Genomic DNA, 47,180 nt, shown 5'->3' on the forward strand with positions numbered 1-47,180 from the left:
CGCGCTCCCCGCCCCGGCGGCGCCCGCGGACGGGGAGGAGGAACCGGAGGTGGCGCAGCTGCGCCGCCTCCAGGCCGAAGGCGGCCTCGCCGCCGACCTCGACCCGGCCTATCTGGCGATCGTCCTGATGGGGGCGACGACCGCGATGGTGACCGTCCCGGCGATGATCGAGCGCCTCTGCGGCGTCCCGGCCGACTCGCCGGAGTTCCTGGACAACTACGCCGAGCAGTTGCGCCGCATCATCGAGCACCTGAGCGGCTGAGCGGCCCCTCAGCGCTCGCCGGAGCGCCTCGCGGAGGGCGGCCGGTCGGGAATGAGCTTGAGGCCGACGACGGCGGCGATGATGCCCGCGATGAAGACGAGCTTCGCCGCCGAGACGGCCTCGGCGCCGGTGGCCATCGCGTAGGCGACCGTCAGCGCGGCGCCGACGCCGGTCCACACCGCGTAGGCGGTGCCGATGGGAATGTGCTTCGCGGCCCACCCCAGGCCGAACATGCTCGCGGTCAGGGCGAGGGCGAACACCAGGTCGGGGACGGGCTCGCGGAATCCGTCGGACAGGCCCAGCGCGGTGGCCCAGACGGCCTCGAAGACGGCGCTGACGAGGAGCACGATCCAGGGCATCGTCAGCTCACCGCCTTCAGGCCGATGATCGAGCCGACGAGCAGCACCAGCAGCAGGGACCTGCCCCAGGTGGCCCGCTCCTGGCCGGTGCGCAGGCCCCACAGCACGGTCAGCGTGGCGCCGACGCCGGTCCACACGGCGTAGGCGGTGCCGGTCGGCAGGGAGGTCATGGCCCACGACAGCCCGGCCATGCTGAGGGCGAGCGCCGCGAAGAACAGGGCGGTGGGCCTCGGGCGCTTGAAGCCGTCGGAGGCGGACAGCGCCGCCGCCCACACGGCCTCCAGCACGCCGGAGGCGATCAGGATCAACCACGCCACGACAATGACTCCTTCTCAGGCCGTCTTGTCGGGGTGCGGGTACGGCTCCCTCGTCCGCGGACCCGCCCACCGGGTCCCGCGGCAAGTCTACGGCGGCGGCCGCACCGCGGCCGTGAACGACGCCCGCGGGAACCGTGCGGCTCGCTCACCGCGGCCGGACCGTTCGGGAACCCGGCCTCGGCTTCGTGTCGGGCGGGCGGTTCAGGCCGTCGCCTCCTCGCCGATCGCCAGCACGGACCAGGAGCGCTTCGTGGCGGGCGGGTCGGCGATCAGCAGCGCCCACCGGCCGCGCCGGTAGTCCCCGCGGATGAGGTAACCGCCCTCCGCCTCCCGGCCGAAGACCTCTTCGGCGGGCAGGACGTCGCGGCCGTTGTGGCGGTGGGCCACCTCCCGGTCGGTCCGCTTGTCGCCCTCGACGGCGGCGAACCAGTCGGCGAAGGCGCGCCGGACGCGCGCGGCCGCCGCCTCGTCGAGGCGGGCGTCGACGCCGATCACGGTCGGATCCCAGCCGTCGCCCCCCAGGACCTTGAAACCGGTCGGGAACAGCTCGCAGACGACGCCGCGGTCGAGGCTCGCCGCGTAGAGCGCCCGGACCTCGCCTGGGTGGTCGCGCCTGTCGCGGTAGTACGTCCTCGGGGCGGTGATCAGGCACCAGACGCCGAGGGCCAGCGCCCCGAGCCAGTTCCAGGCGGCGAGGAACAGGATGACGGCCACCGCGCCGTCGACGTCGTCGGGGAATTCGGGCATGTAGGCCCTGAACACGAACGCGTACACCAGGAAGATGGCCCCGAGAACGGCGAAGACGACGGGGCCGAACAGTCCCGGCTCGGACGGTGCGGCGCGGCGGACGAAGTCGTCGAAGCCGGTGACGTCGGGAGCCGGCGGCCGGGGTGCGGGGGCGGTGTTCGCCGACGCGGCCCAGATGGCGTCGGGGCCGCCCGGCCAGGGCTCGGCAGGGTGCATTCGCTCATTATGCGTTGGCGGTGCCGCACATGGGAATGCCTCGCCCGGTCGGCCCTCCGCGACCGACCGGGCGAGGCATCGCTCAGAAAGACACTGCTCAGAAAGGCACTGCTCAGGCGAGGCCGGGGACCGGCGCGTCCGTGAACTCGCCGGGGCGGGCGCCCCGCCGGTTCGGCGGTTCCACCTCGGCGGCGTCGAGGAACGCGCGAGCGAGGACGCGGCCGTCCTCGCCCGCGAGCCACAGCAGCAGCCGCGCCGGTCCGGCGGGCGGCGGGACGGTGAGCCGGACGGCGGGCGAGAGCCGGAACGGCTCGGCGGCGACAGATCCACTGCTCGCCTCCGGTTTCGGCAGCGGGGCGTCCGCGGGCGTCCCGGCGGCCGTCCACGCGGCGTGGACGGTGCCGGAGGCGGCGGTGCGGCCGTGGTGCGAGACGTGGACGTCGAGCGCGAGCGGCCCGGCGGGCGGCTCGATGTCGGCGCCCGCGGCGAGCGGCACGAGGTCGAGCACCAGCACGGTCTCGGCGTTGACGTCGGCGGGGACCGCCCCGCCCCAGTCCTTCGGGCGCCGGTCGGTGTCGAGCAGGCCCGCGGCCTCGTGCTCCACGTCGGCGAACTCGGTGTAGACGTACCCGGCGAAGCGGTCGTGGCGCCGCAGTTCCTGCGTCTCCCAGCGCAGATGCCAGGCCCGTTCGAGACTGGTGAACCCTTCGCCGTACTCGCTGTTGACGATCGGGAGGCCGCTTCTGGGCACGTCGGCGGAGCCGTACAGGGACTTGTCGACGATGAAGTCGGGGGCGAGCCGGACGGGGAAGTCGTCCCGCTCCCCCGCCGCCAGGCGCGCGACGAAGTCCTTCCACACGGCCAGGTGCGGCTCGTAGTAGTGCCAGTCGACCAGGTCGGTGCGCACGTGTGACCAGCCGGAGTTCTCCACGATCGGCCGGGTGTCGTCGAGTTCGCGCAGCCGCTCGTAGGCGCGGGCGGCGGCCTCGGCGCGCGCGACGCTGCCGGGGATGTCCCAGTCCAGGCCCCACTCCTCGTTGTAGAGGCCCCAGATGACGATGCTCGGGTGGTTGCCGTCGCGCTCGACCATCGCGGGCAGCTGCGCCTCGAAGGCGGCCGCCGCTTCGGGTGAGAAGCGGCTCGGGCAGGCCGGTTCGGCCCACACGAGCATGCCGGTGCGGTCGGCCTCGTGCAGCCACAGCGGCTCTTCGAACTTGAGGTGCTTGCGCACGAGGTTGTAGCCGAGGCCGCGGGCGAGTTCGATTTCGCGCAGCAGCGACGCGGCGTCCGGCGCGGTGAGCCCCGTGTCCGGCCAGTAGCCCTGGTCGAGCACGCCGCGCATGTAGACGCGCTCGCCGTTGAGGTGGAGCTCCTCGCCGCGGGTCTCGAAGCGGCGCAGGCCGGTGGTGGCGACGACGCGGTCATCGCCGGTGCGGACCTCGACGCGGTACAGGTGCGGCCGCTCGGGCGACCACAGGACCGGTTCGGCGAGTTCGATGCGCCCGGTGGCGCGCCCGTCGCCGTCGGATGTCAGCGCGGCCGCCTCGCCGGTGCCGAGCACGGTCGCCGTGACGGCCGCGCCCGCCGGGGCGTCGCCCGCGAGGTCCACGGTGAGGTCGATGCCGGTGAGGCTGTCGCCGCGCAGGGCGACCGATCGGGCGTAGGTGCGTCCGCGGGCCTCGATCCACACGGTCTGCCAGATGCCGGAGGTGGGGGTGAACGAGACGCCGTCGTAGTCGTCGCGCGGCAGGGACCGCTGCTTGCCGTGCGGGATGGCGCGCTTGTCCGCCGGGGCGGCGACCGACACCTCGAGTTCGGCGCTCACTCCTGGGACGAGCGCGTCGGTCACGTCGAGCTCGAAGGACTCGTAGCCGCCGGTGTGCTCGCCGACGATCGCGCCGTCGACGCGGACCACGGCGTGGTGGTGCACCGCCCCGAACGAGAGGACGACGCTCGATCCGGCCCAGTCGGCGGGCGCGGTGACCGTCCGCCGGTAGGTCCCCCGCTCGAGCCACGTGCGGTGCACGCCCGAGGCCTCGCTCTCCCACGCGAACGGCACGGTGATCGGGCCGTCGTAGCCGTCGGCCTCGAAGGCCCAGCGGCCGTTGAGGTTCAGCCAGCGTTCGGACCGGTCGCGGTCCGGGCGCGGGTACTCGGGGCGGGGGATCGGGGCCGCGCCGGTCTCGGGTGGCGTCGCCGCGGTCTCGGGTCGGGTCAGTGTCATGCGTCAGCCCTTCACGCTGCCGGCCATGATGCCGTTGATGAAATGCCGCTGGAGCAGGATGAACAGCACCAGCAGCGGGATGAGTGCGACGGAGCTCGCCGCGAGCAGTTCGCCTGTGACGGTGGCGTAGTCGGCGCCGATCCGGTTGCCGGTGATGTTCTGGGCGAGTGTGGAGAGCACGACCTGGAGGGTCGCCATGCGCTCGTTGCTCGCCACCACCACGGGCCAGACGAAGTCGTTGTAGATGTTCATGATCGTGAGCACGCCGAGCCCGGCCAGGCCGGGCCGGATGACGGGGACGATCACGCGCCAGAAGATGCCGAACTCGCCGCAGCCGTCGACGCGGGCCGCGTCCATCAGCTCGTCGGGCACGGCGCTGATCACCTGCCGCATCCAGAAGATCGCGAACGCGTCCACCGCGCCGGGCAGGATGAGCGCCTGGTAGGTGTTGACCCAGCCGAGCGCCTTCATCTCCAAAAGGAGCGGGATGATGAGCACGATCGTGGGCAGCATGAGGGTGACGAGCACGGCGCCGAAGATGAGGTTCTGGCCGACGAAGCGGTACTTGGCGAACGCGTAGGCGGCCAGCGGGGCGAAGAACATCGTGATGGCGCCCTTGAACACGAGCACCACGGCCGTGTTGGCGAAGCCCTGCCCGATGGGCACGTCCTGGAACATCGCCCGGTAGTTGTCGAGGGTGAAGGCACTCGGGTCGAACGAGAGCGGTGAGGAGACGATGTCGCCGGCGGGTTTGAACGCCGAGACCAGGGCCCACGCCACCGGGGCCAGGAAGGCCGCGAGCAGCAGCATGAGGAAGGCGTGGGAGCCGATGCGCGGGCGGGATCGGGGTTCGTGCTTCACGGTTGCGGTCATCGTCAGTCCTTCGCTCGCAGCATGCGGACGAACATCAGCGACAGGACCATGACGAGGATGACGAGCAGGAACGAGTTCGCCGCGCCCGTGCCGAGGTCGGCCCTGGTGATGTGGTTGTACAGGTAGTAGCCCGCGGTGGTGGTCGAGTTGTAGGGGCCGCCCTGGGTGACCACGAACGGCTCGGCGAACATCTGGAACACCGCGAGCGTCTGGAGCACGACGGCGAACATGACCGTCCGCCGCAGCAGCGGCACCGTGATGCTCCACAGCTGCCTGGCCTTGGAGGCGCCGTCGATCTCGGCGGCCTCGTAGATCTGGCCGTTGATCGACTGGAGCCCGGAGAGCAGGATGATCACGATGAAGCCCGTGGTCTTCCACAGGAACAGCAGCGCGAGGGTCGGCTTGGCCCAGGCGCTGGTGGTCAGCCAGCCGACGTCGGGCAGTCCGACGAGGCCGAGCAGGGCGTTGACGGCGCCGTAGTGCTGGTCGAACAGCACCACCCAGATCTGGGCGACGGCCACGAGCGGGGTGACGAACGGGACGATGAAGGCCACCCGGTAGAGCCCGCGCAGTTTGAGCTTCGCCGAGCCCAGCAGCACGGCCACGAGCACGCCGAGCACGAGCTGGACGGGGATGATGAGGAGCCAGAGCACGGCGGAGTTGCCGAGAGAACTCCAGAACGCGGGGCTGGTGAGCAGGTAGGTGTAGTTGTCCCAGCCGACCCACTCCGCGGCCCCGGTGCCGTGCCAGTTCGTGAAGCTCAGGCGGGCCGTGTAGAAGAGCGGGTAGACGCTGAACGCGAGGAAGATCGCGACGAACGGCAGGACGAACACGTACGGCGCGAGGCGCCGCCGCAGTCCGGACGTGCTGGTGCGGCGGCGGCGCCCGCTCGGGCCCGCGGAGTGGGTGGCTGCGACGGTGGTCACTGGCGGTCGACCAGGTTCGTCTGGATCTGCTCGGTCGAGGAGTCGATCACCTCTTCGGGGGTCATGTCGCCGTCGAGCATGCGCTGGAGGTCGTTGCCGAGGTAGTCGACGGCGCCGTCCCACCAGGCGGGCGTGGGCGTGCCGCCGGGGATCTGGGCGCCGGCCTCGGTGGCCACGGCCCACAGGTCCTGGCCGCCGAGGGCCTCGACCGGTTCGAAGAGCGGCGCCGACGGGTCGGCGGCGGGCTCGTAGGCCGGGATCGAGGTGTTCAGGCCGGTCGGGTAGGTGTCGCTCGGGCCCCAGACGGCGGTGTAGCCGACCTCGTCGTACATGAGGAACTCGTAGAAGAGCCAGGCGAGGTCGGCGTTCTTTCCGTCCTTGGGCAGCACGAACGAGGAGCCGCCCATGGCGCCCGAGCGCGGTCCGCCCGCGTCCCAGGCGGGCAGTTCCATGGCGCGCCAGTCGCCGGAGGTCTCGGTGAGCATCTGCTGCGGGGCGAAGCTGAACCAGATCGCCCACGGGTAGAAGACCTGGTTGCCGTTGTCCATCTCGGCGACGTCGGTCGGGGTCAGGTATTCGGCGCGGGTGCCGAGCCCTTCGCTCTGGACCGTGTCGAGGAACTGGAGGATCCGCAGGTATTCGGGGCTGTCGAGGCGCAGCTCGCCGTCGGCGTCGGCGATGGAGGTGCCGAGCTGGCTCGCGTACATCTCGAGCTGGAGCTGCCCGAGGAAGGCGGACTGCTCCAGGTGGATCGGGCCGGCGTCGGGCACGGCGGCCTTGTACTGGCGGGCGGCCTCCAGCAGGTCGTCGTAGGTCGCGATGGCGGTGGCGTCGACGCCCGCGGCCTCCAGGGCCGTGGCGTTGTAGAACAGCAGGCCCGGGTTGAGGTCGTAGGGCACGCCGTAGATGGCGCCGTCGACGGTGTTGACGTCGATCTTCTGCTGGGCGATGTCCCCGAGATAGGGCTTGAGGACCTCGCCGAGGTTCCACAGGTAGTCGGTGTAGCCGCCGATCTTGGCGTCGTCGAGGAAGACGCCGTCGGGCACGTCGGTGCCGGTGATGAGCGTGTTCTGCAGTTTGGCGTCGATGTCGACGGCGACGTGGTTGACCTTGATGTCGGGGTAGACGGCGTTGAAGTCGTCGATGACGCCCTCGAAGACCTCGAAGAGGTCGCCGGAGCGGTCCCAGATGGTGATCTCGCCCTTGGGGCTATCGGCGGTGGGCGCCTGCAGGGCGTCGGCGGAGCCGCCGCCCTCCTCGTCGGAGGAGATGTCGGGGCCGCAGGCGGCGAGAGCGGGCGCCGCGGCGGCGAGCCCGGCGGACGCGAGCACGGCTCGGCGCCGGAGGAGATGGCGTTTCATGGCACTCCCTTGTGTGATTTGCCAACGTGTGCAAAACCTAGCACCTCTTTGCCGACGTTGCAAACGGTAGGATGGATCGCATGCCGGCAACACTCCGCGACGTCGCCGAACTGGCGCAGGTCTCCGTCCGCACCGTTTCCAACGTGGTGAGCGGTTACGCCCACGTCAGCGAGCGCATGCGCCAGCGCGTGCTGCGCGCGATCGAGGAGCTCGACTACCGCCCCAACCCCGTGGCCCGCACCCTCCGCACCGGCCGCACGGGGATGCTCGCGCTCGTCGTTCCCGAGATCGACGTACCTTACTTCAGCGAGCTCGCCCGCGACGTGATCGACGCGGCCGCCGAGTGCGGATACCGGGTCATGATCGACCAGACCGGGCACGACCACGAGCGCGAGCGGCGGCTGCTCATGGGCGAGGACCGCACGATGCTCTTCGACGGGATCCTCTTCAGCCCGCTGGTGACGAAGGCCGAGCTGCTCGACATGCACCGCTCCGAGCACCTGCCGCTGGTGCTGCTCGGCGAGCACGAGTTCGACGGCAGGTACGACCATGTGGCGATCGACAACGTGCGGGCCGCGCGGGACGCGGTGGAGCACCTGATCGCGCTCGGGCGCACGCGCATCGCCGCGATCGGAGCGCAGCCCTTGGAGGAGTACGCGACGCCGCTGCTGCGCACGGCCGGTTACGAGGCGGCGCTGGAGGAAGCGGGCCTGGAGGTGCGGTCCGAGTACGCCACACCGGCGCCGCACTACAGCCGCACCGACGGCTACGAGGCCGCGAAGGCGCTGCTGGAGGCCTCCCCGCGCCCGGACGCGGTCTTCTGCTTCTCGGACCTGCTCGCGGTGGGCGCGATGCGGGCGGTGTTCGACGCCGGGCTCAGCGTCCCCGAGGACGTGGCCGTGATCGGCATCGACGACATCGAGGAGGGCCGCTTCACGCGGCCGTCGCTGAGCACCGTCTCGCTGGACACGCCGTTCATCGCCCGCGAGGCGGTCCGCCGGATCACGGCGCGGATCGACGACCCGGAGGCCTCGGCCGAGGAGATCGTGGCCCCGCACCGCCTCGTCCCCCGGGAGAGCACGCTCGGCTGAAGCCGTCCGGCAACCCGACCGGGCGCCCTCCTGTTCGGTCACCACCCGAACTCGTTCCCCGAGAGCGCACGCTCGCTCAGGGACGTCCGGTGGCTCGGACCGGCCGCTGTCCCGACCGCCCTCCCATCGCCCGCCGCCCCGGCACCGCACGCCGCCGCACTGCGGGAGACCCCGTTCCCACCCGCCGTGCTGTCGGCCTTCCAGGCGCAGCACCAGTGATCGACTCCCGGCCGAAAACTGCCCCTTGCAACGTAGGCAAATTACTGGCATGGTGTTTGCAACGTCTGCAAATATGCAGATGCCTCGCATCCACAGGAGGAACCCCATGACGGGAACCAGTCAGTGGGCCGCCCCGGCGCGACGCGCATTCGCGCTGCTGGCGGCCGCGATCCTCGCCCTCGCCGGAGCCCTCGTGACCGCCTCGCCGGCCGCCGCCGAGCCCGGCTCCGTGCTCTACTCCCCCGACCTCGGCGCCTACCCCGGCGGCACCGCGGGCTACCCGCGCGCCATCCGCCTCGACCACGACGGCTCGTCCGCCCAGACCATGCTCGCCACCTTCGCCAAGGGCGGCCACGGCGGACCCACCACCCTCCCGATCTACCGCAGCGCGGACGGCGGGCAGAGCTGGAGCCAGATCTCCGAACTCGGCTCCCACACCCCCGGCTGGGACCTGGAGGCCCCCACCCTCTTCGAGGTCCCGCGCGACATCACCGGCCTGAATCGAGGCGACCTGCTCGCCGCGGGCACCGCCTGGGACGTCGGGGACTACACGGCGCAGAAGGTCGAGGTCTTCAAGAGCACCGACGGCGGCCACACGTGGTCGTACCTGTCGAACTGCACCCAGACCTCGGGCCAGCCGAACGGCTGGGGCCAGGGCATCTGGGAGCCGACGTTCCTCGTCGCCGACAACGGCGCGCTCGCCTGCTTCATCTCCGACGAGCGGCCCGCGAACAGCCCCACCAACAACCAGCGCATCGGCCACTACACGTCCACCGACGGCGGGGCGACGTGGAGCGCGGCCATCACCGAGGACGTCGTCTTCCCCAATGACGATCTCGCGCGGCCGGGCATGCAGACCTTCGCCGCGCTGCCCGACGGCCGGTTCGCCATGAGCTACGAGCTGTGCCGCGACGCCACCGACGCCGACCACGCGTGCGAGGTCTACATCAAGTTCAGCGACGACGGCCTCTACTGGGGACCGGCGGGCGACCGCGGCACGCTCGTGCGGACCTCGGACGACCGCGAACTGCTCCACACGCCCTACCTCTCCTGGACCCCCGGCGGCGGTCCGAACGGGACGCTGCTGCTCTCGGGGCAGCGCGTGGTCGCCGGGCCGACGGGGAACAAGACGGTCCTCGAAGAGTCCGGCACGGTGCTGTTCGCGAACCGGAACCTCGGCGCGGGCGACTGGTTCGAGGCGTCCACGCCCGTGGACGTCGACCCGACCGGCGGCTACAACACCGGTGAGCCCTCCTGCCCGGGCTACTCCACGCCCGCCATCCCGCGTGAGGACGGCACGAGCTACCTCTACCTCGCGGCGACCTGGCTGGGCCGGAACAACCAGTGCGAGGTCCGCTTCGGCATCGGCCACGTGCCCGGCCCGACCGGCGCGATCGTGAACCCGCAGAGCGGGAAGTGCCTCGACGTGGACACGAACACGGCCGCGAACGGGAACCGCGCGCAGCTGTGGACATGCGGGATCGCGACCGGCCAGGACTGGTCGGTGAACGCCGACGGCACGATCCGCGCCTTCGGCAAGTGCCTCGACGTGGACGCGCAGGGCACGGCCAACTTCACGCCCGTGCAGCTGTGGGAGTGCAACGGCTCAGGGGCCCAGCAGTGGCGGCCGCAGTCGAACGGCTCCCTGCTGAACCCGCAGTCCGGCCGCTGCCTCGACGTGCCGCAGGGCAACACCGCCGACGGCACCAAGCTGCAGATCTACGACTGCAACGGCCTGTGGACCCAGGTCTGGAACCTGCCGTCCTCATAGGATAACGCCGCCGGGTCGCGCACGGCGCGGCCCGGCGGCGGGACCGGGCGGGAAGGCGCGGCTGATCGACCCCGAGCGCTTCCCCGCCGTCGCCGCGGCCATGGCCGAGGGCGCGATCGACGACCAGGGCGACATCGACGAGGAGTTCCGCTTCCAGCTCGAACGGGTCCTCGACGGCGTCCAGGTGCTCCTCGCCGAGACCGGATCGGGCTGAGGCGCCTTCAGTCGCGCGTCGGCGGTCTCCCGTTGCCCGAGGAGACGGCCGTCGACTCCCTGGGCACGAGGCGGCATTCGACGACGGTCACGCCCTTGTCCACGACCTTGCCGTCGATGGCGTCGACCATCTTGGATGCCGCCACCATGCCGACGTCGGGCAGGTTGAGGTCGATGCTCGACAGCTGCGGGTGGTTGGCCTCGACCATGACCGTCCAGTTGTCGAAGCCGATGACGCCGACGTCGTCGGGCACCGAGAGGCCCATGGCCTGCAGCGCCGCGGTGGCGCCGCGCGCGATCATGTCGTTGCCGCACAGGATCCCGTCGACCTCGGCGCCGCTGTGGACCAGCTGCATCGTGGCCTGGCGCCCCCACTGCTCGCTCCACTCGCCGAACAGCGGCTCGGCGACCAGGTCGAGCCCCTGCTCGGCCAGGACCCTGCGGGCGGCGGCGGTCTTGGTGGCGGCGGTGTCCTCCTGCTGCGGGCCGAGGATGCACGCGACGCGGCGGCGGCCGGTCGCGAGCAGGTGGCGCACGGCCAGCTCGGCGCTCCCGGCGTCGTCGGGCACGACGGACACGTCGTCGGGGTCGGTCGACGCGGCCATCACGTAGACCACGGGCACGTCGGCGGCGCCGCGCAGCGGCGAGCGGGTGAACCGGTCGCACGGGCTGCCCACGGCGAGGATGCCGTCGACGTGGCGCCGCAGCAGCGAGTCGACGAAGTGCTGCTCGCGTATGGGGTCGCCGCGGCCGTCGCACACGAGGAAGGCGATGTCGTGCTCGGCGAACTTCGCCATCACGCCGAGCAGGACCGGGGCGGTGCGCCGCCTGCCGAAGGGCTCCCAGGTCACCAGGCCGACAGTCAGGTTGCGGTCCTCCGCGTCCGGGCGCGGGGGCGTCCGGCTCGACTTGAGGCCGAGTTCGCGTGCGGCTTCGAGGATGCGCTCGCGGGTGTCGGGGTGGACCGATCCCCTGCCGGACAGGGCCTTGGACACCGTCCCCGGTGAGACCCCCGCCAGCGCGGCGACGTCGCGGGCGGTGACGCGTTTCCGGTGTTCCATGGCCGCGACGCTACCAGGTGTTTCCCGAAGTTTCCGATGCGATCGCGTCGGCCACCTGGCGACGGACTCGGTCGACACTCGGCCCCGGAAACATTTGGAAGCGTTCTCCGAGCATGTCGCGCCGGATCCGGGCGCCCGCGCCTCACGCCAGAGGGAGGAACACCCGCATCGCCGAGCCTCCCCGCCGCGCCCAGCGGTAGTACGGGATGAGCCGCAGCTCGCGCTCCGGTCCCGCGTCGCCGGTCGGCGGGGCCGGGCGGTACGGCGGGCGCCCCGGCGACTCCGTTCGCGCCGGGGCGGAGCGGGTGCGCACGAGAGCGCCGTCGCCTTCGGCTCGCAGGGGGCCGGAGACGTCGACGCGCATGTCTTCAAGGGACTGATCCGGCGGCAGGTCGACCGACTCCGCGCACAGCACCAGCGGCCCGCGCTCGACGGCGACGCAGCCGCGCACGGCGTCGATGCGCTCATCGGGCCAGGTCAGGCGGGGTGCGGTCGGCAGTTCGAGCACGATGACCGCGCCGGGTGCGAGCGGGCCGCGCACGTCGGCCCAGCCCGGTTCGACGTCCCGTTCTCCGGAGCCGTCGGACAGCGTGGCGCCGTCCGCCCAGTGCGGCACGCGCAGCCGCAGGCCGGAGCGCGCAGGCGCGTCGACGACTTCGATCCGCACGGTGCCCGCGTGCGGGTACTCGGTCGCGATGCGCAGCGCCAGTTCGCCCTCGGCGAGCGCGAGGCGCATCTCGCCCGCCGCGTACTGGAGCAGCGAGACGGTGTCCCCCTCCGCGGTGTTCTCCTCCACTGTGGCCGCGTACGCCTGCCAGCTCGCCAGGGTCCTCGCCAGGTTCGTCGGGCAGCACGAGACGTCGAACCAGGGGGCGCGCACGCCGCCCTCGGCGCGCGGGTTCACCGCGTCCGGGCGCACGTCGGCCGCGGCGCTGCGCTGGTGCAGCGGGTTGGCGTAGAAGAACGAGCGGCCGTCCTCGGCGGGCGAGGCCGCGATGACGTTGTAGAAGGTCCGCTCCATCAGGTCCGCATAGCGCACGTCGCCCGTGGCGAGATGCAGGCGCCAGGACACCATCACCGAGGCGATGCCCGCACACGTCTCGCAGTAGGCGCGATCGGGCGGCAGCTCCCAGTCCTCGCCGAAGCCCTCGTCCTGGTGGCGCGAGCCCATGCCGCCGGTCAGGTACGTGCGGCGCTCCACCGAGCGAGCCCACTGCCGCTCCACGGCGGCCAGCAGTGCCGCGTCGCCGGTGTCGACCGCGACGTCGACCGCGCCCGCCGCCAGGTACAGCGCGCGCACCGCGTGCCCGCGCCAGACCTCGGCCTCGCGCACGGGCACGTCGTCCTGGAAGTACGAGGCGTCGAGCAGCGCGATCGGCGCGAGCGTGCCCCGGCCGCGCCGCTCCACGAACACCCGCGCCTGCTCGGAGTACCGCGGCTCGCCCAGCGCGCGGCCGAACTCGGCGAGGCCGACCTCGATCTCGGGGTGGCCGCAGATGCCGGGGTTCCCGTCCGGCCCGAACTCGCGGCACACGTGGTCGGCGGCACGCCTCGCCACGTCCACGAGCTTGTCCTCCCCTACCGTGCGCACGCGCGCGACGGCCGCCTGGAGCAGGTGCCCGACGCAGTACAGCTCGTGCCCCGAGGAAAGGTCCGAGTACCGGCCGGGCTGACCGGCGTGCCCGTAGCAGGTGTTGAGGTACCCGTCCTCGTCCTGGGCCGCGGCGATGCGTCCGGTGAGCGCTTCCAGGGCCTCGTTGACCCACGTCTCTCCCGTGCGGCCGTACTCCCAGGCGAGGGCCTCGGCGAGCTTGTAGATCTCCGAGTCGGAGAACTGCCATCCGGGCCGAGGCCCGCCGGTGTCGCCGTCGGCCACGCGGTCGAAGTTCGCGATCCAGCCCAGGCGCTCCATCCACTCCAGGCAGTGCTTGAGTGTGGCGTTCGCGTTCCGCTCCTGGAGCTCTCCCCAGAAGCCGCCGGTCAGGCGCAGGTCGTCCGGCCCGATGCCGCGGCGGCCGCCGCCGAGCGGGACGACCGGTGCGGCAGGGGGCGGGGTGGAGCGTGGGGCGTGGTGGTGCACGGATCAGTCCTTCACGGCCCCGGCGGTCACGCCGGCGGCCACATAGCGCTGGGCGACGACCAGCAGGATCGCCGCGGGGAGGGAGGCGACCACGGCGGTGGCCATGATCGCGTTCCACTGGGTGGTGTTGTTGCCGATGTACTGGTAGATGCCGAGCGTGATCGGGACGAACTCGCCGGAGCGGTTGAGCGTCGAGGCGAAGATGAAGTCCGACCACGCCCACAGGAAGGCGAACAGGGACACGGTGAGCGTGGAGTTGCGGCTGACGGGGAGCACGACCCTGGTGAACGTGCGCCAGGCCCCGGCGCCGTCGATGCGGGCGGCGTGGACGAGGTCCCTCGGGATGCCCGCCATGAACGTCGTGTAGAGCAGGACGCCGAACGGGACGGCGATGGTCGAGTCGGCCACGATCAGCCCCCACACCGTGTTGAGCAGGCCGAGGCGCACGTAGATCGCGTAGAATCCCATGGCCATCACGACGGCGGGGATCATCTGGGCCACCAGCAGCAGGAAGTTGAGCGCCCGCCCGCCGCGGAGGTTGAGGACGGCGAGCGCGTAGCCGGCCGGCGCGGCGATCACGACCGTCAGTGCGACGCAGCCGAGTCCGATGCCCAGGCTCGTGCCGAGCGCGGGCAGCTGCTGCGACAGCGCCGAGGTGTAGCCCTCGAAGGTCGGATCGGTCGGGAACCAGTGCGGGTCGCTGCGGCGCAGGTCGCCGGTCTGGGTGAGCGAGACGTTCACCATCCAGTAGACGGGGAACAGCATGAAGGCGGTGAACACCACGCCGAGGACGGTCTTCGGCCAGGATCGGGCGGTCATGACTTCTCCCATCCGCGCTGCATCCGCAAGTGGACGAATCCGAAGACGAGCGCGATGACGATGAGCAGGTTGCCGATCGCGGCGGCCGGCGAGAAGTCGGGCTGGCCGGTGCCGAAGGCCTCCCGGTAGGACCAGACCGCGAGGGTGAGCGAGGAGTCGCCCGGCCCGCCGGTGGTCATTATCCAGATGACGTCGACGACCTTGAGCGTGTAGACGAACCCGAGCAGCAGCGTGATGGCCGAGACCGGGCGCAGCAGCGGGAAGGTGATGCGCCAGAACCGCTGGCGGGCGGTGACCCCGTCGAGGGAGGCGGCCTCGTAGATCTCGTCGGGAATCTGCTGGAGCCCGGCGTAGAGGATGACCAGGTTGAACGGGATGCCCAGCCAGATGTTCGCGGTGATCACCGCGATGAGCGCGGTGTCGGGCGAGGTCAGCCAGTTGATCTGCGTCCCGCCGAAGGACTCGATGACGGAGTTGATGATCCCGTTGTCGCTGTTGAGCATCCACGCCCACGTCGAGGACGAGACGATCAAGGGCAGCAGCCACGGCACGAGGAACAGGGCGCGGAGCACGCCCGAGAGGCGGAAGTTCGCGTGGAAGAACACCGCCAGCGCCAGGCCGATCGCGTACTGGAACGCGATCGAGACGAGCGTGAACAGGGCGGTGTTGAGCAGGGCGGTCGGGAAGGAGTCGGAGGCGAACACCTCGGTGTACTTCTCGAACCCTGCGAAGGCCGGGTTGCCCTGGACGAAGGCGCGGACGGTGTAGTCGTGCACGCTCAGTTCGATGTTGCGCCACAGTGGATAGGCGTAGAACACCGCGAGGTAGGCCAGCAGCGGCGCGGCGAAGCCGATCGCGGTCCATCGCGAGGCCGAGCCGGGGAGTGCGCGGCGACGGCGGGCGTCCCGACCGGGTGCGGCGGGCTTGCCGCCCGCCGCACCGCCGTCGGACGCACGTCCGGTCGCCTCGACCGAAGTCGTGGTCATACGTGATCCGCTCCGTCTCAGCCGATCGCGGCTTCGGCGTCGGACTGCGCCTGCTGCAGGGCCTCGGCGGGCGTGGCCGCGCCGGACAGGGCGTTCTGCACGGCGGTCCACAGCGCTTCCGAGATCTTCGGGTAGTCGGTGCCGAGGTTGTCGCTGGTGCGCCCCTTGGCCTCCTGGACGGCCGCGACCCACGGTTCGAGCTCCGGCTTGGCCTCCAGCAGGGCCTCCTGGCCCTCGGCGGTCGGCGGGATGTAGTAGGCGAAGGTCATGGCGGTCTCGACGAAGCCCTCGGGGGTGGTCATGCACTCCACGATCTGGCGGGTGACGTCGTAGCGGCCGGTGTCGGACTGGACTGGCGCGATGATGAACTCGCCGCCGGTCGGCGCCGGGGCGACGCCGCCGGACTGCGCCGGGATCTGGATGACCCCGGTCTCGAATCCGGCCTCGGCGGCGCTGTTGACCTGCCAGGTGCCGTTGACGGCGAAGCCGAACTCGCCGGTGAGGAACTCCTCCCACGTGGTGTTCTGGGAGTTGGTGAGCACCGAGTTGGGCGCGTAGCCGGATTCGAGCCAGCCGGTCCACAGCTCCAGGGCGGCCTGGGCCTCGGGCGAGTCGAGGTCGCGCAGGTCGGCCCCGGCGCCCCAGAACCAGGGCAGGAACTGGAAGGAGCCTTCTTCGGTGCCGATGGCGGCGAAGGTGATGCCCTTGTCGCCGTTACCGGTGACTTGGGCGAGCGCGGCCGTCAGCGAGTCCCAGTCGGTGATCGAGGCGGGGTCGACTCCGGCGGCGGCGAGGACGTCGGCGTTGTAGTAGATGGCGAGGGTGTTCGCGCCGACCGGGATGCCGTAGGTCTTGTCGTCGACGACACCGGCGGCGAGCAGGTTCTCGTCGACGCCGGTCACGTCGAGCCCGAGCTCGTCCACGGTGGTCAGCATCCCGGTGTCGGCCAGTGTGGACACGGCCGGGTTGTCGAGCAGGATGATGTCCGGGCTGGTGCCCTCCTGCGCGGCGAGCAGCGCCTGGTTGGTCAGCGCGGTGGTGTCGAAGGCGGTGCGCTCGATCGTCACCCCGGCCTCCTCGCCGCAGGCTTCGACGCGCGCGGTCCACTCGGAGTTCTCGTCGTGCTGCGGGTAGGGGTCCCACCACGTGTAGGTGTCGGCGTCGCCGCCGCCGTCACCGCCGCCGGACGAGCAGGCCGCGGCCGCGGCGAGCGCCACGACCGCCAGACCCGCCGCGGCGGATCGGGCGAGGGGTCGGTTGTGCTTCATGGGTTGTTCCTCCTTGAACGGAACTCGGCCGGCGTCCTGCCGGGCGAGGTGAGGGGACGGTCAGGTTCGGCGCGGCGGGGCGGTGCTGCCCCGGTCCGCGAGTTCGGGCGAGACGAACCGCACCACGTGCGGGGCGCTCTCGGGTTCCTGCTTCTCGATGCGGCGCACGAGCTGACGCACCGCCATGCGGCCGAGCCGGTCGGGCGCGCTCTCGATCGAGGAGAACGGCAGCGAGAAGGTGCGGGCGAACTCGTCCGAGTAGCGGCCGACGACCGAGAGGTCGCCGGGCGCGGACAGGTGCCGCTCGTGCAGGACGGTGGGCAGGGCCGCGGCGGCGGCCTCGTTGTTGAGCAGCAGGCCCGTGGCGTCCGGGTGGGCGTCGAGCAGGGCGTGCAGTCGGCGGCCGATCTCGGGCTGCCCGGAGGAGCCGAAGGCGGCGTGCAGGGCGAGGCCGCGGGCGGCGGCGGCTTCGAGGGCGGCGTTCTGCAACCGCCACACGTAGGCGCCGCCGCGCTCGATCACGTGCTCGGGCTGCGAGACGAGGATGAGTTCGCGGTGGCCGAGCGAGGCCAGGTGCTCGACCATGACGCGCCCGGCCTCTTCGAAGTCGAGGTCGAAGACGTCGACGCCGGTGCAGTCGGCGGGAAGGCCGACCAGGGCGCCCGGCTGGGGGGCGGCGCGGAGCACCGGCAGGCGGTCGTCGTCCTCGGCGACGTTGAGCAGGACGACGCCGTCGACCATGCGCGAGTCGGTGATCCGCTTGAGCGCCTGGGGCCCGTTGGGGTCGGAGCTGAGCAGGATGTCGTATCCGGCGTCGCGGGCGGAGTCGGTCACGCCCTGGATGTACTGGAGCATCGCGGGGGCGAACTCGTCGGGGAGGAACTGGGCGAGCAGGCCGATCACCTTCGACTGGGACGTGGCCAGGGCGCGGGCCCCGGCGTTCGGCGTGTAGCCCAGCTCGCGCACGGCCCGCTCGACGCGGGCGCGCACCTCGTCCGAGATGGCGCGCTTGCCGCTCAGGGCGTATGACACCGTCGAGCGCGACACGCCCGCGGCGCGGGCGACGTCCCCGATGGTGACCACGGCGTCCTCCTTCATCGTCGGCTCTGTTGAATCGAACCGGTTCGAATCATAGTCGCTCGATCGCGAGAGCGCAAGCCCCAATACAGGGACTTGAGCTGGGAAAATACAACAAGACATTGAAGTTCTTGCATCGAACGGGGTTCGAAACTATCGTCAGGGCTGTTCCGGAACGTCGAACCGGTTCAACTTCTCAATGAGGAGCAATCCCATGCATCGCACCGTGAAACGAGCGTTGACGCGCCTGAGCGTCCTCGCCATCGCCGTCGGCGCCGCCGTGGCGGGACCCGCCGCCCCGGCCAGCGCCGAGGGCCTGACCCTCAACGTCGACATCGGACAGGTCGTGCGCCCGGCGACGCAGGTCGCCTCCGGCGGCCTGTACGGCGTCGACGCCGACAAGCCGACCGTCGACATGCTGCTGCCGCTCAATCCGACCGGTTTCACCCAGCCCGCGCCCGGCACCCAGCAACTGGGCAACGGCGCGACCGAGCCGTGCTGCGACTCGCTCGACGTCGGCGGCAACCTCATCAGCTCCGGCGCCCAGCAGTTCATCCGCATGCCGGACATCTACCCGGACTTCCCCTATCGGTGGCAGGGCTGGGGCGACTGGGAGGACAAGGTCACCACCATGGTGAACGACCGCCTGGCCGAGACCGCCATGACCAACATCCGCGGCTGGGAGCTGTGGAACGAGCCCGACTGGACGTGGGACGCCTCGGCGGGCTCGTTCAACGACGGCTGGACGCGCACCTACAACCTGGTGCGCTCCCTGGACCCGGTCACCCCGATCGTCGGCCCGAGCTGGTCGTACTACGGCCATGACAAGATGCTCGACTTCATGACGCACGCCCGGGACACCGGCACGCTCCCGGACGTGATCGTGTGGCACGAGCTCACCGACATGGACTGGAACAACTTCGACGAGCACGTCGCCGACTTCCGCGCCATCGAGAACCAGCTGGGTGTCTCGCATCGGCCCATCGCCATCAACGAGTACAACAGCCGCAACCAGATGGACATCCCCAGTGTGGCCGTGCACTGGATGGCCGTGTTCGAGCGCTACGGCGCCCGCGAGGCCCATCGCGCCTACTGGTTCGAGGCCGGCACCTTCGACGGCCTGTTCACGCTGGACAACCGGCCGACCGCCTCGTACTGGGTCTACCGCTGGTACGGGGCGATGACGGGGAACATGGTGGCCACGACGCCGAACAGCTGGCTCGACGGCATGGCCTCCTACGACTCCAGCCGCAAGATCGTCAACGTCGTCTTCGGCGGCGACTGGGGCGACAACGCCGTGCACGTCGAAGGACTCGGCGCGCTCGGCTCCTCGGTGGACGTGCGGGTCCTCTACACCCCGGGTTCGGGGCGCAACACGCACGTCGCCTCCCCCACCGTCGTCACCGACACGACGATGGCCGTGTCGGGCGGCCAGATCACGGTCCCGGTGGACGGCATGAACGCCGAGGGGGCCTACCAGCTCCTGATCACCCCGGCGGGCGGCCCGACCACGTCCTGGCAGCAGGTCTACGAGGCCGAGAACGCCACGGTCGTCAACGCGAACACCTTCGGCTCGGGCAATGCGTCGAACGGCTACTACGTGGGTCAGATCGACAACTCCGGCGACATGCGCTCGGACTCCTTCGTGGACTTCACCGTGGACGTCCCCGACTCGCGGAGCTACACGATGACGATCAGGTACGCCAACGGCACGGGCGCGACCTCGACGCACGGCCTGGCCTACAACGGCGGGGCGTGGTCCACGGTCTCGTACGCGCCGACCGCCGGATGGGCGCAGTTCGCCACCACGAGTGTGACGGTCGACCTGCACGAGGGATACAACATGATCCGCCTGGCCAAGGGCTCGCCGTATTTCGGCGGGGGCACCGGTTACGCGGAGCTGGACAGCATCACGCTGTCCTGAGGCACGGGCCGACGCGCCGCCTGCGCGGGCGGCGCGTCGGCCTCAGCCGCGAGCCGCTCCGCCGGGTGCGTTGCGCCAAGTTTATATACGAGGTAAACTTACAACGTACACAAACTTGACGCCCCCTTTGGAGCCCTCATGACCCTCCTCGCCGTCGTCCTCCCTCTCATATGGCTGGCCTGGCTGGCCCTCATCGACTGGGTGCCGATGCCCCCGCTCAACGACCTGACCCCGGACAACCGCCGCTCGCGCCTGCTCGCCGCAGTGATCAACTACCCGTTCCCGCTGCTCGTCTCAGGCGGCGTCGCCCTCGGCGAGACGTGGTCGCTCATCGCGGCGGCGGCGCTGTGCTGCCTCACCCTGGCCGGGCACCTGCTCAGCTGGTGGCTGCCCTACTTCGGACTCGGCTCGGCCTCCCAGCGGGAGGTCTACGAGCGCGACTACGCCCGCACGCTGAAGATCCTGCCCGCCGAGGGGCACGACGTCGTCCCCGACGTCCAGCACCTGGTGGTCGGCGCGCTCACCCTGGCCATGCTCGCCACGACGCTGACTGTCACGCTGTCCCCATGAGTCACGCAACGCGCCGCGGCGGGCGACCTGCCAGGATCACCGCCGAGCAGGTCGTCACCGCGGCCATCGAGCTGCTCGACGCCGAGGGGCTGAACGCCTTGACCATGCGGAACCTCGGCGCCCGGCTCGGGGTGACCGCGATGTCGCTGTACCGGCACCTCCCCGGCCGCGACGCGGTCCTGTCCGCGGTCGTCAACCGGCTGTTCGCCTCCGCGCTCACCGGCCTCGACCCCGGTCCGACGTGGAGTGAGGCGGTGACGCGGTTCGCCGTGTCCTACCGCCGCATGCTGCTCGGCCACCCGCACGCCGTGCCGCTGCTGGCCACGCATCCGCTCGACGTCGACGCCGCACTGCCGCTGCTGGCCGGGGTGCTCGACCGCTTCGACGACACGGGGATCGGGCGGGAGCAGGCGCTGATCACCCTCCAGTCCGTCGGTGTCTACGTCCTGGGGCACGCGCTCGCGCAGGTGGGCACGCCGCCCGGTGAGGACGGCGCGGCGCCGCCGTCCGATCCGGCCGCGCTGGACTACTACGACCGGTGGTTCGCCGCGGGGCTGGACGCCATCGTCACCGGCTTCGGGCGGCGGCACGAGACCGGAGCCGATTGAGGACGCTCCGCGCAGTGTCACCCCCCAGGCGAGGGAGCCGCCGACCGGCGCGCTCGGGCCGTGTCGCATCACGGCGACGAGCGGTCGGTCGGCGGCTCCATTCTCGATCGGGCGTCCGCGGCTCGGCGCCGTCCAGGCCGCCGAGCCGCGGACGCGGTATCACCGCGCGGGTCTGCTCCTATTCCTCGATGGGGCAGCGCTTCCACGCGAAGTGGTAAACGGTCTCGATGTCGCCGTCCGTGGAGTCCATGGCCATGAAGCTCACCAGGTCGGGGTCGTCACCGGCTCTCACGCGCAGCTCGGTGTTGATGTTGAAGTTGCGCTCCTCGCCGCAGGGCTTGTAGACGAGCTGGGGCGCGTCGACTTCGTCGCTGAACTGCCAGTTGTCGCTGTACGGGCCTTCCAGCACATGGGTGGCGCTGGAGGTCTGGGCGTCGCCGGAGAAGTAGTAGCTCGCCTTCTGCGTGCCGGTGGCGCCCTCCTCGAGGTAGCCGAAGCCGCGGTAGTCGGCGCGCGCGATCGCGTAGGTGAATCCGCCGGGGACGTTCACGATCAGGTTGAGCTGGCAGTTCTTGCGGAAGTCCAGCGGACTGGAGTCGCCGCCGGCCTGCGCCAGGTAGTCGCTGTAGGTCACGGTGAACGAGGTGTTGCCCTCGTTGACCGCGACCGCGGCGGTGCCCGCCGGGCAGCCGGAGCCGTTGACGGTGGCCACGTCGATGACGATGCTGTCGGGCGGCGGGTTGGTGAAGTGGGGGCCGGCGACCGCGGGCTGGGCCACGCTGGTCAGCAGCACTGTCGCCAGGGCGATCATCCCGGCGAACAGTGACGACTTGCGGAGGATGTTCATTTGATCCCTTTCTGGAGTTTTCGGGCAATCGATGCCGACCGTGAACGGCGGCATAGGGATCGGAGGGAATGATCCGCAGAGGCGCCGGGGGTGGGAGCACTGTGGGCGCTCCAGCGACGGGCCTGCGGCCGGATCGGCTCACCGAGTTGTGCTCCAGATTGCACGATCCATACATCTACATATATCTATAAAACCGGAATAGGTCAAGAAGTATCCTCAATCTCCTTTTAGAACGAAAAGTGACGCAAAATCTACATATTATGGTCTAAGTTCCGATAAATCATGACAGCTGGCAGCGGAAATCGTTCCGCGCATCGACCGGGCAATCGCTTCCAAGAACACCCGCCGCTTCCCCGCCGAGGGCGACCGCACCCCTCCACCCGATCGCCACCGGCCGGTGTGGCTCGCGTCATAAAAAGTCATACCGGCAAGTAACTCAGAGTAACGCTGTAACCATCTGAGAGTGCTCGTCCGCGGGCGGCGGAAGCCGCGCATCGGCAGGGCACGAACGACCACCGACACTCAGACACCAAGGGAGACCTGCATTGACGCATCGCAAGGTGTACCTCGCCGTAGGCAGGAAGAACACCCGGATCTACCGGTTCGACCCGATCGACGGCGACACCCGCGTGGTGGGGAACGTGCCGCCGTATGAGAGCGGCTACACCGCCATGGGAGCCCAGTACCGCGGCGAGAACAAGGAGCCTCTGCTCTTCGCCGTCAGCGGTGACAAGCTCATCACCATCGACGTGGAGGCGGGCACGCTCGACAGCCACGTCGTCGAAGACCTGCCGGGCCACGAGACCTGGTTCGACGGCGACATGAGCGGCGACGGGAAGACCCTGTTCGTCGCGGGCGACGGCAACGGCCCCAGCTACTCGATCGACGTGGTGGCCAAGAAGGCCGCCACCGGCCACAAGCCCGGCGGCGGCCGGTGGGACGACTTCGCCCGCCACCCGAAGGACGACCGGCTGATCTCGGTGGAGGGCGACAACGGCGACCTGCTCCACGTGGACCAGAGCAAGGACCCGATGAAGACCGTGCTCAAGCAGCAGGTCTTCAAGCCCGCCGAGGCGAGTGGTTCCGCCGGGTCGCGGCGGTCCTATTCGGCGATGTTCTTCGACCAGATCGGCAACTTCTACGCCGTGGACTCCGCGGGGAACGTCAACCACCTGGACATGACCAAGAGCGACATCCCGGAGAAAGCCGAGCGCATCGGCAACGGGAAGATCCCGGTCGACGGCCTGGAGGTCATGAACGGGGCGGGCCTCATCGCGGAGATGCGGATCAAGCCCAGCTACGACGAGATCGTCATCGGCAAGAAGTTCAACACCTCCTGGGAGAGCTCCGCTCCCCGAGGCAAGGTGTACAGCTTCGAACTGACCGTCAAAGCCGTCACCAAGAGCACGAACGAGAATTCGGACCTGCACAGGTTCCGGATCTCGTTCGACCTGCCGACCGTGGAGGGCGTCAAGGTCGACGCCTCGGGAGTCGACGTCCTCTACGCCGACGGCAAGGCGTACGTGGACTCCAAGACCGACCAGTTCCTGAAGGGCGGGGAGTCGCGCCCCATCGCCGTGCAGATCACCGTCCCCGGCGACCCGGGCGTGCTCCCGCACGAGTACCCGCTCAACGGGCTGCGGGCCACCAGGCTGGCCTGAGCGGAGCCGCCCGACAGGGGGCCCCACCCGGGAACGCGCTGATAACGGTCCCGCCCGTGCCCGGGCGGGACCGTCGAACACTGTCAGGCCGCGCCCGTCTGGGTCAGGTGCATGTGGGCGTAGCGGCCGGAGGCGGCCAGCAGTTCGTCGTGCGTGCCTCGCTCGACGACCCGCCCGTGGTCGAGCACGACGATGACGTCGGCCATGCGGATCGTCGACAGGCGGTGCGCTACGACCAGCGTGGTCCGCCCGCGCATGAGCCGGCCGAGCGCCTCCTTGACCAGCGCCTCGGCCTCGGGGTCGAGCGCCGAGGTCGCCTCGTCGAGCAGGAGGATGCGCGGATCGCGCACCAGGGCCCGCGCGATCGCCAGGCGCTGGCGCTGCCCGCCGGAGAGGCGCGCGCCGCGCTCCCCCACGATCGTCTCGAGACCGTCCGGCAGCGACCGCACGAACTCCCACGCGTTCGCGTCGCGCAGCGCCGCCACGATCCGCTCCTCCCCCGCCTCGGGCATCCCGTAGGCCACGTTCTCCCGGATGGTGCCCTCGAACAGCACCGACTCCTGCGGCACCACCGAGGTGAAGCGGCGCGCGGTCCGCAGGTCCAGCTCCTGCATGTCGACGCCGTCGAGCAGGATGCGGCCCGAGGTGGGCCGCACGAAGCCGAGCACGAGGTTGAGCAGCGTCGACTTCCCCGAGCCGGAGGCCCCGACGAACGCGACGGTCTTCCCCGCCTCGATGTCGAGCGAGACCGCCCGCACGGCCTCGGTCTCGGACCCGTCGTAGCGGTGCGAGACGCGCTCGAGCGTCAGTCGCCCTTCGACGGCGTCCACCGCGCGCTTGCCCTCGTTCTGCTCGATGTCGGGGTCCTGGAGCACCTCCGCGGCGGACCGCACCGACTCCAAGCCGCGCGCGCCGACCGGGATCAGCATGAGCAGCTGCGTGAGGCCCTGGGTCAGCAGGGCGAAGTAGGTGGACAGGAGCACGACCTCGCCGGGGCTGATCGGCAGGAAGCCGGTGATCGCGAAGACCGCCGCGAGGCCGAGGCACCCCACGCCGAGCAGCTGCATCGTGACCCACGAGAGGGACGCCACGTGGCCGTTGAGCATGTCCAGGTGCAGGCCCGCGCGCCGCACGCCGTCGGCGCCGGTGGCGACGCGCGAGACCGCGGTCTGCTCCAGGCCGTGCGCGCGCGTGACCGGGATGAGCGAGGCCATCTCGCCCACGCGGGCGGCGAAGCCCTCCATCTCCTTGCGGAACGCCTCGTTGCGGGCGCGGGAGCGGCGGCGCAGGGCCGCGCGCAGCCCGATCGCGATGGGCACGGTGAGCGCGTACACGGGTAGGAACTGGGGCACGGCGATCGCCGTCATCGTGATCGCGCCGATGAGCACCATCATGGACGACAGCAGCGGGTGCGTCATCTGCTGGAGCATCATCTCGACGTTCTCGACGTCGCGCACCACCTTGTTCTGGACGATCGAGGAGCTCACGCGGGTGTGGTAGCCGAGGGAGAGGCTCTGGAGGCGCGAGGCGAGGGCATTGCGGAGGTCGGCGCCGGTGTCGCGCACGACGGTCATGAAGTTGCGGGTGTAGACGATGTGGTTGGGGTAGTTCTGGACGAGCAGCACGACGGCGATCGCGAGCCACCCGAGCACCGCTCCGACTGAGCCGTCGGACGAGACGAGGTCGATGATCGAGGCGGTCACGACGGGGAGGAACCACAGGGGGATCTCTTTCAGCGCGAACGCAGCGAAAGCCACCAGGATCCGCCAGGGGCGGCGGAGGAGCAGGCGGATCACCGAGCGGGCGGGGCGGGCGCCGTCGAGGAGCTCCGAGCTGTGGGCAACCCTATGAGCAAGCGCTTTCTGAGCCATAACCGCGATGGTACGCATCGGGCCGCGTCAAAGCGAGGCCATTGAACGCGGCAACAGGGCCGAACGCGCAGCTCAGCACCGTTACACGAGCAACGCGAAACAAAAAGTGTGGGAAAGGCTACGCCGCCGGACGGCACGAACGACGCGATGGCGGTCGGGCGGTCGCCACCGACCAGGCCGAGGCGTTCGCGACCCCGGCGCGGTTCTCGGGCGACCGCCCGACCGCCATGGAGGCGTTCTACACCGATGATGCTGAAACGTTGCGGTGCAATGGAACACCGACCTGAGCGGACCGTGTTACGGGGCACCGTTCAACGCCCGGGTGTCGAGGAGTTCGGCTCGGGTGGGCGGGTCGGCCCCGGGGCGGGAGACGGTGATCGCCGCGGCCTTCGCCGCCCATGACGCGGCTCGGCGCAGTTCTTCGATGCTCAGTGCCGCGAGCGTGTCGCGCGCGGCGGGGCCGTGCGCACCGAGGGTGAGGAGGGCGTCGATGAGCGCGCCCATGTAGGTGTCACCCGCGCCGATGGTGTCGGCCACGGTGACGGGGACGCCGGGCACGTCGACGAGGTCACCGCCGCGGACGAGGACGCTGCCGTGCTCGCCTCGGGTCACGACGACCAGGACCGGGCCGGTGGCGGCCCATTCGCGCGCGACGGCGACCGGGTCGGCGCCGGGACGGTACCAGTCGAGGTCCTCTTCGGAGACCTTGACGACGTCGCCGGCGGCGATCAGGCGCTCGACGCGGGGCAGCACCGAGGCGAGGTCGGGGGTGATCGCCGGGCGCGCGTTGGGGTCGAAGGTCACCAGCGCACGTCCGCGCGCGGCGCGCACGGCCTCCTCGACGGCGTCGGCTCCCGGTTCGAGCACGGTGGCGATGGATCCGGTGTGGACGACGGCGGGGCCGTCCGCCGAGGCCCGCGCGAGGGTCTCGGCGGTGAGGTCCCAGGTGAGGTCGAAGTCGTAGGAGGCCGAGCCGTCCGCGGCGAAGCGCACGGCGGCCGTGGAGGTGCGGCCGGTCGCCGGGGGCCGCACGGCGAGGCGGACGCCGGAGGCCTCCAGCCAGTGCGCGGCGGCATCGCCGCGCTCGTCGTCCGCGAGCGTGGTCGCCAGGACCGGCGCGCGGCCGAGCCGCCCGAGGGCGACGGCGACGTTCGCGGGACTGCCGCCCGGCAGTTCGCGAACGCCCCCTTCGGAGTTCGGCAGCAGGTCGATGAGGGTCTCGCCGATGAGGAGCACCGGTCGGTTCGGGTCGTTCACGCTGTCGCTCCGGTCGTGGTCGGGCCGCCCCGCAGCGCCCGTGCGATGGTCGGCGCGAGCGGCAGGCGGGGCAGGAGGGTCGCCTGGACGGCGTGGTAGAGGTCGGGTTTGCCGGGCCAGACCGTGGCCGCGGGCTCGTTGTCCGGGTCGAGTTCGTGGCGCCAGGAGCCGCGCTCGCGGTCGATGAGGTGCCGCTCGGCGTAGTCCCACCACGCGGCGTACCACTCGGCGAAGCGGGCCTCGCCGGTGCGGCGGTGGAGCGCCGCGGCGGCGGCGATCGCCTCGGCCAGCACCCAGTGCATCCGCTGGCCCACCACCGGAGCGCCGTCCCAGTCGACGGTGTAGACGAAGCCGTCGGCCCCGTCGGCGGCCCAGCCGTCGGCCACGGCCCGGTCGAACAGGCGCACCGCGGTCTTGAGGAGGGCATCGTCGCCGCTGGTGGCCTCGACGTGGAGCAGCAGGCGGGACCATTCGAGCGCGTGGCCGGGGGTGGCGCCGAAGGGCTTGAACGGGTCGTCGGGCCGGTCCCGGTTGCGTTCGAGGTCGGGGACCCAGTCGGGTCCGAAGTGCTCGGGGAGGCGGTCGCCGTGGTCGGCGGCGAGCGCGGCGGTGAAGTGTGCGGCCCGGGCGGCGCGCTCGCGCCACGCTTCCGCCTGGCCCGCTTCGACGGCGTCGGCGACGGCGAGGAGCGCCTCCACCGAGTGCATCGTGGAGTTGAGGCCGCGGTAGTCGTCGGGTCGGGTGAAGTCGGCATTCCAGGCGTCGAGCGGCAGTCCGGCCTCCTCGTCCCAGAACCGGTCGAGGTAGACGGCCGAGGCGTCATCGAGCAGCGCCGCGGCCCCCGGGCGTCCGGCGAGCGTCGCGGAGGAGGCGGCGAGCAGCACGAACGCGTGGTCGTAGCAGGATTTGCCTCCCGTGCGGTCGGGCGAGCCGTCCGTGTTCAGGGCGTGGAACCAGCCGCCGTGCTCGGCGTCGCGCAGGGGCCCGGTGAGCCCCGCGAGCGCGGCGTCGGCGATCGGGGCGCTGCCGGGGACGCCGAGGAGCGCGCCGAGGGAGTACACGTGCGCCATGCGGGCGGTGATCCAGGTCTGCATGCCGTGCGCGGGGTCGGGTCGGCCCGCGGCGTCGAGGTAGGCCGCGCCGCCGCCCGGCAGCGCGGCGTTCGCGCCGAAGGCGAGCAGCCTGCGGCATTCGGCGGCGAGCCACTCGCGGTGGGTCTGCAGGTCGGGCCAAGGTGTCACGAGTGCTCCTTCGGTGCGTGCGGCGGCGCTGCGACGCGCAGGACGCGCGCGGTCGGGGCCGGTGCGTCGGTCTCGACGCGCAGGACTCCGGCGTCGGCGTCCCATATGGTGTCCCATTCGCCCGTGCCGGGCGTCCCTGGGGCGGGGAAGAGCTGTTCATGTGCGAGGTCGCGGCCGCGCAGCGCGGGCAGCGGCAGCTCGATGGCACTGGGCGCGCCGGGCAGGCGCCAGACGGTCACGACCGCCTCGTTCGCAGGGTTGGAAGCAGAGTGCAGCGCGAACGCCTGCCAGGGGCCCCGGTGCTCCAGGCCCAGGGGCCAGGCCGGGACGGCGCGGGCGAGGAACGGCAGCAGCTGCCGGTGCGCGGCGACGGCGGTCGCGACGAGCGCGAGCTGCTCGTCGTCCATGGACGCGAGGTGGCCGCTGAGGTAGAGCCGCCCGGTGATGCCTGCGACGAGGGTGAACGCCGACTCCTCGGCGCTCATCTCGGGCTGGGCGTACCCCCAGTGCCCGGCCTGCTCGGGAAGGATCGACGCGGGCGTGGCCGCGGCGATCGGCGGGTAGAGCAGGGGATCCTGCTGGTCTGAAGTGGACTGTATGTGGAGGCGGGAGAGCGTGGCGTAGTCGGCCCGCATGCCGCCGGAGGCGCAGTTCTCGATCATGAGGCCCGGGTGCCGGTCGAGCACGCCGTCGAGCCAGGACAGATAGGCGCGGCAGTGCTCGAGCAGGCCCGCGCCGGGGGCGAGGCCGCCCGCGTCGGTTCCGGGCCCGGGCATGATGTTGTAGTCGAGCTTGAAGTACCCGACGCCCATGCCGACGAGGCGGTCGACGACGGCGTCCAAGTGCGCGCGGGCGGCGGGGTGGCGCAGGTCGAGCTGGTAGCGCCCGTGCTCGACGACGCGCTGCCCGCGGCGCTGGAAGAACGCGTCGTCGGGAAGCCGTTCGGCGAGCGGGGAGCGCACGCCGACGACCTCGGGCTCCAGCCAGATCCCGGGGACCATGCCGAGGCCGCGGATGCGGTCGAGGACCTCGTCGAGGCCGCCGGGGAAGCGCGAGCGGCTCGGCTCCCACTCCCCCACGGCGTCCCACCAGCCGCCCGCGTCGTCGTCGTACCAGCCCGCGTCGATGCAGTAGCAGTCCGCTCCGGCGCGGGCGGCGGCCTCGGCGAGCGGGAGGATCTTCGCCGCGGTCGGGTCGCCCATCAGGGTGTTCATGTAGTCGTTGTAGATCACCGGCAGCGGCCGGTCGTGGCAGGCCGTGCCGGTGCGCGCCACGAGGGCGCGGCGGTGGGCGGTCAGGTTCGCGAGGGCGGCGTCGACGGGTTCGCCCGTTCCGCTCACGACGGTGACCGCCACCGGCACCGACGTGAAGGACTCGCCCGGCGCGAGTTCGGCGCTCCACTGGTGCTCGGCGTCGGTGGGGCCGAGCAGCGCCAGGGACGCGCCCTCGCGGTCCTCGCCGACCTCCCAGTGCCAGGCGCCGTTGTGCTCGATCTGGAAGGCGAGTCCATGGCCGCCTCCTCGCTCGACGATCAGGCCGGTCGGCAGGCGCTCGCCGGCCGACCAGGAGCCGCGCGTGGTCACGGCCATCCGGGCGCGGTTCATGTGGTGGTGGATCGCGGGGTCCATGGCGGGCAGGCCGACCTCGCGCAGCGGGGCCCGGTGCCAGCGGGACTCGGCGACCCAGTCGTTGTCGCCCCACAGGACGTCGAGGTCGTCGACGCCCGTCTCGTCGGTGACGAAGGTGCCGAGCACGAGCGAGGTCACGGCCTGCACCGTCACCGGCGCCGCTCCGGCGCGCAGGACCGTCCAGGCCCGCAGGGCCCCGGCGGAGGCGCTGAGCACGCTCGTGACGCGCAGGTCGGTGACGGGGTCGGCCTGGTGGACGTGGAGTGCGCCGTCGATCGTCTCGTGGCCGGTGTAGCGCAGCCGCGAGCCCACGGCGGTGCAGGTGTAGCGGTGGCTGCCGGGGAAGCGCCCGTGGCCGAGGGCCAGGATCTCGACCAGCGGCGGGGTGGCGGCGGATTCGGCCGGGCGCGGGGCCCCGGCGGGCGTCAGCGAGCGCAAGGTGACCGGCGCGTCGGCCGCGGCGGCGAGTTCGATGTCCAGGTCCTCGGTGGACCAGCGCAGTGTCATGTTCTCGTCTCCTCGAGCATCGCCCCGCCCGCCTCGTGGACCGGGGCGGGCGGGACCGATTGCGGTGGCGGGTTGTGGTGGCGGAGCGCGGTCCTAGAGCAGGTCGTTGGCGCAGCGCACGGCCGCGGCGAAGGCCCGCGGGTCGCCGCCCGCGGGCGAGTCGATCCGGATCTCCGCGGACTGGCCGGCGCGCAGGGTGATCATGCCGCGGTCGGCCCGCGCGCGGGCGTCGACGGTGTCGGCGTGGCAGAACACGTCGCGGGCGAGCGAGGCGGCGGTGACGCGCAGCAGGCAGCCGCCCTCGTCGGCCGCGGCCTCGATGCGCAGTGGACGGGTGGCGAGCCGCTGGTCGACGACCTCGGCGCCGTAGCGGAAGGCGGGCGCGAACCCCGTGCCGTCGTCGTCGGCGACGGCGACGATCGCCTCGGCGCTCGGGTCGCCGAACGCGGCGACGTCGGCCGGGACGGCGATCGCGGCGGCGTCGCGGGCCGGTACGCGCGCCTCGACGGTGGCCTTGGCGAGCGCGGTCCCGTCGAAGGACTCGCGCGTCACGGTGAACGTGCCGGAGTAGTCCTCGCCGGTGTCGTTGACCAGGATGAGCGCGAGGGTGTCCCTCTCGGGCTCCAGTCCCATCCTGGTGTTCGCCCTGGACCGTTCGGAGGCGCGCGGCTGGAGCGTGGCCAGGCGCGGCGCGTAGGCGTCGCGCAGGGCGTGCCACAGCGGCTTGCGGTGCTCGGCGAAGTCGACCGCGGCCCAGGAGACCACGGGCCAGTTGTCGTTGATCTGCCACAGGATCGTGCCGGTGTTGTGGGGCGTGAGCGACCGGAAGTGCTCGACGCCGAACCGGATGGCGTGGGCCTGGTTGAGCTGGGTGGTCCAGTGCCAGTCCTCGATGGACTGCGGGTCGGGCAGGTGTCCGGCCCAGCCGTATTCGAGATTGGGGTTGCCGTTGTTGGCCTTCTGGTGGACGAGCATCTGGTGGCCGAAGGGGTCGAGCGGCTCGTCGTGGACGACGGCGGCGAGGGTCGACCACGCGGGCGGGGCCTGGAAGCCGAACTCGGAGACGAAGCGCGGCTTGTAGTCGGCGTACACGGTGTAGTCGGCGCGGTTCCACACGTCCCAGATGTGCATGGTGCCGTAGCGTTCGTCGTTGGGGTGGCGGTAGTCGCCGAACGAATACGGGCTGGCGGGCGTGTACGGGCGCGTCGGGTCGAGTTCGGCCACCACCTTCGGGAGCAGCCCGGAGTAGTAGGCGTCGCCCCAACCGCGGCCGCCGAGGCGGTCCGCCCAGCCCCACTCGACCCAGCCCCACGTGTTCTCGTTGTTGCCGTTCCACAGCACCAGGGACGGGTGCGGACTGAGCCTGGTGACGTTCTCGCGGGCCTCGGCCTCGATCTCGGAGCGCAGCGGCTCGTCCTCGCTGTAGGCCGCGCAGGCGAAGAGGAAGTCCTGCCACATCAGCAGGCCGTGCTCGTCGGCGAGGTCGTAGAGGTCGTCGGACTCGTAGATGCCCCCGCCCCACACGCGCAGCAGGTTGACGTTGGCCTCGAGCGCGTCGGCCACGCGCCTGGCGTACCGCTCGCGGTCGATCTCGGTGAGGAAGGCGTGGTCGGGGATCCAGTTGGCGCCGCGCACGAGGATTCGCTCGCCGTTGACGATGAGGTGGAACGGCGCGCCCGCCTTGTCGGGGGCGGTGTCGAGCTCGACGGTGCGGAAGCCGACCCGGCCGCTCCAGGCGCCGGACCCGGCCTCGATGTCCACGGTGTACAGCGGCTGGTCGCCGTGGCCGACCGGCCACCAGCGCTTGACGTCCGGCACCGCCACGGTGACCGCGGCGGAGGTCGATCCGGCGGGGACCGTTCCGGTGCGGCGCAGTTCCTCGCCATCGGGGCCGGTCACCGTGACGAGGACGGGGACCTCCCGGTCGCCTTCGGCGCGTTCGATGTCGATGTGCGCGGTCAGGACGCCGTCGTGGCCGGCGGGCGCGGCGGTCACGTCCACCAGCGGCCGCACCGACGCGATGCGTTCCCCCGACCAGGATTCGAGCCCGATCGGCTTCCAGATCCCGGCCCCGGCGACGTCGATGCCCCAGTCCCAGCCGAAGGAGCAGGCCATCTTGCGCAGCTGGTTGTAGGCGTGGTGGTTGGTGTGCGGCAGGTCCCCGTCGCGCTCGGCGCGGGCCGCCGCCTCGGGCACCGGCGCGGCGAAGGTGACGGCGAGCGTGTTCTCCCCTTCGCGCAGCGCCTCGCGCACGTCCCAGCGGTAGGAGCGGTACATGTTCTCGGTACGGCCGATCTCGGTGCCGTTGAGCTGCACGGTCGCCACCGTGTCGAGCCCGTGGGCCACCAGGTCGTGGCGGGCCGATCCGTCGTCGGACCAGGTGAAGGTCGTCTGGAACCGCCACGACGTGTCGCCGATCCACTGCTGCGCGGCCTCGTTGTCGCCGTCGAACGGCTCGGCGATGAGGCCGGCCCGGTGCAGGTCGAGGTGGGCCTCGCCCGGCACGGCGGCGGGCACGCCGTCCGCGAGCGGCGCGGCGACGGTCTCGGGGGCGCCTGAGGCGAGTGTGGCGGCAGTGAGCGTCCAGCCCTCGTGGAGAGCGCGGAAGGTCGCGGGCAGGTCAGTCATGGTGGATCCTCAAAGTCGTTGAAATGCGGTCGTGAGGGATGCAATGGTTCTCGGTCGGCGGCGTTTCAGCAACCGGTTACTCGCGCAGCACGCGGACGCCGCCCGCCGGGACGGTCACGGTCGGTCCGACCCGTTCCCCGGTGAGCAGGTCGTGCCCTTCGGCCTCGGCCTTCCGGTCGGTCCCGGCGTGGTTGAGCAGGAACAGGTACGAGCGGTCGTCGCCGACGCGGCGCACGGCCTCGATGCCGGGGTCGGTCTCGGCGGTCGGCTCCAGTCCGGTCTCCTCGGCGAGCCTCCGGACGAGGCCGTCGACGGCGTCGGACGGCAGCGGCGCGGAGACGTACCAGGCGGCGCCGTCGCCGACGGCGCGGCGGGTGACGGCCGGACCTCCGCCGAGCGAGCTCGACTCGTAGCGGACGGTCGCCTCGGCGCCTTCGAGATGGACCCGCTCGGTCCAGTCCTCCACGGCGACGGGACCGCCCAGCACGTCGCCGTCGATCCTGACGCGCTCGCCCTGCTGGAGCGGATAGAACTCGTCGGTCCAGGCGCCGAGCACGTCGCGGAACGCGCCGGGGAAACCGCCGGTGATCACCTGCCCGTTGACATCGCAGACGCCGGAGAGGTAGGTGACCAGGAGCGTGCCGCCGCGCTCGGGCACGGCGCGCAGCCGCTCGGCGGCGGCTTCGTCGACCACGAGCATGGTCGGCACGATGACGAGGTCGTATTCGTCGAGGTCGGCGGTGGACGGCACGACGTCGCACAGGATCCGGCGCTCCCACAGCGCCCGGTGCCACTCGCGCAGCTCGCGCCCGTAGCGGAGGCCGCGGTGCGGCTTGAGGCCGTGCTGGAGCGCCCAACCGGCGACGTCGTCGGCGACGATCGCGGCGCGGGCCTGCTCCACAGTGGTTCCTCGGACTTCGGCGAGCGCGTGCAGATGCCGTCCCAGCTCCACGACCTCGCGCCAGACGCGCGAGCGCGTGCCGCTGTGCGGCAGCATCGCCGAGTGGAACTGCTCGGCGCCCGCCGTGGAGGCGCGCCACTGGAAGAACATGGCGCCGTCGGAGCCGCGGGCCACGTGGCCGAGGGAGTGCCGCACGATCTCACCGGGGTCTTTAGCGCGGTTGCGCTGCTGCCAGCTCGGGCCGCCGGTCGAGCTCTCCATGAGCAGCCAGGGGCGGCGGTCGCCGGACATGCCGCGCATCCGGTCGCCGGAGAAGGCGAGGTCCTGCTCCCGCAGCGGATCGTCCACGCTGGTGTAGTGGTCGTTCGCGGCGACGGCCGTGTGCGGCGCCCAGGACGCGTAGTCGACGACCTGCGCCCCGGCGCCCACCATCAGGTTGGTCGTGACGGGCGCGTCGGAGTGCCGCCCGAGGACCTCCTTCTCGGCGAGGTAGTGCGCGAGCAGCGCGTCCGAGGAGTAGCGCTCGTAATCGAGGAACAGGCCGGGGTTGGGGGCGCCGTGCCGCCCGCGCGGCGGCATGACCTCCTCCCACCGGTCGTAGCGGTGTCCCCATTGGGCGGTGCCCCAGGCGGCGTTCACGGCGTCCAGGCTCCCGTGGCGGCGCTCCAGCCACTCGCGGAACGCCTCGGCGGACCGCTCGCAGTGGCAGCGGGCGTTGCCGCCGCCGAGCTCGTTGCCCACGTGCCACAGCCGCACGGCCGGGTGGCGTCCGTAGCGCTCGGCGAGCGCCTCGACGTGCCGCAACGCAAAGCGGCGGTAGACCGGCGAGGCCGGGCACCAGGCGTTGCGCCCGCCCGCGGGCTCGCGGTAGCCGTCGGCGAGCACCGGGGCGATCTCGGGGTGGGCCGTGAGCAGCCACTGCGGCGGCGCCGCGGTCGGGGTGGCGAGGTCGACGCCGATGCCGCTTCCGTGCAGCAGCTCGATCGCGTCGTCCATCCAGGACCAGTCCCGCACGCCGTCGGCGGTCTCCACCGTGCCCCAGGCGAAGACGCCGAGGGTCACGAGGTTCACCCCGGCCTCGCGCATGAGCGCGACGTCCTCGTCCCAGACTTCCCGGGGCCACTGCTCGGGGTTGTAGTCGCCGCCGTAGGCCAGGCCATCGGCCAGTCGCACCGGCGGCGGCGCCTCCGGCGGGGCGGGCACCCTCGCCGGCACTGCGTCCAAGCGGTCTTCCATCAGGCGGTACGCTCCTTCGTTTCGGCGGCCGGGACTCCGGCCTCGCGCCACTCCCCGGCGAAGTGGTCGTAGCAGACGCTGTTGTCGATCGCGTCCCGGTCGACCGGGCCCCGGTCGGCGGCGACGCTGCCGGGCCGCTCGGGGTCGGGGGCGGCCGCGGCGAGCAGCTTCGTGTAGTCGTGGTGCGCGTCGAGGATGACCGCGTCGGACGGCCCCCGCTCGACGACGCGGCCGCGGTAGAGCACCACGATCTCGTCGGAGAAGTGCCGCGCGGTGGCCAGGTCGTGCGTGATGTAGAGGACCGCCAGGTCGTCCTCGCGCTGGAGGCGGCCCAGCAGATTGAGCACGCCGAGGCGGATCGAGACGTCGAGCATCGAGACCGGTTCGTCGGCGATGAGGACCTGCGCCCCCGGGGCCAGGGCCCGGGCGATCGCGACGCGCTGCCGCTGCCCGCCCGAGAGCTCGTGGGGGCGGCGGGGCGCGAGGTTCTCGGCGGGGGTCAGGTTGACCCGTTCGAGCATCTCGAGCACGCGCTCGCGGGTCTCCTCCTTGGTCCGGGTGCGCTTGTGGATGCGCAGCGGCCGAGCGAGGTGGTGCTCGATGGAGTGGAAGGGGTTGAGGGAGGCGAACGGGTCCTGGAAGACCATCTGCACCTCGCGGCGGTACGCGGCCCCGTGCACCTCGGCGCCGTCGTCGAGCCGGACGTCCACCTTGCCGGAGGTGGGCCGCTCCATGCGGGTGAGGATCTTCGCGATCGTGGACTTGCCCGAGCCGGACTCGCCCACGAGCGCGACGGTGCGGCCCGGCACCAGTTCGAGGCTGACGTGGTCGACCGCCCTCAGGCGGGTCCGCTTCAGCCCCGAGCGGAGCGTGTAGTCCTTCACCAGGTCGGTCACTCGGACGCTGGTCATGCCTGCTCCTCGGTCGTGTCGGTCGGGGCCGCGCCGTCGCGGATGAAGGCGCCGCGCGAGCCCGACAGGCTCGGGAAGGAGCCGAGGAGCTTGCGCGTGTAGGGGTGCCGCGCGTCGCGGTAGAGCCGCCGCGCCGAGTCGAGCTCGACGATCTCGCCGTCGAGCATGACGGCGATGCGGTCGGAGATCTCCAGCAGCAGCGGCAGGTCGTGGGTGATGAAGACGACGGCGAAGTCGAGTTCGTCGCGGAGGCGGACGATCTCGCGGAGGATGTCGCGCTGGACGACGACGTCGAGCGCCGTGGTCGGCTCGTCCATGACCATGATCTGCGGCTCCAGCAGCATCGCCATCGCGATCATGACTCGCTGGCGCATGCCGCCGGACAGCTCGTGCGGGTAGGAGCCGAGCCGCCTCGGGTCGACGCCGACGCGGCGCAGGACGTCCTCGGAGCGTTCGCGGATCGCCTTGCGGGACATGCCGGGCCGGTGGGCCAGCAGCGTGTCGCGCAGCTGGGCCTTCACGGTCGTGACCGGGTTGAGCGCGTTCATCGCACCCTGGAAGACCATCGAGAGCTTGTCCCAGCGGAAGGAGCGCAGCTCGGCGTCGGCCAGGGCGAGGATGTCGACGTCGTCGCCGGAGCGGTCGTGGAAGGTGATGCCGCCCGAGGCGATGCGCGCGGGGGGCCGGTGGAGGCGGTTGATCGCGTAGGCCAGCGTGGTCTTGCCGCAGCCGGACTCCCCCGCCAGGCCGAGGATCTCGCCGCGGTGGAGGGTCAGGTCGGCGCCGCGGACGGCGGTGACCGGCTCGTCGGTCTCGTAGACGACCGTGAGGTTCTCGACGGTGAGCACGGGCCGGGTGTCGGCCTCCGGCGCGTCCGGTCGCGGTTCGGGCTTGGTCGCGGTCATCGGTCGGACACCTCCGGTTCGGGGACGCCGCCGGCCGCGCCGCGGGAGGACCTGGCGAGGCGGCGTTCGCGGCGGGCGGCCCTGCGGGCCTGCCTGCGGTGCAGGCGCACGTTCTTGAGCTTGGGGTTGATGATCTCGTCGATCGAGAAGTTCACGATGGACAGTCCCATGCCGAACAGGGCGATCATCAGGCCCGGCGGGACGAACCACCACCACGCGCCCAGCGGCAGCGCGAAGCCGTTCTGGGCGTAGAAGAGCATCGTGCCCAGTGTCGAGGAGTTGGAGGCGCCGAGGCCGATGAAGGCCAGACCCGCCTCGCCGAGGATCGCCGCGATGACGGCGAAGACGAACTGGGAGGCGATGACCGGCAGCAGGTTCGGCAGGATCTCCACCGTGATGACCCGCCAGGGCCGCTCGCCGGAGACCTGGGAGGCGGCCACGTAGTCGCGGTTGCGGACCGACAGGGTCTGGGCCCTGAGCACGCGGGCCGAGGCGGCCCAGCTGGTGACGGCCAGGACGACGGCGATCGTCCACAGTCCCCGGCTCTCGCGCGGGACGAAGCCGGAGATCACGATGACCAGCGGCAGGCCGGGGATCACGAGGAACACGTTGGACAGCAGCGAGAACGCCTCGTCGACGAAGCGGCCCCGGTAGGCGCCGTAGATGCCGAAGAAGCACGACAGGATCGTGGCGAGGACGCCGACCAGGAAGCCGATCTCCAGCGAGCCGCGCGTCGCGTAGGCGAGCTGGGCCAGCACGTCCTGGCCGATCTGGGTGGTGCCGAGCGGGAACTCGGCAGAGGGTCCGGTCAGGCCCATGTCGCGGATCTGGTCGGGGTCGCCGACCAGGAAGGGCCCGATCAGGCCGAACAGGGTGATGCCGACGATGAGGACGAGGCCGGTCGCCAGCCAGGGCGTCATGGTGGGCAGGAGCATCCGCCAGCCGGAGCGGACGGGGGCGTCGCCCGATGCTTCGGCGGGCGGCTCGGCGGTGTCCGCGGCCGTCGCCTCGACCGCGGGTTCGAGATTCGTCATGGGTCGCACCTCTCGTCAGGATCGGGCGCGGGTGCGCGGGTCGATGATGCCGTACAGCAGGTCGACCACGAGGTTGGCGCCCAGGACGGCCAGGGTGATGAACAGGAAGACGCCCTGCATGAGCGCGTAGTCGTTGTTCTGGACCGCGCCGAGCAGCCGCCCGCCGAGGCCGGGGTAGGAGAACACCTGCTCGGTGATCACCGATCCGGAGACCACGAAGCCGAGCGAGATGGCGAAGCCGGCGACGGACGGCAGGACGGCGTTGCGGGAGGCGTAGGAGCGCAGGATCTTTCGCGGGGAGAGCCCCTTGGCCTCGGCGGTGAGGATGTAGTCCTCCGAGAGGGTGGACACCATCATGTTCCGCATGCCCAGGAGCCAGCCGCCGATCGAGGCCAGCACGATCGTGAGCGCGGGCAGGAAGCCGTACTGGATCGCCGAGCCGATGAACTCGGCGTTCCAGCCGGGGTCGAGGACGACGTCGTAGCCGCCCTGCATGGGGAACCAGCCGAGCACGCGGGCCAGCAGGTAGGTCAGGATCAGCGCGAGCCAGAAGTACGGCACGGCCGCGAGGAGGGTGGTGGCGGGCACCAGGGAGTCGAGCCAGGTGCCGGGCTTCCATCCGGCGAACGCGCCGAGCGACACGCCGAGGACGGCGGCGATGATCGTCGACAGTCCGACGAGCACCACCGTCCACGGGATCGACTGGCCGATCACATCGGACACCTGGGCCGGGTAGTAGCTCACCGAGACGCCGAGGTCGCCGTGCAGCAGGTTCTTGAAGTAGTCGATGTACTGCTGCCACAGCGGCCCCGAGTCGCCGCCCCCGAGGAGGAGCGCGTAGGCCTCTCTGGTCTCCTGGCTCACCGTGCCGCCGCGCTGCTGCAGCTTGGCCAGCAGGATGTCGACCGGGTTGCCCGGCAGCATACGCGGGATCGCGAAGTTCAGCGTCAGCGCGGCCCACAGGGCGACCGCGTAGAAGCCGAGTTTGCGCAGGAAGTAGCTCACGGAGTTCTCCTTCGGGGGCGACGGCGCATCCGCTCTAGCCCTTCGGCTCGAGCTGCTTGAAGATCTCGGCGGCGTCCCAGGCGGACCAGACCGCCGGGAAGGCGTACAGGTCCTCGTCGGAGGGCCAGCCGGTGAACTTCGACGTGTTCCACACGCTCGTCGTGCCGCCGGTGAGGATCGGGATGTACGGCATGTCGCGGACGATCTCGGTCTGGATCGTGTCGAAGTACGGTTGGCGCGCGGCGGCGTCGTCGAGCGGGAGCGTGGCGAGCGCTTCGATCGCCTCGTCCACCGCGGGGTTGGAGTAGCGGGAGAAGTTGTTGCCCGCGCTCTCGCCCACCGGGGCGCCCGACGTGGAGGAGAAGAAGTAGTTGTACAGGTAGTACGGGTCCGGGGCCGGTCCCTGCCAGAGGGAGTCGATCGCGAGCTCGAAGTCGCCCGAGCCCTTCTTCTCGGTCCACTCGTTCCACGACGACTGCGCGGCCTTGATCTCGATGCCGGCCTCGGCGGCCTGGGAGGCGATCGTGTTCACGGCGGTGATGTAGTCGGTCCAGCCGGTGACGAGCTCGACGGTGAGCGAGAGGCGCTCGCCGTCCTTGGCGTAGATGCCGTCCTCGCCCTTGGCCCATCCGGCCGCTTCGAGGATCTGCGCGGCCTGGCCCGGGTCGGGCTCCATCGGCGCGACCTGCTCCTCGACGGCGTCGGAGACGAACTCGTCCTGGCTGGGGGTGAGGGCGAACGTCGGTGAGACCTCGCTGGCGGTGTCCATGAACGCGAGGTTGTTCAGCTGCGTGCGGTCCATCGCGTAGTAGAGGGCGTGCCGCACGGCCGGATCGGTCTGGGGGCCTTCGCAGCCCAGCTCCTCGCTGGAGCAGGCGGCGAGGACCATCTGGTTCTGCCACTGCGTGTAGGCGTCGTAGTTCGGGAAGTTCTCGTGCGTGTTCTGGATGTCCGGGATCGGGCCGGTCTGCCAGTCGACGGTCCCGGCGGCGATCGCGTCGGCGCCGGCCTGGTTGCCCGAGAGGGCGAGGAAGCGGATCTGCTTCACGGCGGGCTCGCCGCCCCAGTAGTCGGGGTTCGACTTGTAGGTGAACGCCTGCGGCTTGAACTCGTCGAGCAGGTAGGCGCCGGTGCCGATCGGCTCCTCCATGACGTCTTCGGCGGGGTTGACGTCCTTCCACAGGTGCTCGGGCACGATCGGCGTGCTCATGAGGTCGGGGCCCTTGACGAACGCGGGCTGGGGGAAGGCGAAGGCGACGTGGGTGTCGTCGACGGCCGTGACCTCGCCGTCGAAGCCGCTGCTGTTGATCGAGGGGTTGTCCTTGATCATGCCGAAGGTGAAGGCGACGTCGTCGGCGGTGAAGTCCTCGCCGTCGCTCCAGGTGACGTCCTCGCGCAGCGTGACGGACAGTTCCGTGCCGTCCTCGTTCCAGGCCTGCTCGGTGCCCAGCAGCGGGACGGGCTCGCTCACCTGGGCCTTGTTGTAGAAGAAGAGGGACTCGTAGATCGTGCCGAGGGCGCCGATCCGCGAGGGGGAGAAGGGGTTGAAGTTGATCTGGTAGTCGCCTGCCTGGCCCGTGTAGGCGACCAGGGTGGCGTCTCCAGAGCCGCCTGATCCGCCCGAGGAGGAGCAGGCGGTCGACAGCAGGCCGAGCGCGGCGACGCCGGCGAGCGCCACCGCGGCGCGGCGCCGCGTTCCGGTGATGAGTGACATCTTCGTCCTTTCGCGACCGTGGACGGGGTCGCCCACGGGGTTGGAGGGGTGACGCCGCTCCCGGCGTCCGGTCTATTATTAACGAGTTAAATTAAACGTGTCAAGAAGAAGATTCGATGAACGCGAGAGGACCTTGCATGCCGCATTTCGAGGACGGCCGCGTCACGACGACCGGTCGCGTACTGGATCTGCTGCGCACCCGGGGCACCCTCAGCCGCGTCGAACTCGCCGGTCGGACCGGCCTGACGGCCGCCGCCATCACGCACGTCGTGCGCCGCCTCATCGACGACGGGCTCGTCCACGAGGTCGGGCGCGTCCCGCGCCAGGGCCGCGGCCAGCCGCGGCGGCTCCTCGAACTCGCCCCGGACTCGTGGTACGCCGTCGGCGTCCAGGTGGACCGGACCACCAGCACGATCGTCGTGCTCGACTTCGCCGGGGAGCGGGTCGCCGAGGCCGGATTGCGCGGCTCGGGCGGCGCCGGACCGGAGGCGACGCTCGCGGTGCTCGCCGACCACGTCGCCGACCTTCTGCGCGCCTCGGGCGTGCCGCGCGAGCGGGTCCTGGGCGCCGGACTGGTCACCCACGGGCCCCAAGACCAGGAGCGGGGCGTGCTGCTGACCGCCCAGCCCGAGCCCGAATGGCTCGAGTTCCCGCTGACCGGCACGCTCTCGGAGCGGCTCGGACTGCCTGTGCTGCTGGAGAACGACGCCACGGCGGCGGCGTTCGGCGAGCAGTGGGCGGGCGAGGTGCCCACCGACACCTTCGGGCTGATCTACATGGCCTCGGGCATCGGCGGGGGCGTCATCGTCGACGGCGAGAGCTACCGCGGCCGGGCCTCCAACGCCGTGGAGATCGGCCACGTCGCCCTCAGTGGAGGGAGCACCGTGTGCGTCTGCGGCAACCGCGGCTGCGCGCAGGCCGAAGCGGGGCCGCGCACCGTCGTCGAGCAGGTCCTCGCCGACGGCGCGCTCGCCGAGCGGCTCGGCGTCAAGGGCGAGGCGGACGGCACGATCGCGGACTTCGAGCGCATCGCCCGCGCGTGGCACCGCGGCGACCGGGGCGCCGCCGAGCTGCTGGAGCGGTCCGCGCGCTGGATCGGCCAGGCCGCCGTCACCCTCGTCAACCTCTTCGACCTCGACACGGTCGTGCTGTCCGGGCCCGCGTTCGTCACGGCCGGGCCGCTGTACCGTGAGCACGTCGCCGCCGAGCTCGAGCGGCGGGCGCTCAGCCGTGCGCTGCGCCGCCCCGAGGTGCGCGTCTCCACCAACGTCATCACCGCCGCGGCCGTCGGCGGCGCGCTGCACGTGCTGCGCACCATACCGATCGAAACCCGGTCGGACACCCCGGTTTCCGCCCCGACACATGAAGGAGCATCGTGAACACCGACACCTGGACACTGCTGCGCCGCGACGGCGTCGCCCTGGTCCTCACCCACCCGGAGACCGGCCTGCCAGCGGTGCTCCACTGGGGAGCCGACCTCGGCCCGCTCGAGAAGGACGACCTCGCGGCCCTGGAGCGGGCTACCAGCCGCCAGACCGCGCCGGGGACCCTCGACGCCGCCTGGCGCGTCCCGCTCGTGCCGCAGGAATCGGACGGCTGGCCGGGCAGGCCGGGCCTGCTCGCCACGCGCGACGGCAGGCCGGTCTACCCGCGCTGGACCACGGCGGTCGAGCAGGACGGCGAGGCGGCGGTCGAGGTCACGGCGACCGACGAGCACGCGGGTCTCATCCTGCGTACGCGCATCGCGATCGGCGCGGGCGGGCTCGTGCTGCTCGACCACGAACTGAGCAACACCGGCGCGGCGCCGCTCGACGTCGCATGGCTGGAATCGACGCTCCCCGTTCCCAAGACCGCCGACCACCTCACCACGTTCGCCGGGCGCTGGATCCGCGAGAAGTCCCCGCTGACGACTCCGATGCCGCGCGGCACCACCGTCCGCGAGTCGCGGCGCGGCCGCGGCGGCCACGATTCGCCCTGGGTCACGCTCGCCTCCACCGGTACGCCGCGCAACCGCGGCGGCGAGGTCTGGGCGGTGCACCTCGGCTGGAGCGCCGACGTGCGCCACCGCGCCGACCGCGTCACCGAGCACGTCAGCGTGCTGGGCGCGGGCGAGCTGCTGCGCCCCGGCGAGATCCGCCTGGCGCCCGGCGGGTCCCACCGCACGCCGACGGCGTACTTCTCCTGGTCGGCCACCGGCCTCGACGGCGTCGCCGACCGCTTCCACACCTGGATGCGGGCCCGCCCGCAGCACCCGCGCACGCCCCGGCCGCTCGTGCTCAACACCTGGGAGGCGGTCTACTTCGACCACGACCCGGCCTATCTCGAGCGGCTCGCCCGCCGGGCGGCCGAGGTCGGCGTCGAGCGGTTCGTGCTCGACGACGGCTGGTTCCTCGGCCGCCGGGACGACACGGCCGGGCTGGGCGACTGGGAGGTCGACGCCGCGGTCTGGCCCGAGGGGCTCGAACCGCTCGCGACGCTCGTCCACTCCCTCGGCATGCAGTTCGGTCTGTGGTTCGAGCCCGAGATGATCAACCTGGACTCCGACCTCGCCCGCGCCCACCCGGACTGGCTGCTCGCCAACCCGGCGTCCGTGCCGTCCCCGGAGGGACGGTCCTACCGCAGCCAATACGTGCTGGACCTGGCGAACCCCGAGGCCTTCGAGCACCTCCGCAGGCAGATGTCCGCGGTGATCGGACGGCTCGGCGTCGACTTCGTCAAGTGGGACCACAACCGGGACCTCGTCGAGGCGGTCCACGACGGCGCGCCCGGCACGCACGAGCAGACGCTCGCGGCCTACCGGCTGATCGAGCGGATCAAGGCCGAGCACCCCGGCCTGGAGATCGAGTCCTGCTCCTCCGGCGGGGCCCGCACCGACCTGGGGATCCTCGAGCGCACCGACCGGGTGTGGGCCTCGGACTCCAACGACCCGGTCGAGCGCCAGGACATCCAGCGCTGGACCGAGCTCGTGCTCCCGCCCGAGCTGATCGGCGCGCACGTCGGCCCCTCCCCCGCCCACTCCTCCGGGCGGGACACGGCCCTGTCGTACCGCATCGCGACCTCCCTGCAAGGGTCGGCCGGGTTCGAGTGGGACATCCTGTCCTGCGACGAGGAGGAGACCGAGCGGATCACGGCGTTCGCCGCCTTGTACAAGGAGCTGCGCGGCCTGCTGCACACCGGCACGGTCGTCCACGCCGACGCCGCGGACCCCGCGCTGCGCGTGCGCGGCGTCGTCGCGCCCGACAGGTCGGAGGCGGTGTTCACCGTGGCCACGGTGGCCTCGCTGGAGGAGGCGCTCGCCGAGCGGCTGCGGCTCGACGGCCTCGACCCCGAGCGGCGCTACACGGTGCGGGTGCGCGACGAGATCGGCTCGGGCCGATGGGGCTGGGTCACGCCGGGCTGGATCGCGGGCGAACCGGTCACGGTCCCCGGACGCGTGCTCGCCGAGGTGGGATTGCAGCTGCCGACGCTGTGGCAGGTCCAGGCGCTCGTGCTGCACCTGAGGGCCGACTGAATCGGACGGCGGGCGGCCGCGGGGCCGCCCGCCGAATTCAGCCTCAATAAAGCAATGCGGCTCAAGTATCGTGGTCGGTGCCCGCTCACCGCCCACAAGGAGGCCGCATTGCGATCGTTCGGCTCGGATACGCGCATGCCGACACTGGCCGTAGTGCTCGACCTCATCCGCGAGCGGACGACGGTCAGCCGCGTCGAGCTGGCCGAGGCGACCGGACTGACGCAGGCCACCATGACGCACGCGGTGCGCAAGCTGATGGCCCTGGGCTTCGTGCACGAGGTCGGAACGGCGCGCTCCAACCGGGGCACGCCGCGGCGCCTCCTGGAGATCCAGCCCGAGGCCTGCTACATGGTCGGCATCCAGTTCGACCGGTACTCGGCGGTCGGCGTGGTCGTCGACCTGGCCGGCCGGATCGTGGCGCAGCGGGAGATGCCCGGCGCCGGAGAGCGCGATCCGGGCGCGGTGATACCTGAGTTCGCCGAGCACGTACAGGCCCTGCTGGAGGACGCGGCCGTCCCCCGCGATGACGTGCGCGGCATCGGACTGGCGACGTACGGGCCGCAGGACCGCGACGCGGGCGTCCTGCTCACGCCGCAGCCGAGCCCCGCTTGGCAGGGGTATCCGCTGGCGACGGCCCTGGCCGAGGCCACCGGGCTGCCGGTGGCCATCGAGAACGACGCCACCGCCGCGGGCATCGGCGTGCAGGCGTTGGGGACCGCCTCGTCGAGCTTCGCCGTCGTCTTCATGTCGGGCGGCATCGGCTCGGGCGTGATCATCGACGGGCACCCGTACCGCGGGGCGACGTCGAACGGCCTGGAGCTCGGCCACATCTCCGTGGACGCGCGCGGCGAGCGCTGCGGCTGCGGCAACCGGGGCTGCCTCGACACCATCGCCGGGCCGATGGCGCTCGCCGACCTGGCGTCGCGCGACCCGGCGCTGACCTCGCGGCTGGGGCTCGGGCACGATCCGCTCACCGACTTCACCCGCATCGGCCGCGCCGCCATGTCCGGCGACGCCGAGGCGGCCGAGCTCATCGGGGCCTCGGCGCAGACGCTGGCGGTCGCTACCGTGACGCTGGTGAACCTGTTCGACGTCGGCCGGGTCGTGCTGGCGGGGAACGCCTTCGCCGAGGTCGGGCCGGTGTACCGGGACGCCGTTCAAGGCGTGCTCGACGAGTCGGTGTTCATGCGGCATGTGCACAGCGTGCGCGTGGAACTGGCCGACAACGTCTCGCACGCCCCGGCCGTCGGCGGCGCCATGGTGGTGCTGCGCAACCTGCTCGAATCCCCGAACATCGAGCACCGCGCGGCCGTCCGCGGCTAAGACTCGCCGATGAGCGCCTTGAACGCGTCGGCGAACTGCGCGGGGCGCTCGACCGGGCCGAGGTGGCCGCCGGGGAACTCGGTGAGCGGAAGGCCGAGCCGGTCGGCGAGGGCCGCGGTGGCCCGGTAGGGCAGCTCCCCTCGCGAGTCGATCCCGGCGGCGGGAACGACCGCGCCGAGCGCCTCCAAGTCGAATGCATGGGTGGCGAACGGCACCAGGACATGTTCGAGGAACACCGGCTGGAGCTCGCCGAGACGGGCGAAGAGTTCCACCAGCTCCGGAGTGGGCGGTTCGGGCTCCGTGCCGGTGTAGCCGTCGAGCCAGTCCCCGGTGTGGCGGAGCTCCGGAGACGCCTGAACCGGCTCGGCGGCGAGGGCCGCCGCCAGGAGCGGCATGGCCGCGCTCGGCCCTTCCTCTCGCAGGGCGTCCCGGACCGATTCGAGCGCGGCACGATGGCGATCGGCGTCCGGCAGGAGGTTCACCAACGGTGGCTCGTGGACGACGGTGAGACGAGCATGGGCCGACAGCGCCAGGGCGGTGATGGCGCCGGAACTGGAGCCGAACACGATCGGCGGCTCGTCGAAGAGCGCCTCGATCAGGCCGAGCGCGTCTTCGGCATGGGTTTCGGGGTCCTGGCCGCCGGGCGCGGCACCGGAGGCGACGCGGCTGGACATGGCGACGACGTCGTAGCGGTCGGCCAGGTACGAGGCGGACGGCCCGAAGACACCGCCGTGCCCGGCGCCGCCGGGAATGAGCAGCAGCGGCGGACCGCTGCCGCGGCGTTCATAGTCGATGGCGGCGCCGTTGACGGCGAGCGTGCTGATCGTCATGGGAGACTCCTCTGCGTTCAGATCCGCGACCAGTCGGTCAGGAGGCGGTGCAGCGCGTCGACCGCCCGCTCCCAGGAAGCGTCGAGGCTGCGGTCGGCCATGAAGCCGCCGGTGGCCTCCAGGTCGCTGAAACCGTGGAAGGTGCTGCGCAGCAGCCGGACCGCGTCGGTGGCGTCGGATTCGGACAGTTCGTAGCCGCGCAGCAGCGCGTAGCACAGCTCGATGATGCGCGCGGCGCCCGCCGAGTCGGCGAGCCGTTCGGGCGGGACCGGATGCCGCGTAGCCGCGTACCGGCCGGGATGCCCGGTCGCGAACGCACGGTAGGCGTCGGCGAAGGCGCCCAGCGCGGCACGTCCGGACCGCCCCGCCACCGCCGCGCCCAGGGCATCGGCCCATTCGCCGAGTGCCAGCAGCGCCACCTGCTCCCGTAGATCATCCAAACCCCGGACATGGGTGTACAGGCTGGCGTCGCGAACGCCGAACCGTTTGGCGAGCATCGCCAGCGTGAGATGGTCGAATCCGACCTCGTCGGCGGCATCGGCGGCGGCGGACACCAGCCCGCTCCGAGTGAGTCCCGTACGCGGCACAGCACTTCCTAAAGTTCCTAGGTTTTTTCCTAATATACCTAGGGATCAGGAAGAACGCCACATCATTAATGATGTGACCGCCAAGACATTCGGGTTATGTCGAGCGTGTCTAGGCCGTGGCATGACCAGCGGTGGGACTTTCGTTTCGTCCCTCCAGTTCATATGGGTCGGGCTTCAGGCGGCGGCCGCGAGGTGAGAGGGCGGCGGGGGTGGCCTTGTGTCTTCGGGGTGGTCGTCGGCCCGGCTTCAGGCGAGGCGGCGATGGGAGGTGGGGAGGGCTCGGGGTGGTCGGTCGGGGCGGGGGCCGTTCGGGTTGAGGTTCAGGCGGGCGGCGATGAAGGGTTGGGAGGGAGCCGGGGCTCGTTGTCGGCGCGGAGGCGGCCGGTGGGCATGGCGGGTGGTGACCGCCGGTGAGGTCTGCTGGTGTGGGAGTAATGGGTGGGGCTTGCCTGGTGGGGGGTGGCCGTCTGGGGTGGTGTGTGGGGGTGTGGACATGCTGAGGGGCTCAGTCCCTGGCGGGTCCTGAGCTTGGCGGCTGTATTGGCCTCCTTCCCCTCAGCGGCGGCCCGCTGAGGGCAGGGTAAGAACGGTATGGGGTCCAATTCGGAGTA

Annotated in this window: 37 protein-coding genes and 1 riboswitch (1 of these 38 running past the window's edge); of the genes, 10 read left to right on the forward strand and 27 right to left on the reverse strand. The window is 71.5% G+C overall.

All coding sequences use genetic code 11. The features are described 5' to 3' along the window. Window positions 1-262 carry the 3' portion of a TetR/AcrR family transcriptional regulator gene (locus tag H613_RS25735; RefSeq protein ID WP_169731981.1) on the forward strand. 329 nt of this gene lie to the left of the window's left edge, so only the last 262 of its 591 coding nucleotides appear in the window; its start codon lies beyond the left edge, outside the window; the stop codon is at window positions 260-262. 8 nt (window positions 263-270) lie between these two features. On the opposite strand, the gene H613_RS0110090 is transcribed toward H613_RS25735, so the two are convergent. The 7 genes from H613_RS0110090 to H613_RS0110120 form a co-directional block, all read right to left on the reverse strand. Next, window positions 271-621 (reverse strand): DMT family transporter, encoded by a 351-nt coding sequence (locus H613_RS0110090; RefSeq protein ID WP_026923694.1) that lies wholly within the window; start codon window positions 619-621, stop codon window positions 271-273. 2 nt (window positions 622-623) lie between these two features. Beyond that, a complete protein-coding gene (locus tag H613_RS0110095; RefSeq protein WP_026923695.1) occupies window positions 624-938 on the reverse strand; it encodes a DMT family transporter in 315 nt (104 codons plus the stop codon). Window positions 939-952: 14 nt separating this feature from the next. Next, window positions 953-1,018: riboswitch (guanidine-III (ykkC-III) riboswitch) on the reverse strand. A gap of 121 nt (window positions 1,019-1,139) precedes the next feature. Continuing rightward, the gene (locus H613_RS29170; RefSeq protein WP_051393198.1) at window positions 1,140-1,901 is read right to left on the reverse strand and encodes a hypothetical protein; all 762 of its coding nucleotides are present in this window, start codon (window positions 1,899-1,901) and stop codon (window positions 1,140-1,142) included. Window positions 1,902-2,013: 112 nt separating this feature from the next. Beyond that, window positions 2,014-4,125 (reverse strand): glycoside hydrolase family 2 protein, encoded by a 2,112-nt coding sequence (locus H613_RS25745; RefSeq protein WP_156925948.1) that lies wholly within the window; start codon window positions 4,123-4,125, stop codon window positions 2,014-2,016. A gap of 3 nt (window positions 4,126-4,128) precedes the next feature. Further along, the gene (locus tag H613_RS0110110; protein ID WP_026923696.1) at window positions 4,129-4,998 is read right to left on the reverse strand and encodes a carbohydrate ABC transporter permease; all 870 of its coding nucleotides are present in this window, start codon (window positions 4,996-4,998) and stop codon (window positions 4,129-4,131) included. Between the two features lie 2 nt (window positions 4,999-5,000). Continuing rightward, the gene (locus H613_RS25750) at window positions 5,001-5,924 is read right to left on the reverse strand and encodes a carbohydrate ABC transporter permease (RefSeq protein ID WP_035737341.1); all 924 of its coding nucleotides are present in this window, start codon (window positions 5,922-5,924) and stop codon (window positions 5,001-5,003) included. Then, a complete protein-coding gene (locus tag H613_RS0110120) occupies window positions 5,921-7,285 on the reverse strand; it encodes an ABC transporter substrate-binding protein (RefSeq protein ID WP_026923697.1) in 1,365 nt (454 codons plus the stop codon). Before H613_RS0110120 ends, H613_RS25750 begins: the two co-directional genes overlap by 4 nt. Before the next feature lie 80 nt (window positions 7,286-7,365). Here H613_RS0110120 and H613_RS0110125 point away from each other — a divergent pair, with 80 nt between their 5' ends. Then, window positions 7,366-8,376, forward strand: coding sequence for a LacI family DNA-binding transcriptional regulator (locus tag H613_RS0110125; RefSeq protein WP_026923698.1), 1,011 nt, complete (start codon window positions 7,366-7,368; stop codon window positions 8,374-8,376). Between the two features lie 325 nt (window positions 8,377-8,701). Next, window positions 8,702-10,366, forward strand: a complete 1,665-nt coding sequence (locus tag H613_RS0110130) for a sialidase family protein (RefSeq protein WP_026923699.1) — start codon at window positions 8,702-8,704, stop codon at window positions 10,364-10,366. A gap of 221 nt (window positions 10,367-10,587) precedes the next feature. On the opposite strand, the gene H613_RS25755 is transcribed toward H613_RS0110130, so the two are convergent. From H613_RS25755 to H613_RS0110165, 6 genes are all read right to left on the reverse strand, one after another. Next, window positions 10,588-11,640, reverse strand: a complete 1,053-nt coding sequence (locus H613_RS25755) for a LacI family DNA-binding transcriptional regulator (RefSeq protein ID WP_051393199.1) — start codon at window positions 11,638-11,640, stop codon at window positions 10,588-10,590. 142 nt (window positions 11,641-11,782) lie between these two features. Continuing rightward, window positions 11,783-13,720, reverse strand: coding sequence for a glycoside hydrolase family 127 protein (locus H613_RS25760; protein WP_035737343.1), 1,938 nt, complete (start codon window positions 13,718-13,720; stop codon window positions 11,783-11,785). Between the two features lie 3 nt (window positions 13,721-13,723). Beyond that, window positions 13,724-14,539, reverse strand: coding sequence for a carbohydrate ABC transporter permease (locus tag H613_RS0110150; RefSeq protein WP_026923700.1), 816 nt, complete (start codon window positions 14,537-14,539; stop codon window positions 13,724-13,726). Continuing rightward, the gene (locus H613_RS0110155; protein WP_026923701.1) at window positions 14,536-15,525 is read right to left on the reverse strand and encodes a carbohydrate ABC transporter permease; all 990 of its coding nucleotides are present in this window, start codon (window positions 15,523-15,525) and stop codon (window positions 14,536-14,538) included. The genes H613_RS0110150 and H613_RS0110155 overlap by 4 nt, the downstream gene beginning before the upstream one ends. A gap of 17 nt (window positions 15,526-15,542) precedes the next feature. Continuing rightward, on the reverse strand, window positions 15,543-16,793 hold the full coding sequence (locus tag H613_RS0110160) for a sugar ABC transporter substrate-binding protein (RefSeq protein WP_026923702.1): 1,251 nt from the start codon (window positions 16,791-16,793) through the stop codon (window positions 15,543-15,545). 60 nt (window positions 16,794-16,853) lie between these two features. Beyond that, a complete protein-coding gene (locus H613_RS0110165; protein WP_026923703.1) occupies window positions 16,854-17,876 on the reverse strand; it encodes a LacI family DNA-binding transcriptional regulator in 1,023 nt (340 codons plus the stop codon). 208 nt (window positions 17,877-18,084) lie between these two features. On the opposite strand from H613_RS0110165, the gene H613_RS0110170 reads away from it, so the two are divergent. The 3 genes from H613_RS0110170 (at window position 18,085) to H613_RS31385 (ending at window position 20,972) form a co-directional block, all read left to right on the forward strand. Further along, the gene (locus H613_RS0110170; protein WP_051393200.1) at window positions 18,085-19,794 is read left to right on the forward strand and encodes a carbohydrate-binding protein; all 1,710 of its coding nucleotides are present in this window, start codon (window positions 18,085-18,087) and stop codon (window positions 19,792-19,794) included. Window positions 19,795-19,932: 138 nt separating this feature from the next. Further along, window positions 19,933-20,364, forward strand: coding sequence for a hypothetical protein (locus H613_RS31380; protein ID WP_026923705.1), 432 nt, complete (start codon window positions 19,933-19,935; stop codon window positions 20,362-20,364). Then, window positions 20,361-20,972, forward strand: coding sequence for a TetR/AcrR family transcriptional regulator C-terminal domain-containing protein (locus H613_RS31385; protein WP_051393201.1), 612 nt, complete (start codon window positions 20,361-20,363; stop codon window positions 20,970-20,972). Before H613_RS31380 ends, H613_RS31385 begins: the two co-directional genes overlap by 4 nt. 178 nt (window positions 20,973-21,150) lie before the next feature. Here the strand turns inward: H613_RS31385 and H613_RS0110185 are convergent, their stop codons facing one another. Beyond that, window positions 21,151-21,819: a DUF4360 domain-containing protein gene (locus H613_RS0110185; protein WP_026923706.1), complete on the reverse strand. Its 669-nt coding sequence runs from the start codon at window positions 21,817-21,819 to the stop codon at window positions 21,151-21,153. A gap of 545 nt (window positions 21,820-22,364) precedes the next feature. On the opposite strand from H613_RS0110185, the gene H613_RS25775 reads away from it, so the two are divergent. Continuing rightward, window positions 22,365-23,480 carry a hypothetical protein gene (locus H613_RS25775; RefSeq protein WP_026923707.1) on the forward strand — a complete coding sequence of 372 codons (1,116 nt, stop codon included), beginning with the start codon at window positions 22,365-22,367 and terminating at the stop codon, window positions 23,478-23,480. 83 nt (window positions 23,481-23,563) lie between these two features. Here H613_RS25775 and H613_RS0110195 read toward each other — a convergent pair whose 3' ends face one another. The 11 genes from H613_RS0110195 to H613_RS0110245 all read right to left on the reverse strand — a co-directional run bounded on the left by H613_RS0110195 (window position 23,564) and on the right by H613_RS0110245 (window position 40,318). Next, complete coding sequence (locus tag H613_RS0110195) at window positions 23,564-25,351, reverse strand: ABC transporter ATP-binding protein (RefSeq protein WP_026923708.1); 1,788 nt, start codon at window positions 25,349-25,351, stop codon at window positions 23,564-23,566. A 297-nt stretch (window positions 25,352-25,648) separates the two neighbouring features. Then, the gene (locus H613_RS0110200) at window positions 25,649-26,608 is read right to left on the reverse strand and encodes a carbohydrate kinase family protein (RefSeq protein ID WP_026923709.1); all 960 of its coding nucleotides are present in this window, start codon (window positions 26,606-26,608) and stop codon (window positions 25,649-25,651) included. Then, window positions 26,605-27,849: an AGE family epimerase/isomerase gene (locus tag H613_RS0110205; protein WP_035737352.1), complete on the reverse strand. Its 1,245-nt coding sequence runs from the start codon at window positions 27,847-27,849 to the stop codon at window positions 26,605-26,607. Before H613_RS0110205 ends, H613_RS0110200 begins: the two co-directional genes overlap by 4 nt. After that, window positions 27,846-29,984, reverse strand: a complete 2,139-nt coding sequence (locus H613_RS0110210) for a glycoside hydrolase family 36 protein (RefSeq protein WP_026923711.1) — start codon at window positions 29,982-29,984, stop codon at window positions 27,846-27,848. The genes H613_RS0110205 and H613_RS0110210 overlap by 4 nt, the downstream gene beginning before the upstream one ends. A 93-nt stretch (window positions 29,985-30,077) precedes the next feature. Continuing rightward, entirely contained in the window at window positions 30,078-32,612 is a 2,535-nt protein-coding gene (locus tag H613_RS0110215) for a glycoside hydrolase family 2 protein (protein ID WP_026923712.1), read from the reverse strand. Window positions 32,613-32,688: 76 nt separating this feature from the next. Further along, window positions 32,689-34,749: a beta-galactosidase gene (locus H613_RS0110220; protein ID WP_084546511.1), complete on the reverse strand. Its 2,061-nt coding sequence runs from the start codon at window positions 34,747-34,749 to the stop codon at window positions 32,689-32,691. Further along, the gene (locus H613_RS0110225) at window positions 34,749-35,660 is read right to left on the reverse strand and encodes an ABC transporter ATP-binding protein (protein ID WP_026923714.1); all 912 of its coding nucleotides are present in this window, start codon (window positions 35,658-35,660) and stop codon (window positions 34,749-34,751) included. The genes H613_RS0110220 and H613_RS0110225 overlap by 1 nt, the downstream gene beginning before the upstream one ends. Next, window positions 35,657-36,565 carry an ABC transporter ATP-binding protein gene (locus tag H613_RS31390; RefSeq protein ID WP_051393202.1) on the reverse strand — a complete coding sequence of 303 codons (909 nt, stop codon included), beginning with the start codon at window positions 36,563-36,565 and terminating at the stop codon, window positions 35,657-35,659. Before H613_RS31390 ends, H613_RS0110225 begins: the two co-directional genes overlap by 4 nt. After that, a complete protein-coding gene (locus tag H613_RS31395) occupies window positions 36,562-37,599 on the reverse strand; it encodes an ABC transporter permease (protein WP_026923716.1) in 1,038 nt (345 codons plus the stop codon). Before H613_RS31395 ends, H613_RS31390 begins: the two co-directional genes overlap by 4 nt. A 15-nt stretch (window positions 37,600-37,614) precedes the next feature. Beyond that, on the reverse strand, window positions 37,615-38,604 hold the full coding sequence (locus H613_RS0110240; RefSeq protein WP_026923717.1) for an ABC transporter permease: 990 nt from the start codon (window positions 38,602-38,604) through the stop codon (window positions 37,615-37,617). 34 nt (window positions 38,605-38,638) lie between these two features. Then, on the reverse strand, window positions 38,639-40,318 hold the full coding sequence (locus H613_RS0110245) for an ABC transporter substrate-binding protein (protein ID WP_051393203.1): 1,680 nt from the start codon (window positions 40,316-40,318) through the stop codon (window positions 38,639-38,641). 137 nt (window positions 40,319-40,455) lie between these two features. Here H613_RS0110245 and H613_RS25780 point away from each other — a divergent pair, with 137 nt between their 5' ends. The 3 genes from H613_RS25780 (at window position 40,456) to H613_RS0110260 (ending at window position 45,152) form a co-directional block, all read left to right on the forward strand. Beyond that, the gene (locus H613_RS25780) at window positions 40,456-41,697 is read left to right on the forward strand and encodes an ROK family transcriptional regulator (protein ID WP_051393204.1); all 1,242 of its coding nucleotides are present in this window, start codon (window positions 40,456-40,458) and stop codon (window positions 41,695-41,697) included. Further along, on the forward strand, window positions 41,694-43,829 hold the full coding sequence (locus tag H613_RS0110255; RefSeq protein ID WP_211234764.1) for an alpha-galactosidase: 2,136 nt from the start codon (window positions 41,694-41,696) through the stop codon (window positions 43,827-43,829). The genes H613_RS25780 and H613_RS0110255 overlap by 4 nt, the downstream gene beginning before the upstream one ends. Before the next feature lie 135 nt (window positions 43,830-43,964). After that, window positions 43,965-45,152: an ROK family transcriptional regulator gene (locus tag H613_RS0110260; RefSeq protein WP_026923720.1), complete on the forward strand. Its 1,188-nt coding sequence runs from the start codon at window positions 43,965-43,967 to the stop codon at window positions 45,150-45,152. Here the strand turns inward: H613_RS0110260 and H613_RS0110265 are convergent. Beyond that, on the reverse strand, window positions 45,149-45,982 hold the full coding sequence (locus H613_RS0110265) for an alpha/beta fold hydrolase (RefSeq protein WP_026923721.1): 834 nt from the start codon (window positions 45,980-45,982) through the stop codon (window positions 45,149-45,151). The genes H613_RS0110260 and H613_RS0110265 overlap by 4 nt on opposite strands. A 17-nt stretch (window positions 45,983-45,999) precedes the next feature. Continuing rightward, a complete protein-coding gene (locus tag H613_RS0110270) occupies window positions 46,000-46,569 on the reverse strand; it encodes a WHG domain-containing protein (protein ID WP_026923722.1) in 570 nt (189 codons plus the stop codon). Window positions 46,570-47,180: the final 611 nt, after the last annotated feature.

Source organism: Glycomyces arizonensis DSM 44726 (assembly GCF_000482705.1).
Classification (GTDB): domain Bacteria; phylum Actinomycetota; class Actinomycetes; order Mycobacteriales; family Micromonosporaceae; genus Glycomyces; species Glycomyces arizonensis.

Coding starts and splice junctions, on each gene's coding strand:
- H613_RS0110265 (WP_026923721.1), bottom strand. CDS start 45,982: ATGACGATCAGCACGCTCGCCGTCAACGGCGCCGCCATCGACTATGAA.
- H613_RS0110185 (WP_026923706.1), bottom strand. CDS start 21,819: ATGAACATCCTCCGCAAGTCGTCACTGTTCGCCGGGATGATCGCCCTG.
- H613_RS0110120 (WP_026923697.1), bottom strand. CDS start 7,285: ATGAAACGCCATCTCCTCCGGCGCCGAGCCGTGCTCGCGTCCGCCGGG.
- H613_RS0110245 (WP_051393203.1), bottom strand. CDS start 40,318: ATGTCACTCATCACCGGAACGCGGCGCCGCGCCGCGGTGGCGCTCGCC.
- H613_RS0110170 (WP_051393200.1), top strand. CDS start 18,085: ATGCATCGCACCGTGAAACGAGCGTTGACGCGCCTGAGCGTCCTCGCC.
- H613_RS25780 (WP_051393204.1), top strand. CDS start 40,456: ATGCCGCATTTCGAGGACGGCCGCGTCACGACGACCGGTCGCGTACTG.
- H613_RS31390 (WP_051393202.1), bottom strand. CDS start 36,565: ATGACCGCGACCAAGCCCGAACCGCGACCGGACGCGCCGGAGGCCGAC.
- H613_RS0110130 (WP_026923699.1), top strand. CDS start 8,702: ATGACGGGAACCAGTCAGTGGGCCGCCCCGGCGCGACGCGCATTCGCG.
- H613_RS25755 (WP_051393199.1), bottom strand. CDS start 11,640: ATGGAACACCGGAAACGCGTCACCGCCCGCGACGTCGCCGCGCTGGCG.
- H613_RS0110155 (WP_026923701.1), bottom strand. CDS start 15,525: ATGACCACGACTTCGGTCGAGGCGACCGGACGTGCGTCCGACGGCGGT.
- H613_RS0110260 (WP_026923720.1), top strand. CDS start 43,965: ATGCCGACACTGGCCGTAGTGCTCGACCTCATCCGCGAGCGGACGACG.
- H613_RS0110195 (WP_026923708.1), bottom strand. CDS start 25,351: ATGGCTCAGAAAGCGCTTGCTCATAGGGTTGCCCACAGCTCGGAGCTC.
- H613_RS0110215 (WP_026923712.1), bottom strand. CDS start 32,612: ATGACTGACCTGCCCGCGACCTTCCGCGCTCTCCACGAGGGCTGGACG.
- H613_RS0110220 (WP_084546511.1), bottom strand. CDS start 34,749: ATGGAAGACCGCTTGGACGCAGTGCCGGCGAGGGTGCCCGCCCCGCCG.
- H613_RS25745 (WP_156925948.1), bottom strand. CDS start 4,125: ATGACACTGACCCGACCCGAGACCGCGGCGACGCCACCCGAGACCGGC.
- H613_RS0110110 (WP_026923696.1), bottom strand. CDS start 4,998: ATGACCGCAACCGTGAAGCACGAACCCCGATCCCGCCCGCGCATCGGC.
- H613_RS31395 (WP_026923716.1), bottom strand. CDS start 37,599: ATGACGAATCTCGAACCCGCGGTCGAGGCGACGGCCGCGGACACCGCC.
- H613_RS0110150 (WP_026923700.1), bottom strand. CDS start 14,539: ATGACCGCCCGATCCTGGCCGAAGACCGTCCTCGGCGTGGTGTTCACC.
- H613_RS0110210 (WP_026923711.1), bottom strand. CDS start 29,984: ATGACACTGCGCTGGTCCACCGAGGACCTGGACATCGAACTCGCCGCC.
- H613_RS0110090 (WP_026923694.1), bottom strand. CDS start 621: ATGCCCTGGATCGTGCTCCTCGTCAGCGCCGTCTTCGAGGCCGTCTGG.
- H613_RS29170 (WP_051393198.1), bottom strand. CDS start 1,901: ATGCACCCTGCCGAGCCCTGGCCGGGCGGCCCCGACGCCATCTGGGCC.
- H613_RS0110160 (WP_026923702.1), bottom strand. CDS start 16,793: ATGAAGCACAACCGACCCCTCGCCCGATCCGCCGCGGCGGGTCTGGCG.
- H613_RS0110225 (WP_026923714.1), bottom strand. CDS start 35,660: ATGACCAGCGTCCGAGTGACCGACCTGGTGAAGGACTACACGCTCCGC.
- H613_RS31385 (WP_051393201.1), top strand. CDS start 20,361: ATGAGTCACGCAACGCGCCGCGGCGGGCGACCTGCCAGGATCACCGCC.
- H613_RS0110125 (WP_026923698.1), top strand. CDS start 7,366: ATGCCGGCAACACTCCGCGACGTCGCCGAACTGGCGCAGGTCTCCGTC.
- H613_RS31380 (WP_026923705.1), top strand. CDS start 19,933: ATGACCCTCCTCGCCGTCGTCCTCCCTCTCATATGGCTGGCCTGGCTG.